The 55,781-nt window shown below is 48.3% G+C and carries 60 protein-coding genes (1 of these 60 running past the window's edge); 44 read left to right on the top strand and 16 right to left on the bottom strand.

Going from position 1 to position 55,781, the window contains the following annotated elements:
* Together E0496_RS02920 and E0496_RS02915 are read left to right on the top strand one after the other, a co-directional pair.
* A protein-coding gene (locus tag E0496_RS02920; RefSeq protein ID WP_141500138.1) for a Cthe_2314 family HEPN domain-containing protein crosses the window boundary here: on the top strand, positions 1-267 show its final stretch. The gene continues 447 nt to the left of window position 1, outside the view; the window shows 267 of its 714 coding nt (coding positions 448-714); its start codon lies beyond the left edge, outside the window; it ends in the stop codon at positions 265-267.
* 18 nt (positions 268-285) lie between these two features.
* Positions 286-1,068: an SDR family oxidoreductase gene (locus tag E0496_RS02915; protein WP_175597998.1), complete on the top strand. Its 783-nt coding sequence runs from the start codon at positions 286-288 to the stop codon at positions 1,066-1,068.
* 132 nt (positions 1,069-1,200) lie between these two features.
* On the opposite strand, the gene E0496_RS02910 is transcribed toward E0496_RS02915, so the two are convergent.
* Positions 1,201-1,446: a NifU family protein gene (locus E0496_RS02910; protein ID WP_054026871.1), complete on the bottom strand. Its 246-nt coding sequence runs from the start codon at positions 1,444-1,446 to the stop codon at positions 1,201-1,203.
* An 86-nt stretch (positions 1,447-1,532) separates the two neighbouring features.
* Here E0496_RS02910 and E0496_RS02905 point away from each other — a divergent pair, with 86 nt between their 5' ends.
* Entirely contained in the window at positions 1,533-1,805 is a 273-nt protein-coding gene (locus tag E0496_RS02905) for a YuzB family protein (RefSeq protein WP_141500137.1), read from the top strand.
* Positions 1,806-1,812: 7 nt separating this feature from the next.
* Here E0496_RS02905 and E0496_RS02900 read toward each other — a convergent pair whose 3' ends face one another.
* Both E0496_RS02900 and mqnE read right to left on the bottom strand, forming a co-directional pair.
* Entirely contained in the window at positions 1,813-2,880 is a 1,068-nt protein-coding gene (locus tag E0496_RS02900; RefSeq protein ID WP_141500136.1) for an NAD(P)/FAD-dependent oxidoreductase, read from the bottom strand.
* A 67-nt stretch (positions 2,881-2,947) separates the two neighbouring features.
* Positions 2,948-4,048 carry an aminofutalosine synthase MqnE gene (gene mqnE, locus E0496_RS02895; protein ID WP_141500135.1) on the bottom strand — a complete coding sequence of 367 codons (1,101 nt, stop codon included), beginning with the start codon at positions 4,046-4,048 and terminating at the stop codon, positions 2,948-2,950.
* Positions 4,049-4,551: 503 nt separating this feature from the next.
* Here mqnE and E0496_RS02890 point away from each other — a divergent pair.
* The 9 genes from E0496_RS02890 (at position 4,552) to E0496_RS02850 (ending at position 12,909) form a co-directional block, all read left to right on the top strand.
* Positions 4,552-4,914, top strand: coding sequence for a HesB/IscA family protein (locus E0496_RS02890; RefSeq protein WP_141500134.1), 363 nt, complete (start codon positions 4,552-4,554; stop codon positions 4,912-4,914).
* A 139-nt stretch (positions 4,915-5,053) separates the two neighbouring features.
* Positions 5,054-5,443, top strand: coding sequence for a hypothetical protein (locus tag E0496_RS02885; protein WP_141500132.1), 390 nt, complete (start codon positions 5,054-5,056; stop codon positions 5,441-5,443).
* Positions 5,444-5,924: 481 nt separating this feature from the next.
* Complete coding sequence (locus E0496_RS02880; protein WP_141500130.1) at positions 5,925-6,371, top strand: GAF domain-containing protein; 447 nt, start codon at positions 5,925-5,927, stop codon at positions 6,369-6,371.
* 103 nt (positions 6,372-6,474) lie between these two features.
* Positions 6,475-7,131 carry a response regulator transcription factor gene (locus E0496_RS02875; protein WP_141500128.1) on the top strand — a complete coding sequence of 219 codons (657 nt, stop codon included), beginning with the start codon at positions 6,475-6,477 and terminating at the stop codon, positions 7,129-7,131.
* 88 nt (positions 7,132-7,219) lie between these two features.
* Complete coding sequence (locus E0496_RS02870) at positions 7,220-8,242, top strand: PAS domain-containing sensor histidine kinase (protein WP_175598001.1); 1,023 nt, start codon at positions 7,220-7,222, stop codon at positions 8,240-8,242.
* 22 nt (positions 8,243-8,264) lie between these two features.
* Positions 8,265-9,002, top strand: a complete 738-nt coding sequence (locus E0496_RS02865) for a response regulator transcription factor (RefSeq protein WP_141500126.1) — start codon at positions 8,265-8,267, stop codon at positions 9,000-9,002.
* Positions 8,999-10,087: a sensor histidine kinase gene (locus E0496_RS02860; RefSeq protein ID WP_141500124.1), complete on the top strand. Its 1,089-nt coding sequence runs from the start codon at positions 8,999-9,001 to the stop codon at positions 10,085-10,087. Before E0496_RS02865 ends, E0496_RS02860 begins: the two co-directional genes overlap by 4 nt.
* Before the next feature lie 124 nt (positions 10,088-10,211).
* The gene (locus E0496_RS02855) at positions 10,212-10,988 is read left to right on the top strand and encodes an ABC transporter ATP-binding protein (RefSeq protein ID WP_141500123.1); all 777 of its coding nucleotides are present in this window, start codon (positions 10,212-10,214) and stop codon (positions 10,986-10,988) included.
* Positions 10,963-12,909: an ABC transporter permease gene (locus E0496_RS02850; RefSeq protein ID WP_161601291.1), complete on the top strand. Its 1,947-nt coding sequence runs from the start codon at positions 10,963-10,965 to the stop codon at positions 12,907-12,909. Before E0496_RS02855 ends, E0496_RS02850 begins: the two co-directional genes overlap by 26 nt.
* 88 nt (positions 12,910-12,997) lie before the next feature.
* Here E0496_RS02850 and E0496_RS02845 read toward each other — a convergent pair whose 3' ends face one another.
* The 6 genes from E0496_RS02845 to E0496_RS02820 all read right to left on the bottom strand — a co-directional run bounded on the left by E0496_RS02845 (position 12,998) and on the right by E0496_RS02820 (position 19,151).
* Complete coding sequence (locus tag E0496_RS02845; protein WP_139990542.1) at positions 12,998-13,381, bottom strand: hypothetical protein; 384 nt, start codon at positions 13,379-13,381, stop codon at positions 12,998-13,000.
* A gap of 152 nt (positions 13,382-13,533) precedes the next feature.
* Complete coding sequence (locus tag E0496_RS02840; RefSeq protein ID WP_175597997.1) at positions 13,534-14,298, bottom strand: VCBS repeat-containing protein; 765 nt, start codon at positions 14,296-14,298, stop codon at positions 13,534-13,536.
* Positions 14,299-14,472: 174 nt separating this feature from the next.
* Positions 14,473-15,144 carry a metallophosphoesterase gene (locus E0496_RS02835; RefSeq protein WP_161601290.1) on the bottom strand — a complete coding sequence of 224 codons (672 nt, stop codon included), beginning with the start codon at positions 15,142-15,144 and terminating at the stop codon, positions 14,473-14,475.
* 9 nt (positions 15,145-15,153) lie between these two features.
* A complete protein-coding gene (locus E0496_RS02830) occupies positions 15,154-16,356 on the bottom strand; it encodes an ABC transporter ATP-binding protein (RefSeq protein WP_141500119.1) in 1,203 nt (400 codons plus the stop codon).
* Positions 16,353-18,035 (bottom strand): ABC transporter permease, encoded by a 1,683-nt coding sequence (locus E0496_RS02825; RefSeq protein ID WP_141500118.1) that lies wholly within the window; start codon positions 18,033-18,035, stop codon positions 16,353-16,355. Before E0496_RS02825 ends, E0496_RS02830 begins: the two co-directional genes overlap by 4 nt.
* Before the next feature lie 3 nt (positions 18,036-18,038).
* Positions 18,039-19,151 (bottom strand): extracellular solute-binding protein, encoded by a 1,113-nt coding sequence (locus E0496_RS02820; protein WP_141500117.1) that lies wholly within the window; start codon positions 19,149-19,151, stop codon positions 18,039-18,041.
* A gap of 172 nt (positions 19,152-19,323) precedes the next feature.
* Here E0496_RS02820 and E0496_RS02815 point away from each other — a divergent pair, with 172 nt between their 5' ends.
* From E0496_RS02815 to E0496_RS02795, 5 genes are all read left to right on the top strand, one after another.
* Positions 19,324-20,226 (top strand): LysR family transcriptional regulator, encoded by a 903-nt coding sequence (locus E0496_RS02815; RefSeq protein ID WP_141500116.1) that lies wholly within the window; start codon positions 19,324-19,326, stop codon positions 20,224-20,226.
* Between the two features lie 35 nt (positions 20,227-20,261).
* Entirely contained in the window at positions 20,262-21,104 is an 843-nt protein-coding gene (locus E0496_RS02810) for an SDR family oxidoreductase (protein WP_421923131.1), read from the top strand.
* Between the two features lie 70 nt (positions 21,105-21,174).
* Positions 21,175-21,765 carry an NAD(P)H-dependent oxidoreductase gene (locus E0496_RS02805; protein ID WP_141500114.1) on the top strand — a complete coding sequence of 197 codons (591 nt, stop codon included), beginning with the start codon at positions 21,175-21,177 and terminating at the stop codon, positions 21,763-21,765.
* A 332-nt stretch (positions 21,766-22,097) separates the two neighbouring features.
* The gene (locus tag E0496_RS02800) at positions 22,098-22,349 is read left to right on the top strand and encodes a DUF7667 family protein (protein ID WP_206669699.1); all 252 of its coding nucleotides are present in this window, start codon (positions 22,098-22,100) and stop codon (positions 22,347-22,349) included.
* 118 nt (positions 22,350-22,467) lie between these two features.
* Complete coding sequence (locus E0496_RS02795) at positions 22,468-22,890, top strand: VOC family protein (RefSeq protein ID WP_141500112.1); 423 nt, start codon at positions 22,468-22,470, stop codon at positions 22,888-22,890.
* A gap of 139 nt (positions 22,891-23,029) precedes the next feature.
* Here E0496_RS02795 and E0496_RS02790 read toward each other — a convergent pair whose 3' ends face one another.
* Positions 23,030-24,100 carry a helix-turn-helix transcriptional regulator gene (locus tag E0496_RS02790; protein WP_241674534.1) on the bottom strand — a complete coding sequence of 357 codons (1,071 nt, stop codon included), beginning with the start codon at positions 24,098-24,100 and terminating at the stop codon, positions 23,030-23,032.
* A gap of 135 nt (positions 24,101-24,235) precedes the next feature.
* Here E0496_RS02790 and E0496_RS02785 point away from each other — a divergent pair, with 135 nt between their 5' ends.
* The 4 genes from E0496_RS02785 to E0496_RS02770 all read left to right on the top strand — a co-directional run bounded on the left by E0496_RS02785 (position 24,236) and on the right by E0496_RS02770 (position 27,133).
* Complete coding sequence (locus tag E0496_RS02785) at positions 24,236-24,478, top strand: hypothetical protein (RefSeq protein ID WP_141500111.1); 243 nt, start codon at positions 24,236-24,238, stop codon at positions 24,476-24,478.
* On the top strand, positions 24,475-25,593 hold the full coding sequence (locus E0496_RS02780; protein ID WP_141500110.1) for a saccharopine dehydrogenase family protein: 1,119 nt from the start codon (positions 24,475-24,477) through the stop codon (positions 25,591-25,593). The genes E0496_RS02785 and E0496_RS02780 overlap by 4 nt, the downstream gene beginning before the upstream one ends.
* Positions 25,594-25,673: 80 nt before the next feature.
* Complete coding sequence (locus E0496_RS02775; RefSeq protein ID WP_141500109.1) at positions 25,674-26,774, top strand: hypothetical protein; 1,101 nt, start codon at positions 25,674-25,676, stop codon at positions 26,772-26,774.
* 23 nt (positions 26,775-26,797) lie between these two features.
* A complete protein-coding gene (locus tag E0496_RS02770) occupies positions 26,798-27,133 on the top strand; it encodes a low molecular weight protein tyrosine phosphatase family protein (protein ID WP_141500108.1) in 336 nt (111 codons plus the stop codon).
* A 95-nt stretch (positions 27,134-27,228) separates the two neighbouring features.
* Here E0496_RS02770 and E0496_RS02765 read toward each other — a convergent pair whose 3' ends face one another.
* Positions 27,229-27,978 (bottom strand): MBL fold metallo-hydrolase, encoded by a 750-nt coding sequence (locus E0496_RS02765; protein WP_141500273.1) that lies wholly within the window; start codon positions 27,976-27,978, stop codon positions 27,229-27,231.
* Positions 27,979-28,333: 355 nt separating this feature from the next.
* On the opposite strand from E0496_RS02765, the gene E0496_RS02760 reads away from it, so the two are divergent.
* A complete protein-coding gene (locus E0496_RS02760; protein WP_141500107.1) occupies positions 28,334-29,269 on the top strand; it encodes a YhfM domain-containing protein in 936 nt (311 codons plus the stop codon).
* Positions 29,270-29,414: 145 nt separating this feature from the next.
* Here the strand turns inward: E0496_RS02760 and E0496_RS02755 are convergent, their stop codons facing one another.
* Positions 29,415-30,563, bottom strand: coding sequence for a metallophosphoesterase (locus tag E0496_RS02755; protein ID WP_141500106.1), 1,149 nt, complete (start codon positions 30,561-30,563; stop codon positions 29,415-29,417).
* Positions 30,564-30,808: 245 nt separating this feature from the next.
* Here E0496_RS02755 and E0496_RS02750 point away from each other — a divergent pair, with 245 nt between their 5' ends.
* On the top strand, positions 30,809-32,983 hold the full coding sequence (locus tag E0496_RS02750) for a DNA topoisomerase III (protein WP_141500105.1): 2,175 nt from the start codon (positions 30,809-30,811) through the stop codon (positions 32,981-32,983).
* Positions 32,984-33,248: 265 nt separating this feature from the next.
* Positions 33,249-33,920: a YheC/YheD family protein gene (locus E0496_RS02745; protein ID WP_141500104.1), complete on the top strand. Its 672-nt coding sequence runs from the start codon at positions 33,249-33,251 to the stop codon at positions 33,918-33,920.
* A gap of 239 nt (positions 33,921-34,159) precedes the next feature.
* On the opposite strand, the gene E0496_RS02740 is transcribed toward E0496_RS02745, so the two are convergent.
* Positions 34,160-34,756 (bottom strand): GbsR/MarR family transcriptional regulator, encoded by a 597-nt coding sequence (locus tag E0496_RS02740; RefSeq protein WP_141500103.1) that lies wholly within the window; start codon positions 34,754-34,756, stop codon positions 34,160-34,162.
* A 214-nt stretch (positions 34,757-34,970) separates the two neighbouring features.
* Here E0496_RS02740 and E0496_RS02735 point away from each other — a divergent pair, with 214 nt between their 5' ends.
* The 7 genes from E0496_RS02735 (at position 34,971) to E0496_RS02705 (ending at position 40,751) form a co-directional block, all read left to right on the top strand.
* Positions 34,971-35,852: a carbohydrate ABC transporter permease gene (locus E0496_RS02735; RefSeq protein ID WP_141500102.1), complete on the top strand. Its 882-nt coding sequence runs from the start codon at positions 34,971-34,973 to the stop codon at positions 35,850-35,852.
* Between the two features lie 33 nt (positions 35,853-35,885).
* Positions 35,886-36,728, top strand: a complete 843-nt coding sequence (locus tag E0496_RS02730) for a carbohydrate ABC transporter permease (protein ID WP_141500101.1) — start codon at positions 35,886-35,888, stop codon at positions 36,726-36,728.
* A 57-nt stretch (positions 36,729-36,785) separates the two neighbouring features.
* Complete coding sequence (locus E0496_RS02725) at positions 36,786-38,132, top strand: extracellular solute-binding protein (RefSeq protein WP_141500100.1); 1,347 nt, start codon at positions 36,786-36,788, stop codon at positions 38,130-38,132.
* Between the two features lie 21 nt (positions 38,133-38,153).
* Complete coding sequence (locus tag E0496_RS02720) at positions 38,154-38,948, top strand: HAD family hydrolase (RefSeq protein WP_141500099.1); 795 nt, start codon at positions 38,154-38,156, stop codon at positions 38,946-38,948.
* Positions 38,938-39,279, top strand: a complete 342-nt coding sequence (locus E0496_RS02715) for a DMT family transporter (RefSeq protein WP_141500098.1) — start codon at positions 38,938-38,940, stop codon at positions 39,277-39,279. The genes E0496_RS02720 and E0496_RS02715 overlap by 11 nt, the downstream gene beginning before the upstream one ends.
* Positions 39,280-39,306: 27 nt before the next feature.
* Positions 39,307-40,188, top strand: coding sequence for a metallophosphoesterase family protein (locus E0496_RS02710; protein WP_141500097.1), 882 nt, complete (start codon positions 39,307-39,309; stop codon positions 40,186-40,188).
* Positions 40,189-40,607: 419 nt separating this feature from the next.
* Complete coding sequence (locus E0496_RS02705) at positions 40,608-40,751, top strand: sporulation histidine kinase inhibitor Sda (protein ID WP_139990516.1); 144 nt, start codon at positions 40,608-40,610, stop codon at positions 40,749-40,751.
* Positions 40,752-40,784: 33 nt separating this feature from the next.
* Here E0496_RS02705 and E0496_RS02700 read toward each other — a convergent pair whose 3' ends face one another.
* Both E0496_RS02700 and E0496_RS02695 read right to left on the bottom strand, forming a co-directional pair.
* A complete protein-coding gene (locus E0496_RS02700) occupies positions 40,785-41,024 on the bottom strand; it encodes a hypothetical protein (RefSeq protein ID WP_141500096.1) in 240 nt (79 codons plus the stop codon).
* Positions 41,025-41,142: 118 nt separating this feature from the next.
* A complete protein-coding gene (locus tag E0496_RS02695) occupies positions 41,143-42,144 on the bottom strand; it encodes an NAD(P)/FAD-dependent oxidoreductase (protein ID WP_141500095.1) in 1,002 nt (333 codons plus the stop codon).
* Positions 42,145-42,475: 331 nt separating this feature from the next.
* On the opposite strand from E0496_RS02695, the gene E0496_RS02690 reads away from it, so the two are divergent.
* The 7 genes from E0496_RS02690 (at position 42,476) to E0496_RS02660 (ending at position 49,988) form a co-directional block, all read left to right on the top strand.
* Positions 42,476-43,669 (top strand): NAD(P)/FAD-dependent oxidoreductase, encoded by a 1,194-nt coding sequence (locus E0496_RS02690; RefSeq protein ID WP_139990514.1) that lies wholly within the window; start codon positions 42,476-42,478, stop codon positions 43,667-43,669.
* The gene (locus E0496_RS02685) at positions 43,669-43,941 is read left to right on the top strand and encodes a hypothetical protein (protein WP_141500094.1); all 273 of its coding nucleotides are present in this window, start codon (positions 43,669-43,671) and stop codon (positions 43,939-43,941) included. The genes E0496_RS02690 and E0496_RS02685 overlap by 1 nt, the downstream gene beginning before the upstream one ends.
* 220 nt (positions 43,942-44,161) lie before the next feature.
* Positions 44,162-45,151 (top strand): ABC transporter substrate-binding protein, encoded by a 990-nt coding sequence (locus E0496_RS02680; RefSeq protein WP_141500093.1) that lies wholly within the window; start codon positions 44,162-44,164, stop codon positions 45,149-45,151.
* 88 nt (positions 45,152-45,239) lie between these two features.
* Complete coding sequence (locus E0496_RS02675) at positions 45,240-46,223, top strand: FecCD family ABC transporter permease (RefSeq protein ID WP_141500092.1); 984 nt, start codon at positions 45,240-45,242, stop codon at positions 46,221-46,223.
* A complete protein-coding gene (locus E0496_RS02670; RefSeq protein ID WP_141500091.1) occupies positions 46,220-47,215 on the top strand; it encodes a FecCD family ABC transporter permease in 996 nt (331 codons plus the stop codon). The genes E0496_RS02675 and E0496_RS02670 overlap by 4 nt, the downstream gene beginning before the upstream one ends.
* A gap of 196 nt (positions 47,216-47,411) precedes the next feature.
* Positions 47,412-48,971 carry a helix-turn-helix domain-containing protein gene (locus E0496_RS02665; RefSeq protein WP_206669698.1) on the top strand — a complete coding sequence of 520 codons (1,560 nt, stop codon included), beginning with the start codon at positions 47,412-47,414 and terminating at the stop codon, positions 48,969-48,971.
* Between the two features lie 87 nt (positions 48,972-49,058).
* Positions 49,059-49,988 carry a phosphotransferase gene (locus E0496_RS02660; protein ID WP_141500089.1) on the top strand — a complete coding sequence of 310 codons (930 nt, stop codon included), beginning with the start codon at positions 49,059-49,061 and terminating at the stop codon, positions 49,986-49,988.
* Between the two features lie 71 nt (positions 49,989-50,059).
* On the opposite strand, the gene hemQ is transcribed toward E0496_RS02660, so the two are convergent.
* Positions 50,060-50,806, bottom strand: a complete 747-nt coding sequence (gene hemQ, locus E0496_RS02655; protein ID WP_141500088.1) for a hydrogen peroxide-dependent heme synthase — start codon at positions 50,804-50,806, stop codon at positions 50,060-50,062.
* 164 nt (positions 50,807-50,970) lie between these two features.
* On the opposite strand from hemQ, the gene E0496_RS02650 reads away from it, so the two are divergent.
* The 6 genes from E0496_RS02650 to E0496_RS35485 all read left to right on the top strand — a co-directional run bounded on the left by E0496_RS02650 (position 50,971) and on the right by E0496_RS35485 (position 55,484).
* A complete protein-coding gene (locus E0496_RS02650; RefSeq protein ID WP_141500087.1) occupies positions 50,971-51,261 on the top strand; it encodes a YuiB family protein in 291 nt (96 codons plus the stop codon).
* A 105-nt stretch (positions 51,262-51,366) separates the two neighbouring features.
* Complete coding sequence (locus E0496_RS02645) at positions 51,367-52,899, top strand: replication initiation and membrane attachment family protein (RefSeq protein WP_141500086.1); 1,533 nt, start codon at positions 51,367-51,369, stop codon at positions 52,897-52,899.
* Between the two features lie 22 nt (positions 52,900-52,921).
* Positions 52,922-53,878, top strand: coding sequence for a primosomal protein DnaI (dnaI, locus tag E0496_RS02640; RefSeq protein ID WP_141500272.1), 957 nt, complete (start codon positions 52,922-52,924; stop codon positions 53,876-53,878).
* Positions 53,879-54,089: 211 nt separating this feature from the next.
* Positions 54,090-54,605 (top strand): hypothetical protein, encoded by a 516-nt coding sequence (locus E0496_RS02635; RefSeq protein ID WP_206669697.1) that lies wholly within the window; start codon positions 54,090-54,092, stop codon positions 54,603-54,605.
* A complete protein-coding gene (locus E0496_RS02630; protein ID WP_141500084.1) occupies positions 54,598-55,266 on the top strand; it encodes a DUF5071 domain-containing protein in 669 nt (222 codons plus the stop codon). The genes E0496_RS02635 and E0496_RS02630 overlap by 8 nt, the downstream gene beginning before the upstream one ends.
* Positions 55,267-55,316: 50 nt before the next feature.
* A complete protein-coding gene (locus E0496_RS35485) occupies positions 55,317-55,484 on the top strand; it encodes a hypothetical protein (protein ID WP_161601288.1) in 168 nt (55 codons plus the stop codon).
* Positions 55,485-55,781: the final 297 nt, after the last annotated feature.

Genomic DNA, 55,781 nt, shown 5'->3' with positions numbered 1-55,781 from the left:
CTGACCTGGAAGTTGAACGATGTGAAGGAAAAATACAAGGAATCCATGACCAGGCTGCGCAAGCGCAGGAATACCGAGATTCATTACATGAACTCGGAAATGCAGGATGATCTGATTCAAAGCAACCGAATGTACGGTGAAGAAATCAAGCTGGAGAATGTAGCAGAGCAATCCGCTGATTTGACACAAGGGCTGTATCTGGCAATGGAGTCGCTGCTGCTCACGTTCCAATACGCATGCAAAATCATGCGGACCAAGCAACCATAATCCCGGGGGAGGGAACTCATGGGACTGAAGGGCAAAACAGCATTAGTTACAGGCAGTGCAAAGGGGCTAGGGAAACGAACGGCGCTTCAGCTCGCCGAGCAAGGCTGCAATGTTGTCATTAACTACTATGAGAGCGAGCTTGAGGCTAGACAAGTGCAGGCTCAAATTGAGCAGCTTGGCGTGAAAGCTATTACCGTGCAGGCAGATATTGCTACGACTGATGGTGCAGCGAAGCTTGCGAATGCAGCAGAGAGCTGGGCTGGAGGCGTCGATATTCTCGTTAATAATGCGGGGCCGTTCGTGCGAAAGAGGCGGCTGTTCAGTGAATATGACGAAGAAACGATCATTCGCCTGCTGCATGGCAATTTATTAGGCGTTATGCTGCTGGATCATCGGCTGCTGCCAGGCATGCGCGAGCGCAAATGGGGGCGCATTGTCCATTTTGGCTTTGGGCATGCAGGCGAAGCAAGGGCTTGGCCGCATCGTGCCGTTTACGCGGCGGCAAAGACGGGACTTGTTTCCTTTACCAAGTCATTAGCAGTGGAAGAGGCGCCGCATGGCATAACGGTCAATCTGATTGGGCCTGGTGATATTCGAGGTGTGAACAAGGAACGTTCCATTGCCGAGGTTGAAGAAGAGTACGACAAGGAATCCCCAATCGGCCGGCCAGGAGCAGGTGAGGATGTAGCTCGGGTTGTCCTGTTTCTCTGCGCCATGCAATCAAATTTTCTAACGGGTAATGTCATTGATGTCACAGGCGGCTTCGATCCCATTGTGGCTAATATTAAAGGCATGTTCTAACAGGCATGACTGAGGGATAACAGGCAAACAAAAAAAAGAGTCTTATCGTTAAGCAGGGAGAAAGCTCCTTTGCGCGATAAGACTCTTCATCATTTCATTATGCCAAACTAGGCATAATTCGTGCTTATAGGTTTAGAATACTTGAACGACTTCGATTACTCCTTCAACTTCCTCAAGAAGGGCACGTTCGATACCCGCTTTAAGCGTGATCGTCGAACTTGGGCAGCTTCCGCATGCACCCATTAGACGAAGCTTGATGATGCCGCCCTCGACATCAACCAATTCAACGTCGCCGCCGTCGCGCTGCAAAAACGGACGAAGCTTATCGAGTACGTCCAAAACCTCATCGTACATTGTGTCTTGTACTTGTTCACTCATTGCAATCATCTCCTTTCTCCCCTATTATAGTACAAAGTGAAGCAATTGAAAATGGATAGTAACTAAGTAAAGTTAGGTGAAGCTTGATGTTTAAACCAATGATCGAATTTTGTGCCAGCAATATGCATCATGGAACGGACCGTATCATGAATTTATTCGAACAAAATGATGAATACGAAGTGACCGAATATGGCTGCTTGGGCAACTGCGGCGAATGTTATCTGAATCCATTTGCCTTGGTTGATGGCGAGATCGTTTCTGCCGAAACGGTAGACGAGCTGCATGACAACATTTTAAAAGCAATCGTCCAGCAGCAAGCGGACAAAGAAGCACTCGACAAGCTGCTGGATGATCTATAGCATTCCTTTAACCAAGGTGGCGCTTGGACCGCCAGAGGATGCCGCTTTTAACTAGACGCGGAACGCGTCCCATAATGGCGGTGCCGCCCATTAAACCAAAGCCGCTCTTCTTGCCGAGCGAGCCGAGCACGCCTTTAAGCTTAATTTTGCCGAGTCGAGGCGTTTTATCATGCCAAATCGCCTGCAGCACTTCGGCAATTTGCTTGCCTTGCGCGCCAGCGGCTTGACCGCTCGGAGACAGCGGAAGCGCTGCACAGTCGCCAACGATAAACACGTCGGTATGGTCCGGCAGCTGGTGATATTCATTAATGATTAGTCTTCCCTGATTGTCCTTCGGCAAGTCCATTCGCTGCACAAGCGGCACAGGCTGGATACCTGCCGTCCATACGGTTACGTCCGTATAGATCGGGGATGTTGAATTGCCATCATACAAAATTCCATTTTCTACTCGCGTAAGGCCTACATTACCCCGCATTTCCACCTGATGCTCCTCAAACCATTCCGCAACAAAGCTTTGCAGCTTGCTAGGGAACGCTGACAGCACCTTAGGGCCGCGATCAAGTATACGGATATTCAAGTCAGGCCGACTCTCTCGCAGCTCAGCAGCAACCTCTACGCCGCTTAGACCGCCGCCGACAATCGAAACTTGTCCATAGGGCTTAACATCATTCAACTGAGCATAGGTTTGTCTAGCTGCCGAGAAGGTCTGAATGCTTGTCGAATATTCTTCCGCGCCTTCGATGCCATGATACTTATCCGTGCAGCCAAGACCGATAACTAGCCATTCGTATTCAATGGGGTCCTGGTCCTGCATATGAACGAGCTTTAATTCCATATCAACGTCAGTAACCTCGCCATAAGCGAGGCTTATTCTTGGGTCAACCGGGAATTTTACCCGCAGCTCCAAATCGGAGACTGTTCCAGCGGCAAGCGCGTAATATTCTGTCTTCAAGCCTTGAAACGGCATCCGATCAATTAATACAATGGAGACATCAATCGGCAATTGTTTCTCCAGCAATTCATTTGCGATGGCGAGTCCGCCATAGCCTCCGCCCAATATGATCAATTTTCTCATATGATTTCCAACTCCACGCCTCTTGATGATAACTCTATTTTGTGTCTTCGCGCTGATGATTACTCATTTAGTAAACTTTAATTTCGTTGTAAAACGTATCACGTTCTACCGGGATACGCCCAGCGCCTTTAATTAACCAGATCAAATCCTCACGTGTAATACCCTCCGGAGTCAAAGCACCGGCTGCATGGCTTATTTTTTCCTTAACGATTGTTCCATGAGCATCCGACGCGCCCATTGTCAAAGCAACTTGGGTCAGCTGTACGCCAATGTTGATGAAATACGCTTTAATATGCTGGAAGTTATCAAGCATCAAACGGCTGATCGCAATCGTTTTTAAATCCTCGAATGCGGAGTTGCGGCGCCTGATGCCGGCACGCGGATTAATTGGCTGCATTGAAAGCGGAATAAAGACAAGAAACCCGTTCGTTTCATCCTGAAGCTCGCGGATATGCATCAAATGGCGGATCCGGTCTTCTTTGGTTTCAATGGAGCCGTAGAGCATCGTCGTATGCGTGCGCAAGCCAAGCTGATGCGCGGTGCGGTGTACCTCTAAGTACTGGGTAACGTCTGCTTTGTCTACGCGCATTTTTTTGCGGTAATGATCGGATAAGATTTCGGCACCGCCGCCAGTAAGCGATTGAAGGCCAGCTTTCATAAGCTCCTGCAGCACCTCTTTGTACGAAAGGCCGCTGATGCGGGAGAAAAAGTCGATTTCTGCAGCGGTGTAAGCTTTTAGGGTTACTTCTGGGAACCGTTCCTTCAAGGCTTTCAAGGAATCTACGTAATATTGGAATGGAACGTTCGTGTTGTGGCCGCCTACGATATGAAACTCACGAACACCAGGGTGGAAATGCTTCTCGACGTATTCAATCATCTCTGGGCCGCTTAGTGTATACGCGCCTTCGTCGCCTTCATCTTTGCGGAAGTTGCAAAAGGCGCAGTGCGCTTCGCAAACGTTCGTAAAGTAAAGACTCATATTTTCAATAAAATAAACCTTTTTGCCGTTTTTGCGAATCGCAACCTCATTAGCTAGTTGCCCAATGGTGAGCAAATCATCGGATTCATATAAGTAAATGCCATCCTCTAATGATAAACGCTGTCCATGACGCACTTTTTCAATAATGTGCTGCATTTTTGTATCCTCTGTCGGTATAACGACGTTCATGGTTTAGCACCTCAATTTCTTAAGATTGTGAAAAAAAGAACTTTCTTTTCCGATTAAAGAAGCTGTAACTATTATAAACCTCATACGTAGCAGGGGCAATATCCTCTACCTAAAATTTAAATGTAAATCATAAAATGAAACGGAAAATAATTATTTATCAGGAATTTATGAATAGTTAGTACTACTTTTATTAGGCTGTCTTTATATAAGAAGTGGGATCCGAATCGAAAGCTCAATTTCAAGCGAGCACGGTTGTATATTGGGCCAACCAACATGAGAAAAAGAAGACCATAGAGGCTTTGCCTGCCATCATAAAATATCTAAAGAAGCAAGATTTAAAGTTCGTCATATTTGGTTAGAGCCCTCATATTGGGTGAATTCGCAATAAAATGAACAGTGCTCAGCAACTTGCCGATTGATACCGCATTAACATTCCGTTATACTGTAAATAAGTAAGTGAGTTGAATAAGCTCTGAACTAGATGGATAACGGAGGGATGTAGCATGATCACAATTAGTGATACAGCATCTGATAAAATAAAAGAAATGCTTGCAGAAGAAGGCGGTCCTGAGCTTTTCCTGCGGATTGGCGTAAAGGAAGGCGGCTGCAGCGGTTTCTCCTATGGGATGGGCTTTGATGACGAGCAGCAAGTTGGCGACAAAGCGCTTGATATGGAAGGCCTTAAGGTTGTCGTTGATGAGGACAGCATTAAATATTTGAATGGGCTTGTTATAGATTTCAAGGAATCTGCGATGGGTGGCGGGTTTACGATCGAAAATCCGAATGCGAGCGCAACATGCGGCTGCGGATCATCGTTCCGAACAGCTAGCGACGCAGGGAAGCCGGCTGCTGCCGGCGAGTGTTAATAACGGGCGTTCAGAGGTATCTTCCGAAATGCGTATGAGCAACATATGCATTCCGGAAGTTTTTTTTGTTCGAATATAAGCCTATATACGTTTTCGAGCTTTGCTTCTATGAATCGATCATCTTGGAGGATAATGGCACATGGAGTTTATACGTGATTATAGACATTTTATTGAGGTTGGATGCCCTTCGTGCGGTCGCAAGCATACCGTTCAAAAAGGGCGGTACAACATATCCCCTCAGGGATATGAGTTTCACGCGGTTCTCAACTGTCCCTGCGGTCAATCTGCGAGTACAGCTGGCAAAGGAAAGCGGACGTGGGCATTCAAATCGGAAAATAATGAATTTATGAAAAGAAACAAGGCGACAAGCATTAAAATTATGCTCGTGATCGGCTTCACCATCCTTTTTATCGCAAGTGAAATGTTCTATATGTTCCATACTCAGGAGGAAGAGAAGAAAAGCGCTGAGCATGAGGTGAAGACGGAGGCGTCCAGTCATTTGTCTGTTCTGAATTTGTACAAGCTGTAAAAAAATGAGGAACGCATGTATAGCTCGCTTAAATTATGTGCATATTAGTATTGACGGTGTGAAGAGAGGTGTGGTTCCGTTGGACCAATTGGTGCTAGGGCTACAAGAGGAGCTTATTTAATCACTTAGCTTTTATGAAAGCGAGGGGTTGTGTCGCAGAATACTTCTGAACACACACGCTGCGCGCTAACCATTAAAACGGATAGCAATCGAGCGGTGCCCGAGTAATCTTAATGATGTGAAGTGTTAGATGCAAAGAAACTCATTCGATCAAACACCGTCAAAGAAGGAGCCTGTAAAAGGGCTCCTTTTTCTATGTCTGCCTAAGTTAAAACAGCGCTATCTGATCTCAAGGAGCCTGACTCAGGAAATATTTCTGTGTTCACCGCTTTAATTCAGGGAATTCCCTGACATACAAAGCCATTACATAGCTTTATAATGAAAATCAACGATGGCTTGTAATCCGGGAGGAGGAACGGAAATGGAGACAAGGGAAGCGAATATTACTGCCTGCATTGAGCGCTTGAAGCGGGATACAGGGAGTGATTTTGTGGTACTCGGCTCACTTGATGCAGGTAAACGAAAGCTGCGTTGGTCTAACGCTAGTGGAAGCATGAGCAAGCGGACGCTGCTTGTGGAGCAAAAGCCTACCGCAGGCTTATCCGGAACGGCCATACGATCTGCTCGGCTGGCTAGCACAGGCACGGCATTGTCGGATGCAGAACGTTTTAAGCTAGGAGAGCCGATTCTTCTTGCTGAGCAGTTGCGGATCGCGGCCAGCATACCAATCGTGAAGCAGCGGGACGTTTGCGGCGTATTGTTAATGGGCAGGCGCTCGGAGGAAGCCTACCTGTCAGTTGAGCTTGAGGAAGCTGGCCGCATCGCTAAAGAGATGGCGGCTATTTTGCTGCAGGAACGGATTTTTTGACGGAAACTAAAGCTGCATAGCGCAATGTGAGCTATAATAGTGTGATAATGATAAAAGTTGGAATTTTAGGGAGCAAGACGCATTCCGGCGGAGGGAGAAGGAAATGATTAAGCTGATGATTTGCGATGACCACGCGATGGTCCGCTCCGGGCTCGCGATGCTGCTGCACGGCAAGCATGATATTGAAGTGGTGGGGGAAGCATCCGAAGGTGATGAAGCGATTCAGTTGGCGCAGCAGCTTTTGCCCGATGTAGTTTTGATGGATTTGAGCATGCCGCACGGCAAGGATGGGATGACGGCAACGACTGAGCTGAAAAAATTGCTTCCAGATACTGCTGTACTCATTCTGACGATGCATGATGATGATGAATATTTGTTCCGTGCGATCCATATCGGAGCTTCAGGATATATATTGAAAAACGCACCGCATGATGAGTTGATTTCAGCCATTCAATCGGTTGCGCAAGGCAATGCCTATCTGTATCCAACGGCGACAAAGCGGTTGATGAGCGAGTACCTTGTGAAGCTAAAGCAGGGCGGCGAGGATAGTGGACCGTACGAGACGCTTTCAGAGCGCGAGAAGGAGATTTTAGGCTGGATTGCCAAGGGTTATTCCAATAAGGAAATTGCAGAGAATCTGATTATAAGCGTCAAGACGGTGGAAACGCATAAAAGCCATCTGATGGATAAGCTGGGGCTTCGTACGCGCCCGGAGCTCATCAAGTTCGCGCTGAAGAAAGGACTGCTGCAATTTGATTAAGCATAACGGCGAGAAATACCGGCAAATTATTGGCTCGGATGTCGAGTACCTGCTGTCTGTTCTTGAGGGCGAAATTGATGACAAGTCTATGTTGGCGCAAGTGAATCAATCGCTCAAGCAGCTTGCGGACGTGAAGTTTGCTTTGGACGAATCTTCAATCGTAGCGGTTACGGACCGTAAGGGGAAAATCGAATACGTGAATGATAAGTTTTGCGAGATTTCCAAATATGAACGCCATGAGCTGATCGGACAGGACCACCGCATCATTAATTCAGGATTTCATGGCAGTGATTTTTTCCGCAAGCTCTGGAATGTGATTTCAATTGGCGAGGTATGGCGTGGAGAAATCAAAAACCGGGCGAAGGACGGAAGCTTTTATTGGGTAAGCACAACGATCGTTCCTTTTCTGGACGAAGAGGGCAAGCCTTATCAATATTTGGCTATTCGCAGTGAAGTGACCCAGCGCAAGCTGGCGGAGCAGAAGCTGAAGGAAATGATGGTCAAGGTGATTGAGATTCAAGAGGATGAGAGGAAACGGATTTCGCGCGAGCTGCATGACGGAATCGGCCAAAGCTTATTCACATTGCTGATTCAACTGGACCGTTTGATCGGCGAGCATAATCAAATAACGGAGCTAAGCGAGCTGCGCGGGGATGTATCCGGCATCATGGAGGATATACGGGGATTGGCATGGGAGCTTCGCCCATCAGTGCTGGATGATCTTGGTGTTGGGCCGGCAATTAGAACCTACGTGGACAATTATTCACAGCACTTTGGCATCCAACTGAAGCTGGAGAACCAATTGAAGAGCAGGCTTGGAATTATGAAAGAAACGGCTATTTACCGCGTCATTCAAGAGGCGCTGACGAATATCGCAAAATATGCAGAGGTTGCGGAAGCTGAGGTGACGCTGAAGGAGCATCTGGATGAGGTTGAGGTCTTTGTTATTGACCGCGGCCAAGGCTTTAACACGGAGCGGATCGGACGCGGCGTTGGTTTGTTCAGCATGGAGGAGAGGGCGCGCAGCGTTGGCGGGCACTTGGAGCTTGTATCCGAGCCGGGGCAGGGCACAACGGTGCGGTTTGTGGTGCCTAAAGACCAGCAGACATAACGACATCAGGAGGAGGCACTTCATGTATCGGATTTTTATCGTAGAGGACGACGATAAGATCGCGTCCATTTTGAAGAGCCATATGGACAAATACGGCTTCGAAGCGGAGAGCGTCATGCAATTTCGTGAAATTATGCCGGAGTTGGAGGCCTTCGGGCCTCATTTGGTTTTGCTGGATATCAATTTGCCGTATTTCGACGGTTATTATTGGTGCAGGCAGATTCGCACTCGTTCCAGCGTGCCGATCCTATTCATTTCAGCCCGGGCAGGAGAGATGGATCAGGTGATGGCGATCGAGAATGGCGGAGATGACTACATTACGAAGCCCATCCATCTGGATTTGCTGATGGCCAAAGTGAAAAGCGTGCTGAGGCGCGCATATGGCGAATACGCCGCTGGTTCGGCAGCAGCTACGGACAGTATGGTGACGGCCCATGCCGAGCTGGTTGCTGGAGGTCTGCGCCTCTATTTAAACCGCAATGAACTGGAATGGGAAGGGCAGCGAGTCGAGCTGACGAAAAACGAGCAATTGCTTGCCGAATGCCTGATGAAGCAGCCAGGAGAAATTGCAACGCGTGAGCAGTTGCTCGAGGCACTTTGGGACGATGTCCAATTTGTGGATGACAATACGCTGACAGTCAATGTCACAAGGCTTCGGCGGAAGCTGGAAGAGCTTGGCCTCGCGAAAGCGATCGAGACGGTGCGTGGCCAAGGCTATAAGCTGACGCTCGCGGGCAAGGAAGAAGGGACGCTGCGATGACGCTAGCGTTATTTTTGCGTGACCGGCTGCTGTTTATTATTATGGCACTAATTATTATCGGCTTGTCCATCAGCTTGCTGCTATTGGAACGAGAGCGTTATCCAGGCTACATTGAAGAGGGGACAATCTATTATTTTATTGTGCTCTCTTTGTTTTTTTTAGGCGTATGGCTGGCGATTGATTATTTGCGCCAACGTACCTACTATAAAGAGTTAACCGATGCCATTGAAAAATCAGATGAGCTGCAAGCCGCGAAAATCGTGCAATCTACCATTACAGGAGAGCAAAAACTTGTCGCTCGCCTCCTCGAGGAGCAAAATCGAGCGTATCTTAATGAGCTTGGCAAATACCGCCGTCAGCAGGAGCTGCATAACCACTTTGTGCTGCAATGGGTTCACCATATGAAAACCCCCTTGTCTGTGATCGATTTGCTTGCCCAGCAAGCACAGCAGCAGAGCGCTCCTTCGGCAGAGGAACACAAACTTCTTGCTCTTAGCGTTCAAGAAGAAACGGACCGCATGTCACGTGGGCTGGAAATGATGCTCTATACCGCTCGTTTGGACAAGTTTGAGATTGATTTGCATATCAAGCAAACGCCCCTGCATGAGCTTGCGCGTACAGTAATTAATGCACATAAGAAGCTGTGTATCCGCCATTCTATTTTTCCACGGGTGGAGGGGGAGGCTTGGGTGGAGACGGATGAGAAATGGATGACGTTTTTGTTTAATCAGTTCGTCAGTAACGCCATTAAATATAGCAAGAGCAAGCCGGGCTCCAAAAAGCTTTTGTTCCAAATGGAGACTTTTTCCAGCGGCAGCGGAACACTGAAGGTCATAGATGAAGGAATTGGGATAGCGCCGTATGATCTTCCGAGAGTATTCGACCCGTTTTTTACAGGAGAAAATGGACGTACGGCTGGTGAGTCGACGGGGATGGGGCTCTATTTGGCTAAACAGGTATGCAGCAGGCTTGGGCATGTGATGACGATCTCTTCCATACTTGGCGAGAGTACGACCATCGCCTTAACGTTTGAACCGCGCGCCATCCATATTATGGATGGCGAGGGGTCGGATAGTGGCAGTTAAGTGACAAATTTGTAAGGTTTGCTTCGGATGATTGAAAGAGAAATCGATGGGTTCCTTACTCTCCCCTGGTCTATACTAAGGCTATCGAAACAAGTATACAGACTTTTTGGGGAGGAACATCGCAATGAGTGTACTACAAGCACAAGGGCTCGGCAAAATATATAGTTCAAAAGGAAACGTGGCATACAAAGCGCTGGAGGATATCGAGCTGAAGCTGGAGGCCGGAGAGTTTGTCGGGGTAATGGGACCTTCGGGAAGCGGCAAAACGACGCTGCTTAATCTGTTGTCTACCATTGATCGGCCAACTTCCGGCCAGATTGAAATTAACGGCGTCAACCCGAGCAAGCTGACCGACAAGAAGTTGGCGCTGTTTCGGCGCCGTGAGCTTGGTTTTGTTTTTCAGGATTTCAACTTGCTGGACACGCTATCGATTAAAGAAAACATCATTTTGCCGCTTGTATTAGAGGGCATGGCTCCAAAAAAAATCTTAGAGAAGCTAAATCCGCTAGCCGAGCTGCTGCAAATAACGCCAATTCTTGAAAAACGAACGTATGAGGTGTCAGGCGGCCAGAAGCAGCGTGCAGCCATTGCACGGGCGATTATTCACCAACCCTCGCTTGTGCTTGCTGACGAGCTGACGGGCAACCTTGATTCCAAATCGGCGAAAGACGTGATGGACTCGCTTAAAGATATGAATGAGCGGTTTAAGGCGACGGTACTGATGGTTACGCATGATCCGTTCTCAGCGAGCTATTGCCAGCGGATTGTCTTCATTAAGGATGGAAAGTTTTTCTCGGAGATTCGCAAAGGAACGAACAGGCAGGCATTTTTCCAACAAATTTTGGACGCTCTCAGCGTGCTGGGAGGTAATTTCGATGACGTTCCGTTCGCTCGCGCTTAGCAATATCCGGGGCAACAGGCGGTCATACAGCGCATTTTTTCTGAGCAGCGTGTTTTCCGTTATGATTTTTTACATTTATGCTGCCTTTCTGTACCATCCGGATGTAGAGAGCGGCTTTATTATGGCGGCTTCAAAGATACGCAAAGGGATGGAATTTTGCGAGTATATTATCGTCATTTTCTCGTTTCTGTTCGTGCTGTATTCGAACTCCGCCTTTCTAAAAACAAGGCAGCAGGAATTCGGATTGTTCTCTCTGTTCGGGATGACCAGGGCACAGCTTCGTAAGCTGGTTCTCTATGAAAATGCAGCGATTGCCACTCTGGCAGTAGCGGTAGGACTTGGACTTGGCACGCTGTTCAGCAAGTTGTTCTTTATGGCGCTGGGCGTGCTGCTGAAGCTGGAGGAACCGATTCCGTTTGCGCTGCCTCTCAAAGCAATCGGAATAACGGCAGGCGGATTTTTTGCCTTATTTATGATTATTTCCATATGGACGGCGCTTCGCATTGGCCGCACGGAGATCGTTGATTTATTGAAAGCGGCACGAAAGCCAAAAGGACAGTTGGTCTTTTCGCGTTGGTTGGTTTTCGTTGCCGCAGGTTGTCTGATTGCCGCTTACGGCATGGCTTTTTTTATGAACAGCGATACGTTTGTTGTACTTTCCCTGCCTATCTTAATTACCGTAGTCGCAGGAACGTATTTTCTGTTCACGCAGCTTAGCATTTTGGTGTTAACGTTTATCCAGAAGAAATCGGCGGTCTATTATAAGCGGACCAATATGATTGTGTTTGCTCAGCTAGGCTATAAAATAAGAGATAATGCGCGAATTCTGTTTATCGTATCGATTTTAAGCGCGGTTGTGATGACGGCGCTCGGCACGGTTTATATTTTGCAAATCGGAAGTAAACAAAGCTTGTTGGCAAGTTCTCCTTTTACGCTGGCCTATAGCGAGAAAGGGTTAAATACGCATGAGGTGATCGATCAAGCGGAGCTGAAGCGAATCGTCACCGAGGACGGCTTCAAGATTACCAAAGAGGCGAAGGCAGTCAGTATAGTCATAAGCCGTTACGCCATTCAGTGGGATGATGAAGAATACCGCGAGTTCGATTCGGATGCTGTCATTATTTCGGCTACGGAATATAACAAGCTTGCAGAGATGACCGGACAGCCGAGCATTTTGCCCGAGAATGGCAAGCTGACGCTAGCCCAATCGAACTATGGTAGGGTGATTCGTAATTATAAAGGCTATGTCAAAGGCGACATCAACGGAAAAAACAAGGAGTTTGAGATTAGCAGCGTAGTGGACACAAAGGTCATGAACTCGATGCAAAACAATTATTATACGTTTGTAATGGATGATTTTTCTTATGTGAAGCTGGTATCAGGCATTCCTGAAGACCAATGGAACGTGATCTACGGCTTTGAGCTGAGCAATTGGGAGAAATCCGCTCCTACGGCAGAGAAGCTGAAAAATCTAGTGCCGGAAGAGCTGCAGCCGCAAATTGATTTCCGCCGGGCAAGCGACTTGGCCAATATGAATGAAACGGTATCGTTAACCTTGTTTATCGGCATGTTCATCAGCCTTCTATTTTTCATCGCATCGGGCAGCATGATCTATTTCAAGCTGTATACGGAACTCCAAGAGGATCAAGCTCAGTTCAAGGCATTATCCCGAATTGGCATGACCAAAAACGAGATGCGTAAAATTGTCGTCACGCAGGTCGGCATCGTCTTTTTTGTCCCTGTCGTCGTCGGCATCCTGCATGCCTTGTTCGCTATGAAAGCGCTGGATAATATGATGGATTCCTCCAACTGGATTTACTCCTTCGTCGTCATCGGGATTTATATTGCGATGCAGACGATTTATTTCCTGGTTGCCTGCAGCAGCTACATGAAAACTATGCTTCGCGGCGCGACCGCGTAATAACAAAAAAAACGGCTTCCTTCTCAACTTGCGAGAGGGGCCGTTTTTTCTTGAAATATAGGAAAGCCGTTTCATCATGATTATTTCCTCAAAAGCATGTAAATGAATTGATTTGACGCAAATCAATTCCCGAATAAAGCCAGGATCTGCCGAACCAGCGGAAGCCTGAAACGGAGTTGCGGCCTACGAACACAGGGAAAAACCAAAAGCCCTGCCCGTTGGCAAGCCATATATAAGTGTTGCGGAACAAACAGCCGGAAATGGCACCCGGATCAACGGCAAACGGCGTAACCGCTGGCTGAGGTGGCGTGAACTGAGGTGGAGGAGCAGTCGGCCCCATCGTTCCTTGCGGTCCCTGAGGTCCCTGAGGGCCTTGTGGTATTTGCGGTCCTGGTCCGAATGGTCCTATAGGTCCAAGCGGTCCCATGGGCCCCATCGAACCCGGAGGTCCAAACGGAGGCAATAATCCCATGCAAAAATCACTCCTTATGAATTAGGCTAAAGCATCGTATGCGGTAGCGTGTTACTTGGATTGGGCGAACGTACGGAAGATTGAGTTGACACAAGCACAAGGCAGTTGCAGGCGAGAGGGGGAACTGCACTTTCCTAGCTTCGTCCAAGGCGTTAGAAAGGACTGATAAGCTTGCTGCCAAGTATCGCAACCGTCAATCTGGAGGATAGGAAGGCATCACCGTTCCAGGTCAGCAGATTCTCCACATAACCGAGCGTATCCGCGTTTGTGGGACCGATGATTCGTTGAAGGGCGAGAAGGCTAAAAGCCCCTCGGTTTTCATTGGATACGATCGGATTTAAGGCTGCGAGCGCAAGCACCTCTCCTTGTACCGGATTTTTGAGCGTGCCGTCCTCGTTATAATAAGTAGACAGATAGTTATATCCGCGGCTGCTGAGATCAATAATAAACAGTATATCTAGTTCGGGGCTTGCTACGGATACTTTGTAATTATTCTCATATTGGACACGGAATGGATGAGCTTGGTTGTACTGCTCCGAGTCGAACATTAGGCGAAGCTCATTGTGCACAAAAGAATAGAGGTAGAAGATGCCGTACCCCCCGCTTCCTCCGGCATCGATGCTCACCAGAATGTCGGAGGCTTTATTGGGATCGAAATTTCCGAGGAACAGCGAAGCGTTATAGCCTGCGTTGTTCTGCAAAGGAACGACGGTGTGCTGCTGAGAATAGCCATCGAGAATCACCAGCGTTATATTTTGTGCGAATATGCCGGATGGGCCGTCAGGTTTGTTTCCAAATAGATAGACATGATCCGGTATACCGTCACCATTGACATCTCCTCGCTTCATATCAAGCATATAATCCTCTTTGGAATGACGAACGTACGGGTATTTTTGGGTAGGGAAAGACGAGTTCATAACCATTCCTCCAGTTGTGAATAAACTGTGCTCCTGTCTATAACTATGCAGATAGGCAGGAGAGGGTTTGTGCGGTTGCCTAAGCTGCCGAAATAATTTGGGATATGGAAAAGAGGCAAGAGGGAGCAACCGCATGCGGTTGCTCCCTCTTGCCTCTTTAATCATCGGTGACTATCAAAATTGATATGCCAAGGTTTCCAATCGCAAGTCACCGCAGCGGCTATGGGCTGCAGTCGAACATGAATATCGAATAAGCTGGCCAACATCAAGCAGCGACAAACGGCAGCCATGCTTGGCGCCCGTGTCGATGGCCATGCGGCGGTTGCCAACCCATAACTCTCCTGCAGGCGCACCAAGCTTAAACGTAGGCGTATGGCCGAATATGATGACATATGCCAGAGCTTCGTCCTGCTCTGCCAATGGTTGATTAATAAAATCATCGCGGATTTCAGTAAGATCCTTCGCGCTTTGTTTATTCAAAGGAATGCCTGGCCTTAGACCGGCATGAACGAACAAAAAATTCCCTTCCACGATGTACAGCGGAAGCTGCTCCAGCCATTGGAGAATATCTGAAGGAAGGGATGGCTGATGCTCCTTAGCTGCTAATACTCGAAGCTCCTGATTGCCTGGCAGAACCAGAGCGCCTTCGGCAGCGAGCTGGCGAACCGTGTCCAGCGTGCCCCAAGTGGCCGGATTATCGGCATCAATGTAGTCGCCCAGTAGAATGAGCTGATCTTGTATCGGATTATAATTTGCCTCTTTGAGCAGCAGTGACAGCTCATCCTTGTAACCATGAATATCGGCAGCTGCCAGAAGTCTTGAGTATTTTTTTGTAGGAGTGGGCAAATGAATCGACTACCTTTCTTCCTCATCCGGATAAATGAAAGCTGAGCTTGCGGATAATCTGATCGTTACTTGCTCGCCTGCCTCAAGCGGATGGGCAAGCACAAGATACAATTTCTGGCCGCAGCTGGTTTGTGCGACTGCGCGCCAGCGATTGCCCTCGAAGGTGCAGTGAAGCACCTTTAGAATCAGCGTATTGCCAGCTGGCTCCTGTGAACCAGCTAAGGTAAGCATAGTGCCTGAATCGGCTCCGCTGTGATGTTCAATCACTTCGATATCATCGGGTCGGAACATGAGAAGGGCATTGGAATGCTCGGACAATCTTTGTTGCCCTGGCGCGAGCAGTCCTTGCACAAGCGATGAACCGATGCGGACCGCTGTTTCTGGGCCCTGATGAACGACTTTCCCCCGCAAGTTGTTATACGCTCCAAGCAGCGAAGCTGCCCAGCGGCTGGCGGGTCTAGTAAAGCATTGCTGAGGCGTTCCGATTTGGTCGATTTGCCCGTTCCGAAGAATAAGCAGACGATCTGCCATCGCAAATGCCTCATCCGGATCATGGGTGACGTGAAAGACGCTGATCCCAAGCTTTCGAAACAAATAAGCCATCTCCGTTCGCATTTCTACGCGCAGGCGCATATCAAGGTTCGATAGCGGCTCGTCGAGCAGCATAAGCTTTGGCCGCGTCGCCAGCGCCCTAGCAATGGCGACGCGCTGCTGCTGACCTCCGGACAGCTGAGGCGGCAGCCGATGCTCCAAGCCTTCCAAATGAAGCATCGCTAGCAGCTCTTGAACGCGCTGCTGGATAGCTTCACGGCCTATTTTGCTTCTGCGCAGCCCGTAGGCAATATTATCAAGCACCTTCATATGCGGCCATAGCGCATAATCTTGAAACACCATATTGACCCCGCGCTTCTCTGGCGGAAGCATGACGGTTGGGGAGGCGATAATCTCCTCACCCAAGGAAAGTGTGCCGCTGTCTGGCTTTGACAATCCGGCAACAAGCTGGAGCAATGTGGATTTGCCGCAGCCGGAGGGACCAAGCACGCTAATGATTTCCCCTTCGCGCATATCGAAGGAGATGCCTTTCAGCGCTTGGAATGCGCCGTAGCTTTTGGTTAAAGCGTTAGCGGTAAGCAGAAGCTTGGCGGGATCGGCAGCATGGCGCACTTGCTCATGGGAAAGAGTTGTATTTTTCGATAAGGTCGTTGATGTCATGCGGTTGCCTCCTTGCGGCGGAGCAGCAGCTCAACCGCCAGTATGATTAAAATTACGATGCCTGATCCGAGTACCGTGGCTGCCGATGCATAGCCAAAATCCAGATCCTCAAAGGCTTTGTTGATCGTAACCGGCAGCGTAAGGAAGCTGGGCGGAAACAAAATGGAATTGACGGCCAGGTCGAATACGCTGGAGCCAAAAGCGGCGAGCCCCGCGGACAACAGAGCGCCGCGGATTAATGGTATCAGGATCAAGCGCAGCCTGCCGATAAACGTGTCGCCTTGCAGCTGTGCAGCTGTAAGCAAGCTGTGCGGCACCTTAGCCATTGCCCCAACCATGAGCCTTGTAATGACGGGAATGGCGCCTGCGATCGCGGCAAGCACGAGTATCCAAGGCGTGCCATAGAGGAGCAGGCCAATCGAATCGAGCCATTTCTGATTCCAGACGAAGATATAACCAATCCCCAGCACGACCCCGGGTACCGCTAAGGTGACGATGGAAAAGACCTCAATGGTTCGCTTGAATTTAAACTGCGAATAAGTAAGCACATAGGCGACGCATAACCCAAATAGTAAGCCGAGCAGAGCGGCGACTCCCGCAATCATCAAGGAGTGGCCCAGTCCTTTGAGCAGCAAGCTTGAGCTATCGAAGAGATCACGATAGTGATTCAAAGTTAAATTACTGAGCTTAAGGCCCGCTGATTGGGTTTTAAATACGGACATCAGCACGTTTGCACCTATTGGAATGCCGATTACGACGGCAAGAAAGAGCAGGTTTAGTGTCGTAAGAAGAGCTGCGTATTTGCCAGCCGGTTTCGGTATGGATCGCTCCGCACGTGCTGATAGGAAATCGAACCGCGAACGGCGCATCGCATAAAATTGCACAAACATCGCTATGCCTATGAGCAAAACTAAATAAAATGAAAGCACGCCTGCCATGTCAAACCGGATTGGCGAAGTATAAATGGCGGAATAAATCGAATAAGGCAATGTTGGAAAACGGTACACGGCCGCGATTGAAGCGGGAAGCCCGAAATCACCGATCGTATCCATGAAGACAAGCGCCGCGCCAGCGAAAACGGCGGGCATAAGCAGTGGAGCTTGGATTGTTCTCCACACGGTAAGGGGTGACGCCCCTGATAGCCGCGCAGCTTGAGATAGCTGATCAACCTTCCACTCCATAGCGGCATGGACGCTTAGATAGGCGAATGGGAACTTGCTTAAGGTCATGATAAAGATAAGTCCGGCAGGCTGGAATATCGCGCCTGTTATCCAGTGCCACCCAAACACATTGACGGCAATCCCTCCGCCTGCGGCAAAGAGAACCCAGCCTTGCGCCAAGATGAACGACGGCGTAATAATCAGCAGCCATACAGAAGCATCAAGCAGTTTCGCAGTAGGAAAAGACCAGCTTGAACGAATGGTTGCCAGCATGCCGCCAAGCACTGTAGCAAGCAGCGTTGTGCCAAGGCCAAGCAGGACGGAGTTTTCAAGCGACTTTTGCCATAAGGGACGGTTGAAAATTTCAAGCAGCAGCTTAAGATCCCCGAGTTGCCAGTTGCCGAAGAAAACCCCGGGCAGCAGCACTTGAATAATGACTGCCGCCAAGGGATATAAGACGAGGACGAATAGAATGATGCTGACGAACCATCCCAGACGATCCTTCATAAAGATGCGCATCGATTATTTAACGGATTGATCGGCGAACCATTGCTTAATGGCTGCTTCATTCTCAGATGCCCAGGAAGCGTCGGCTGCAACGAGCTTCGCATCGGGTGAACGATCGGCTTTGGCATTCACGCCTGTAACAGAAGGCTGGAAATAGCTTTCGTCGCCTTGATCAATTAGCGCTTGCTGGGTTTTGGGATCAAGCAAAAATTCGAGAAATGCTTTGGCTGCATTCGGATTTTTAGTATCCTTCTGAATAGCTGCTACACGAACCGAAGCGGGCGCGCCTTCAGACGGCCAAATAATTTCAATCGGCTCACCGTCATTTTTCATGGAGTAGGCGTTGCTCTCCTGCAATGCGGCAATCGAGATTTCGCCAGCGGCTAGTGCTTTGACGACGTTCGGGTTTTTCGGGTAGACGCGCAGGCCATTGTCCATTAGTGAGCTGAAGTAAGCTTGGCCGCCTTCAATGGTCTTTTCCTTAAAGAATAACGACACGAATGGATAAGCGGGAGCGGCGATCGCCGGATCAGCCATGCCGATCAAATTTTTATATTTGCCGTTTGAGAAGTCCTCCCATGATTTTGGAGCATCCTCTGCCTTGACTTTATCCTTGTTGTAGACAATAACGCCTGCCGCGTGTGCGCCAGTTGGCACATACCATTGCTTCTCAGGTACAAATCCTTTGGCATAATCAGTTAAGTTAGCCACATTGTTTGGCGACCAGCCTTCCATCAGTTGACCGCTTGCGCCAAGTCCATATATGGATGGCATCGCATCCAGCCAAACGACATCCCAGTGCGGATTGCCTTTCTCAGCTTCCACACGTGACATAATCTCTGCTCCGTTGCCAGCGACAACCTCAAGCTTGAAACCTGTTGCTTCTTCGAACAAAGGAGCGATGATGCTGTCAAAATCATTTAAGTAAACGGTGAGCGTACCTTCATCCTTCGTCGTTGGCGCTTCAGTCTGTGCCGCTTCAGTCGGTGTCGTCGTCTCCGTGTTTCCGCTATTGGCTGCTGCCGCGTTAGTGCCATTCCCCGCATTCCCGTTTCCGCAAGCTGCCGTCAAGGCGACCAGCCCAGCAAGTAAAACCGTTCCGATCCAATGTTTCCTATTCGTTTTCATTATTTTTATTTCCCCTCCGCGATCTGTTTTGTTTACTCTTTCACTTTAGCAACGGATTGTCAGACGATTGTTAACGCTATGTCGAGATATTGTTAAATACATTCGATAGGTATTGATATACATATAGATTTCATCTATATTATTAGACGACTAGCAAGAGAGGCGGATGAGGATGAACGTACAGCAGCTTCATGTGTTTATGGAAGTATGCAGCGGGAGAACGCTGGCCGAAGCTGCGGACAAGCTTGGATTAAAGCAGCCTACGATTAGCTTTCATCTGAAAAAGCTGGAGGAGGAGCTTGGCGTGGAGCTGTTCCGCAAGCAATCCCGAAGTCTTCACCCAAGCGAGGCGGCATTGGAGCTGCTCCCTTATGCACGAAGCATCGTCTTCCTAATGGAGGAGGCAAGACTAGCCATGCTTGAACGCCGTGAGCTCGGCGAAGGCCGTCTTCGGCTCGGAGCAAGCTACACACCCGCCACCTACGTGCTGCCTCCGCATCTAGCGGCATACCGTGCTCTGTATCCGAGGGTAAGCTTATTGCTGATGGTCAAGCAAGCAGCATCTGTTCTTGCGATGCTGCGCAGCTATGAGATTGACGTTGGCATCGTATCGCTAGGAGAGACATCCGAGGCAGGGCTAATCATCCAGCCGTTAATTGAGGATGAATTAAAGCTGCTGCTCGCGCCTGAACATCCTTTAACAGCTCTTTCGAAGATAGAAGTCGAGCACATGATTGAGGAAACCTTCTTGCTGCATGAATTGGGCTCCACCTCCCGTACCTTGTCAGACGAATGGGCTAGCAGCGCCGGGTTAAAGTGGGGAAGCGTGATGGAGCTAGGGGCGATTGAAACGATTAAGGAAGCATTAAAATGCAACATGGGTATCGGTATTCTGCCGCGCAGGAGCGTCGTTCGAGAAATCGATGCTGGCGAGCTGGTTATGCGTGATTTGCCGCAATATATCAACCAAAGGCATATTTGCCTGGCTTACCGGAACGAAGATCAATTATCGCCGCATGTGCGCTCATTTATTGAATTTGTGCGACATACGTTTCTTGCCCATGGTAAGCTGTAGGTATGGAATATACGGAGGTGGCAGGAATGGGGAAAATGGCTGGAAAAACCGTAATCGTTACCGGCGCTAATTCAGGCATGGGACTTGCAACAACCGTGGAACTGGCAAAGCAGGGCGCCCACATCGTTATGGTGTGCCGAAGCGAAGAGCGGGGGAAGCGCGCTCTGGAACAGGCGATGCAGGAGAGCGGCAGCAAGAATATCGTTCTGATGGTGTGCGATTTAGGCTCGCTGGCCAGCATACGCAGCTTTGCATCGGCATTTAAGGACAGGTACAGCCAGCTTGATGTATTAGTCAACAATGCCGGAGTCGTATCCTTAAAGCGTGAGACGACTTCGGATGGCTTTGAAGCGCAAATCGGCGTTAACCATTTAGGCCATTTTCTGCTGACGAATGAGCTTCTTGAGCTCATTAAGCATGCTCCGCAGGGACGGATCGTCAACTTATCTTCAGGCGCCCACAAAGCTGGGAAAATTCATTTCGACGATCCTAACTTAACAAAGGGGTACAACGTGGTAAAAGGTTATGCGCAGTCGAAGCTAGCCAATGTTTTGTTTACGAAGGAGCTGGCAAAGCGGCTCGCAGATACGAAGGTTACCGTAAATTGCGTCCACCCAGGCGCGGTTGCTACCAACATCGGTGTGGACCGCAAGACGGGCTTTGGCAAGACGGTGCACCGGATGCTGCGTCCTTTTTTTCGTACGGCGCTTGAAGGTGCGCAAACAGCGATATATTTGGCCTCTAGCGAGGAAGTTGCTCGCCAAAGCGGACATTATTACGTGGACAACAAAATTGTACCGACCGCAGGCAGAACGAATGACCCCGAACTGGCAGTGAGGTTTTGGGCTTGGAGCGAGAAGCAGGTTGGACTTACATAATGCCAAGGAAATGGGCAACACTAACGCGGAGCGATTTTTTATCATTGCACTGCGGAGGTGTTGCCTTTTTATGAAGCACTTAATCGTTTATTGTCATCCGAATCCAGACAGCTTTAACAATGCTATCGTTGATGCTTTTATCGGGTCGTTGAAGGAACAAAGCCATGAGGTTGTTGTGCGTGACTTGTACGCGATGCGTTTTGATCCGGTGCTGAAAGCCAGCGATTTTGAAGCGATGCGCGAGGGAAATACGCCCACGGATATTAAGACAGAGCAGGAGCATGTGAAGTGGGCGGATGCCTTCACGATGGTATATCCCATCTGGTGGACGGGCTTGCCTGCACTGATTAAAGGGTATATCGACCGTGTCTTCTCGTATGGCTTCGCCTATGCCTATGCCAAGGATGGCAGCATCAGCAAGCTGCTTGCCGGCAAGCAGGGGCTTATTATTAATACGCATGGCACGCCTTCGGAAATTTACAGCAAGACCGGCATGTACGATGGGCTGAAAATAACGTCGGATACAGGCATTTATGAGTTTTGCGGCATCAAGCCGGTGGGCCATCTTTTCTTTGGCAGCGTGCCACAAATCGATGATGCTGCCCGCAAGAAAATGCTGGAGGAAGTCAAGGAGAAGGCCATTCATTTATTTAAAATATAGGGGAATATGTCATTTCGCTATCCCTTCTCTACATTTCTTTGAGAACATTGCGTGTAAATGCTAAAAAGAGCGCCACCCCATCATTAACGAAGGGGTGCGCTCTTTGTCATTCGATCGATTACCGCGCCCCCGTTTTCCCGATATGGATACATAATACGTTTGTTTCTCTGCCATGACCTTCACTCCTTATCTGAATCGTTTCTATGCATTAACACAATTTTGAAAGTGTTGAAACTATAGCGCTTCTAGTAGGGCTAAATTAAAGGGAAATAGGAGAGAATGAAAGAAGGTGCAGTAAACCTTATATCGACCGAATGGAATGATGCGGGATGATGAATATTCATTGGAGGATGGCTGAGCTGTGGCTGCAGCAGCAGAAACGGAGGCTGACAGCAGAGGAAAACGCCGAGTTGGATAGCTGTTTAAAGCTGAATGCCAAATATGCGCAAAGGCTTGCCGAACAATACAATTACGGAAGCGTCGCTAGCATGACGAATGACGAGCTGTGGCTTCAACAAATTTCAAAGGAGTTGGACGAGTTAGAAAGCCTGTATGCAGGAAAACGGCCTTCATTTTTCAAATGAGGCCCATGGCATGCGAATGATCCGAAAATAGCAATCCGTAAGAAACCATTCGCTTTAAATCCTGCTAGAATAAAGCTATAATCAAATCGATTCCAATCTACTGACGAGGTGATAGGTAATGGCGTTTTTGTCCAAAAGCATTTTTGTTAATTTACCGGTTAAGGATCTGAATAAAACGGTTGAATTTTTTACTCAGATCGGATTTGAGTTTAATCCACAGTTCACAGACGAAAATGCGACCTGTATGATTATTGGCGAAAATATTTACGCGATGCTGCTGGTAGAGCCATTTTTCAAAACGTTTATCCAAAAAGAAATTGCCGACGCGGCAAAAACGACTGAGGTTATCGTCGCGTTGTCAGCCGACAGTAGGGAGCAAGTGGATGAGATCGTTAACAAAGCACTGGCTGCAGGAGCTAAACCATACAATGAGCCCATTGACCATGGATTTATGTACAGCTGGAGCTTTCAAGATATCAATGACCATCTGTGGGAGCTTGTTCACATGGATGAAAATGCGGTCCCGCCTCACGCTGAATAATCGCAAACGCAAGAAACCATATCGACAAGAGGCTGCGGAACCCCGCAGCCTCTTTGCTTTAGCTATGGCTAACTTTAACTAGGAACAGGAATGGAGATCGGTACGGATAAACGAATACATACGCGAACCCGCGTAGCAATCAGTTATGTCTAGAGAATAACTCCCAGAGCAGTTCCCGCCTGCTGTTAACGCCAGTTTTGGCGAAGATGGACTTGAGATGATCTTGGACCGTATAGGCGGATATGTGAAGGGATTGGGCCAGCTCCTTCGTGGAAAAACCTCTAATGATCCGCTCAATGACCTGATTCTCCCGTGCAGACAAGCCATACGCCTGAGCGACGAAAGGCAGGATGTCCGCGGGTTTCGCAGGTTCAATGGAAACCGCGAGCTGAATCTGGCCATGAGCACCCTCGAGCTTGCTCGCCCGAAGGGATAGGTATAAGCCGTCGGGCATGCGAATGCATACCTTGGCATCTTTGGACTCATCAGCCTTGGGTCCGTCCTGCCCAAGCACTCGGGAGCAGACCGCCCGAATCGGCCTCGGAAGCGTGTCGCTGCCGATATTCTCCATGCTTCGCAGCTCCTTAAGCCAATAACCTGCCTGGGCGCTGAGAGATTGAGGCTCGAGCAGCTCTGAAAGCACAAGGATGCCAGGTTCATCTTTTCTTCCGCGAGCGGTCATGGAGGGTAGCTCTAGGCTTTTTTGTTTCAAGGCCTTTGCGAGCAAAGGTGAAACCGATGCTATAAACAAACCCTCCTCTTCCAGAAACAGAGGCTCGTCGATTGTCCGAAATAACGTCACATAGCCCCAGCACGTTCCTTCGGAAACCAAAGCCGCCCGAAGTTCATCTCCAAGTCCAGCTGGCCGCAGCACTTCTCGGTATCGGCCGCTTCGTTCCAGTTGGCCTTCCGTTGCGCCGCTTAAGGCCGCAGCTGGTATCTCCGAATGTATCAGCTGCTCGAAGCTATTGTAATCCTCATGTCCGTACTCATAGTCAAATAGCTGGTGGTGGATCGCCTCGATGATGTCATCCGTCGAGGAGCCGGTCGAGAGCAGCGTGATGGGATCGACTGAGGTGCAGCATGCAGCAGCGAACGGCACGGCTTCTCTCAGGATGGATAATGCGGCTTCGCGGTAATGGTACGAAGACATAGGAGCTTCGTCTAATTTTAATAATTGTCGCCGGATTGCTTCTTTGTTGTTAATCAATGACAGAGCTCCTTTATGCAAAACCCCACATTTGTGGGATAGCGGTTTATATGCTCATCTATATAATGAAAGGTAATTCATTGTTTATTTTACCTAATGAAAGCAAAGATTAATAGACCGGGACGGGAGAGGAGCATGCAAGTTGAACAAAGATCACTCGCCTATGGACTGGAGTCATCCAAGCGCGGCAAATTACGGGCAGACGATAGCGTTGAAAACTCCGGGTTATTCCCTTGGAGCTTTACGGGAGTTGAAACCTCTCAGCCTATGGTCGCTGCCGCGGAGCATCGCATTCATCAGGCTGGACTTGGCGGTAGGGTCAGGCTCTTAATCGATGGTTTTTTTGCCATCAAGAGAAAGAACGGAGATCAGCTATGAAAACAGACATCATCGTGGTAGGCGGTTACGGGCATGTAGGCGGACAAATTTGCGTGCAGTTGGCGCAATACTTTCCTGGAAAGGTATATGCGGCCGGTCGAAGCTTGGCGCGTGCAGAGCAATTTTGCAGTCAGTTGGACGGTAAAGTTATGCCGCTTCGCATTGCAGTTGGAGAGCCGCTTGATAAGAAACAATTGGAGAAGGTAAAGCTCATCGTCATGTGCTTGGATCAGGAGGACACCTCATTTGCAAAGGCATGCCTGGCAGCTGGGGTTGACTATGTGGATGTATCGGCAAATGGTGATTTTTTTGCGGCAATGGAGCGTTTGAAGCAGCAGGAAAATAATCTGGGAGGAACGGCAGTATTAAGCGTCGGCCTTGCTCCTGGCCTTACCAATTTGCTCGCGCTAAAGGCGGCCCAGTCGATGGATGTAGCCAGTCGTGTCGACATTGCCATCATGCTCGGACTTGGCGATGCGCATGGTCAAGCCGCTATCGAATGGACGGTGGACAGCCTGGCACGGTCTTTTGTGATTACCGAAAGGGGAAGCAGCAGGACCGTTAACAGCTTCACGGAGGGTAGCAGCACGGATTTTGGTTTTGAGCTGGGAGAGCGGACAGCTTATCGCTTTCCATTCTCCGACCAGCAGACGTTGGCCCGTACGCTCAAGATCCCGACCGTTTCGACGAGGCTTTGCTTCGATTCCCGTCCGGTGACTGGCCTGATGCAATTGCTGAAAGCAGTGGGATTCGGACGTTTGTTAGGGATGAAGCCTATCCGGAAAATGACGATAATGGCGTTTGGCAAGCTGCGCTTTGGCTCGGCTCGTTATGCAGTTAAGGTGACTGGATACGGGAAGCGGGCAGGGGTTGATGTTGTAGCCGAGTTCGGGCTTCAAGGGGCAAGGGAAGCCGAAATAACAGCGATGACGGCTGTAGTGGTTGCGAAGGCAGTGTATGAGAACGAGCTTCCTCAAGGGATTTTTCATGTAGAGCAGTTGTTCGAGCTGGACCTATATGAGCATCAATTGGTTCTAAGGTTAAAAGGGCAGCATAGTGAGCTAAAAGGTTCAGTGATTGCTAATATTCAAAGCTGGTCTCGTATTCAAGGCTAGTCTCTCCTATCGCTATTTGGTACAATTAGGGTGATTTTACCATAAGGCCAAACGAGCATGTGGAGAGGTTGGAGGTCAGGATGGATAATAAGGCGAGAATTGCTTTAATTATGGAAGAATACCATATGATTGATGAAGAGTCCCGTGCACAGTTGGCTGCGGGGCTGCTTCGTTTTTTTAGTTATAAGGGCGATGTAACTGCTGAAGCTTTGCTTGGGTGGGCTGATCTAGACCTTGAACAGCTGTTCAATATCATGTCAGGCATGAGGCTGACCCGACTGTATGTTCCGGACGTCATAGACATGTATGCAGGTATGGAAAGTGGACAATTATCGTCTCGTGTATCGTTTGGTACGTTTGCAGAAAATGAGCATTTTGTGGAAGAGCCTCGTCTTCATCGTCAGTACGGTAGTTACGAGGTACCGCCTGCTATTCATCGTTTGTATGAGCTTGAGGAAGAATTTGGCAGTGATATGGATACGGAACTGGGCCTGATTATGCAAAGATATGATAGGCGTTATCCTTCCACGCCTCCAGATTTTATTCCCTTTGCGAGCTCCGGAGTAGACGGTATCCATTATTGCTTCGTTACCGATTTTGGAGCGGTTAATCACCTGGAGGATGCTTATATCGCCATTGTATCTCCTATGGATTTTGGATCTGAAGTTAGCTTGATCGCGAGAAACTTGAATGACTTTCTGCGCATCCTATGCACGGATCGCTCGCTTTTTTACCATAGCCCACGGACGCTTGAAACCTATTTCCAAACGGCGAAGGAAAGGCAGGAACAATGGGAGGGGCTCTCGCTAGCGCTGAGCAAGCTGAAAACGGTTTTTGGCCTTACAGAGGTGGCTGATTTGGCCGAATATATGCGGGACTTACACGAAAAGAGAGAACAAGCCATCTGCATTCATACACAGGATACGATCGGGGTGATATCACGGTCAGGCTCGCCGAAGCAGCCTGGTGCCGCCGAACCGCTGCCGCAGAATTGGGAGAACAGGCATGCTCTTCAGGCTTATCTTGAGGATGCTGGTGCCGAAGCGAAGCTGGCATTTGTCCGTGAAGCGCAGTTTCACAAAAAATTAGCAGACAGGCGAGTATATGGACTTTGTAAGCGAGTGTTAAAGGAATTAGAGCTTTATCATGAGCTTTACAACTTATCGGAAATCGTAGAGTAACCGTTTCATGGAACATAGGGAGAGTGAAGAGCGTCCGATTATTATTTATTTGCAGCAGAAACAAGTGGCGAAGCTTAACGGCGGAAACTATTTTTCAGGGAGTGGGCGGTCATGAGGCAAGGTCGGCAGGCACCGAGTCCCAAGCCCGTATAAAGGTGACGGCGGGGCATATTGGCTGGGCGGACCTGGTATTTGCCATGGAGAAAAAACATGTCCGAAGGCTGCAAGAGAAGTTCGGCAGCGAGCTTGCAGGCAAAAGGCTGATCTGTCTCCACATTCCAGATGATTTTGAGTATATGAACGAGGATTTGATCGGCTTGCTTCAGTCGAGTGTTGCTATGCATGTCAGCTTGCCATAATCATAATCAGGATTTAGAAGAGGCTGATCTGATTCGCTTCCTTCTGTATAATCAGATCGAAGGGAGCTGCCTGCGTAGGCAGCTCTCTTTGATCGTTAATCGGCAGCAAGCTCCAAAATACGTTCATTTACATGATCCGCATATAGCCCACCGTGGTAACAGACCACCGTCTCAATGTCATATTCCGTTAATTTCTTGAGGGAGTGCTTGGCCTGCTCAAAATCGATGCAGTGACGGGGCGTGGGGCCCATCAACTGGTCGTTCTCGACCACCATCGCGTCTGCCGCAATTAAGGTTTTGCTGGCTTTATGGTAGAGGCTAATATGGCCGGGTGTATGGCCAGGCGTACCGATAACGATGATCCCTCCGCAGTAGGGCAGCTCCTCGCCATCAGCGACAATGACGTCGACAGGAGCGCATGGTGGATTTTCCAGTACACTTCTGAAGGAAGCCCGCCATTCTTGCGGGATCTCCTCCGGCATGGCGTTTACTGCATTCTCGATCGCTTCTGACGTAAGCTTAATCGGCTGCGCGTCCCCTTGGACATAGGGAGCTTCAATCTCGCTTGCCAGCACCTTTGCCGGATGAGGTAGCTCCTTCAAAACAGCAGGCAAGCTGCCGATGTGATCGATATCCTGATGGGTGATGATAATGTGGGTAAGCTTGTCGAAGGAGAGGCCTGCTCTCTCGACCTGTTCTTTGATTAATGGAAGCTGGCCCGGATAGCCTGTATCGATTAATAGGGCTGCTTCGTTATCCCATAGCAAAGTTGGATAAACGGTTTCCATCCGTCCCATCATGACTGCTGCAATCGGCAGCATTTGAACTCCTTCAGAAATGTTCATCATTACCCTCCGCTTTTAGGTTAGAATGGTTGGCATCGGTGCAACGTCGACGACAAAATATATAGTAACAGTATCGATAATTTATGTAAATAGTAAAATATTTTATTATAACACATAAATAATTATTTGTCAATTAATATTTTAAAATTCTATAAAGCAAGCTCACATTTCAGCGATATACAGCATGTATTGTTAATATCGTGTGCAAAACGGATGGAATCATACCTTAGCTGCATGCAACTTCTTCAGGTTTATGAAGTAAAAACCAACAATAGCTATAACCCCTTTATGAAGCATGGAACTTTATTCCATATTAACTCGTCTTTAAGGTGATAAAGAAGAAAGGGGCTTTGGCATGAAGCGTAAGTATTGGTTCTTAATCGGTTTGGCAGTGGTTGTAGCCGCAGCATTGCTCTTTATATTTCGGATTAACGGGGACCGCGTAACCGTCATGCGCATGATTGATTTTGAACAAGCAGAGTCTAATTCCCAATATGTCTGGAAGGATCGCGGGGCGATTCGAACCTTCGAATATGCTTTTCGGTTTGGAAAGAAGCAGGAGGGGAAGGTGGATATCGCTGCACCGCCTTATTCGGTTTACTTGGGGAAGCAGCGCTACTGGTTATGGATATCGGAAAAGAATGAGCCTGGCAACTTTATGAAGCCGGAGGATTCAGGGACGCTCTATCGCTTAAGCTCAAAATCAACAAACAAAATTCAACAACTGCTGAAGCAAGCTTATCCTCATTTTGGAACAGAAATGCCGGGCGGGAATAGAGATGAACGCAGTATTAACTTGGACGCTGCGATGCTGGAGGATGGGATGCAGCCCGATGTGCCAAGCATGTCGCCTTCTCCTTCCCCGGGAGAATTTGCTTCACCTGCCATTGTAGAATCGCCGACGCTTGCGCCCGTTCCTTCCTCGCCGGCTGACGGAACGTACACGCCCGCGTATTTGGATAGCTCTGCATTTGCAGGCGATGAGCAGGCGCTTATCAAGCTTATTAATTTGCGCATTAAAGTGATACATGAAAGGGATTGGGAGAACTATTCCCAGCTGTTTACGGAAAGCAGGCGCAAAGCATATGAAGACGTTGAGAGCTATACAGGCTATACGGTTACAAGCATACGGTTAGATGGCGATATCTCGATTAAAGAACAACGCTCCTTGTATGAAGCGGTTGCGAGGGTTGTTGCGGCAAGGGATAATGGAGACGAGAGCACCACAGTATACGTTTTTCAGAAGGGTAAGGAAGATGGAGCGGAATGGCGCATTGCTGACGTGGATTAAGGAAGATTTAATACATGCAAGGGGAATAGAAGAAAGCGGCAACGAGGCGCTTGATCGAGTATAGTGGCATTAGGCACTATACTCGATCAAGCACAAACGTTGCCGCTTTTTTTATAATTGTTGGGGTAAGGGGAGCATGCCCCTGTTACGCGGGAATGAACTCCACCTCGATCTGGATAACCTCCGAACGGCTGCCGATCCTTACAGGCGGTCCCCAAGTGCCGAAGCCGGAGGACACGATGGCATGCAGGCTGCCTTTTTTGAGGTAGCCCCAATCCAATTCGAACAGACGTCTTGTGATCAAATGATTCGGCATCATTTGACCGCGGTGGGTATGCCCGGAGACGGACAAGTCAATGCCGCTCTCAGCTGCTTTCGCAATATCAGATGGCTGATGGTCGAGCATAATGAGCGGACGCGAATGGTCCAGCGGAGCAATTAGCTCATCAATGGGCAGCCTGCGCTCTGCGCCAAAGCCACCCGAAGCTTTGTCCTTGCGGCCGACGACATAGAAGCTGTCCGCGATAAGCGCGCTCTCGTCCATCAGCACACGGATGCCGATGGCATCCATCGCCGCGATGAATTCAGGAACTTTTTTGCCGATATATTCATGATTGCCTGTTACCGCGTATACGCCAAGCGGAGCTTTCAGCCTGCCAAGCACGCGGGACATGTTTTTGCGGAGAAACGGTTCAATATCATCGTCCAAGATGTCGCCGGGCAGCAGGATAAGATCTGGACGGATTTCCTCAACCTTAGCCAGTAAACGCTCCAAATGACGGTTTCCGACGATCGTTCCCAAATGCAGGTCGGATGCCATGGCGATACGCAGCTTTTTCATGTCTCCCGCAGCCTTCGGGATCTGGACCTGATAAGTGCGAATGATCGGGCTCCACGCATTAAAGCTGCCGCGAATCAGTAGGATGGCCATCGCTAGCGCAGCGATGCTGCCTACGGCAACGATATAAACGTTTCTGTCGGCGCCGCCTGCCTTGAGCAGCACAGCCGCGATATTGGCAACCGGCAGAATAAGGACAGCATATTCCAGCACCGCAAACCAATAGGAGCCAATCAGTTTAAATGCTTCGGCAACGGGACGCAGCGGCGAAGAATAGGCAGCGCGGCCAATGATATACGAATACGCAATGACGGCAGCGGCGAGCGTATACCAGCCAGCGCTTTCCCAGTGAAAGACCGTGGACAAGAGCAGCCAGCCATTCCAGCCGATATAGAAGGAAATGCCGCTGTATACGAGCAACACGGAAAAAATAATAGCAATAAATCGCAGCTTCATTCATCAACGCTCCCTGGCTATTAATCTGCTTACTTATAAGCTGAATTTACTATATCACACGGAAGTTGCCGCAGCAAAAATTGCGAGATTGGGAGAATTGACCTGCTTGGCTGGAGGCCGCAAGTCGTAGAAGGCGTTGCACAGGCTGCGAGCCTATGGTATCGTTTCGTCATAGTGAATGATGCCTTTCCTAGCATTCAATTGAAGGAAATCGTGCATCAATAAGAAATGGAGCGAATAATCGGATGAAATCGCTTGTACTGGCAGAAAAGCCGAGCGTGGCGAAGGAAATTGCCCGTGTGCTCGGCTGCGGACAGAAGCATAAAGGCTATATGGAAGGACCGAAGTACGTGGTCACCTGGGCACTTGGCCATTTGGTTACCTTGGCTGAGCCGGAGGAATACGATCCGAAATACAAAACCTGGAATTTGGAAGATTTGCCGCTGCTCCCGCCGAAGATGAACCTGAAGGTCATGAAGGAAACGTCGCAGCAATTCCGCACGGTAGCTCAGCTTTGCAAACGGCAGGATATTAGCGAGCTTATTATCGCTACCGATGCAGGGCGTGAGGGCGAGCTTGTCGCTCGCTGGATTATGGAGCTTGTCCACTGGCGCAAGCCCTTCAAGCGGCTATGGATTTCGTCCCAGACCGACAAGGCCATCAAAGATGGCTTCAACACGCTGAAGCCGGGCAAGGACTACAATAATCTGTATGCTTCGGCGGTATGCCGTGCAGAGGCGGACTGGCTTATCGGCCTTAACGTAACTAGAGCTTTAACGACCAAATACAACGCTCAGCTGGCTGCTGGCCGCGTTCAGACGCCAACGCTCGCTATGCTTATGGAGCGGGAACAGGAAATCCAATCGTTCCAATCGCAACCTTATTGGACGGTATCCGCTGATTTTGGCTCGTTCACGGCGGTTTGGCGCGAACAGGAAGCTCATGATGGCCGGATTTGGAGCAAGGCAGATGCGGATGCGGTTGCCGAGCGTTTGAAGCGCGGAAACGCGAAGGTGGATAAGCTGCGCACGACGGAGAAGCAGGAGCCGCACCCGCAAGCTTATGATTTGACGGAGCTGCAGCGGGACGCCAACAAACGGCTAGGCTTCTCAGCTAAACAAACCTCTAATGTGCTTCAGAAGCTCTATGAGCAGCATAAGCTTGTGACTTACCCGCGTACCGATTCAAGGTATTTAACTAGTGATATGGTGCCGACCTTTAAGGGGCGCCTCGAAAGTATAGCGGTTGGACCTTACGCTCAGCTTGCGAGAAAGTTGGTCCGGATGCAGCTTCCGGTTACGAAACGGATTGTCGATGACAGTAAAGTAACCGATCATCACGCCATCATCCCGACAGAGCAATTTGTTAATTTATCCGCCTTAACAAACGATGAGCGAAGGCTTTACGATCTCATCGTCAGACGGTTTATCGCTTTGTTCTACGGCCCTTACCGTTTCGATGAGACGAGCGTCGTACTCGCGGCAGGGAAAGACCGTCTGTATGCCAAGGGGAAGATCGAGAAGGAGAAGGGCTGGAAGGAAATTTATCAATCCGGCTCGCATGCTTCAAGCATGGACGACGAGGATGAGGATGACGGCGAGGGCAGCGCTTCCGGGCAAGGGAAAGCGGACCGCCAGCCTACACAGCTGCTTCCTCCGCTGACAATTGGGCAAACACTGACTGTGAAGCAGGAGAAGGTACGCGAGCTTCGTACTTTGCCGCCAGCCATGTATACGGAGGCAACTCTGCTGACCCGAATGGAGAAGCATAGCCTTGGAACACCTGCCACGCGAGCGGATATTATTGAGAAGCTGCTGGGTACGGATACGATTACTCGTACGCAAAACAAGCTGATGCCAACCGGCAAGGGCAAACAGCTGATCGAGCTCGTCGTTAACGAGCTGAGAAGTCCGGATTTGACCGCTAAATGGGAGCAGGAGTTGGAACGCATTTCCAAAGGCAAGGGTGATCCAACTGCTTTTATGAAAAACGTGCGTCAACAGGCAGCCAAATGGGTGTCTGAGGTCATTGCGGAATCGAAGGAATATAAGCCGCATAATCTAACACATTCGAAATGCCCGGACTGCGAGAAGCCGCTGCTCGAAATTAACGGCAAACGCGGCAAATCGCTCGTCTGCTCGGACCGTGAATGCGGATACCGCCGTTCGGCTGAGCCGATGCTCTCCAACATGCGCTGCCCGCAGTGCCATAAGAAAATGGAGATTAAGGACGGCAAGGCCGGTAAGTTTGCGCAATGCAAGCCATGCAACGTGATTGAGATGCTTGGCGACAAGCAGGGCGGGAAGGTCAACCGCAAACAAAACCAAAAGCTGATCGAGCAGTACAGCGACAATACATCGCTATCGAACAGCATGGCCGATAAGCTCAAAGCAGCGATGGAGAAGCTGTCCGAGAAATAATAGTTTGAACACCGGCATGTCCGCTTTGGGGGGCTAGCCGGTGTTTTATTTTATTCTATCAGGGAGGCTTCTATTGCTGTTGCTGTTAGAGTGAGAGTGATAACCGAATCTAGCTTTTCAATCGGAGAAAATTTAGGGGGCAAATGGCAGGCGGTGGTTAAAAAGCTTGATAAATAAGGCTTCTAGCCTCCGTCATTCATCCAAGAGACAGCTATTACTCTGTCATATGCTATGGATGAAGCGATAGGAAAGGGGATAGATTGCATTGGGTGAACAGCAAGGAAGGCAGCTGGCTAGCAAATGGGCCAAAACTGCGATATTACTTTCACATCCCAGCATCGCGCCGCATATTCCTCCCACAAAACGATTTACGGCGAATCACCTCAGAAGCATGCTGGATACGCATCAAATGGTCGTCGTCAAGCCGGTGGTTGGTGCCGGCGGTCACGGTGTCATCAAGGTTACCCGTAGTGAAGGCGGTTATGCCTATACTTATTATGCGCAGACAAAACGGTTTGCTAGTTTTGGAGCATTAGTAGCTGCGCTTAATAAAAAACGCAAAGGCCGCGCTTATCTGATTCAAAAAGGCATCCATTTGGCAACGGTTGATGGCAAGCCGATTGATTACCGCGTCAAATACGTGAAAACGGAAAAAGGCTGGGTATACCGAGCGATCGTAGGCCGGATTGCCAAAAAAGGACTGTTTGTAACGAATTTATGCCGCGGCGGCACTCTTGTAACGGCCGCACAAGGCATTAGCCGCTCATTGTCCTCCGGAGCGGTAGCGGAGAAGAAAGGCAAGATGAGGGAACTTACTGTGCTTTCCACGGGCGTACTGGAAACGAAGTATCCCGGGATCGGCCAACTGGGCTTTGATTATGGCATAGATAAGAGCGGGAAGATTTGGATATTCGAGGTAAATACGAGGCCTCAATAACGGAAGATTCAAGGATGGAATAGTCAGCAGGCCAGATGAAATGCGGAAAAGATAGATATTCAGACCTGAATGCGAAAAAGCTGAACGCTCAGGTCTGAAAGTAGATAAGTTAGCTATACGGATCAGATTAGAATAAATGAATGTCTATTGATGAGGCGGAGCGAGCTTCAGGGGAGTACCCTTGAGGCCCTGCTTTGTCTTTTTTTGTGGATTTCGCATCTAAAAGGAGCGAGTTAAAATTACCCGATGGGCGGCTTGCTGCCTGCCAGGTCGCTGTTTTGCTGGAAAAACTCCCCGTTCCGCAGACCGTCGACGAATTGCTGAAGCCAATTGTAATACTCCACGCCATGGCGGAGCTTGTGGAGGTCCTTTAAACCAAGCTGGCGCTCTTCCTCCGGCGTTTCCGCCGCCAATATCATTTCCGACAACGGTGGTATCACCTCATTAATCGTACCTAACATCACATCGATCTCGCGCTGCAGCTTGGTGGCGAAAAAGTTCTGGAATGCCTGAAAGAAGTTAGTTTCCGCTACATATAAGTCTTTGCGCTCCTGTTTTTCATCCAGTTTCATGATCATTTTGGAATCCGTGAGGGAGCGAACGGCATAGCTCATATTGCTTTTGCTCATATTCATATGCTGCTTCATATCTTCGAGCGTCATCGGCTTGTCCTCGAAAAACATAATCCCGTAAAGCTGTCCGAAGGAATAGTTCGCCCCGTACAAATCCATCGTTTGGGCAATCGCATCGATAATTTTGCCTCTGATTTTCTCCTGCGTGGCCGGCGTACCTTCTAATTCGCTGTTCGAAGCTCTCTTCACATCTCTCACCTGCATAACATGGATTTTATGATTCCTATGACACTCGTATCGATTTACCACTCCGAATTGCATTTGAAATTTACAAGACATTTAATAAATGTTGACGTGGCGATAACGTAACTATCATACACTGAACGTACAATAATTCTTGTACGATAGAGGTGAAGGGGTACGATATACGACAATTATAGCAAATATTAAAAGAAAATTGAATCTAATAGAGGAGCTGATGACAAGCGATATGGCTAAGGAATGGAAGGCTCTGCTTTTTACGCTGCCGGCTATAATTCCGTTGATCGTGTTCTGGATTATTCCTCTCGGAACCATCTTCTATCTAAGCTTCACGGATTGGGACTTTATGAGTCCGGTCAAACAATTCGTAGGCTTCGACAACTATGTTTATTTGTTCGATAATCCAGCTTTCTATCAATCCCTTCGCGTAACGATTTTTTTCTGCCTCGGCAGCGTGCTGCCGGTCATGGCTGGCGGTCTGGCGCTTGCGCTGCTGCTGAATCGCTCCCTAAAGGGCGCGGCATGGTACCGGACGTTAATGTTCTCGCCATGGGTGACGCCGACAGTTGCCGTATCGATTGTATGGTCATGGATATTCGAGCCAAAGGTCGGGATGGCGAATACGGCGCTGCGCTGGTTTGGGCTGGAGGGAGTCGGATGGCTGCAGGATACCAATTGGGCGCTTGCAGGCGTACTGATTGTCACTGTCTGGAAGCTGATCGGCTGGACGATGGTATTTTATATTGTGGCTTTGCAAAATGTGCCGCGCGAGCTGCTGCAGGCCGGCGAGCTTGACGGCGCGGGAAGCTGGAGCAAGCTGAGGCACATCACGCTGCCGCTCATTTCACCGACCACGCTGTTTCTGTTTATCGTACAAACGATTTCCGCGCTTCAGGCGTACGACCAAATTAATGTTCTGACACAGGGCGGACCGGCAGGCTCCACGAGAACGCTGCTATATATGTACTATCAGTCAGCCTTTGAATCGTTTGATATCGGCGAAGCCTCGTCTGTCGCGGTCGTGCTGGTCATCGCCTGCATGCTGCTGTCGATCCTGTCCTTCGCAATCAGCCGCAAAACCGTTCATTACAGTTCATAGCTGCAATGCAGCATCGAAAGGAGAATGGCTGGCATGCAAGCAGCTCATCATGTTCGCCGGACACTTCATCACGTTTTCCTGCTGCTTTTTAGCGGAGCGATGGCCTTCCCTTTTTATTGGATGGTCACAAGCGCACTCAAGACCAATGATGAAATCTGGCAGTTTCCGCCCACCTTTTGGCCAAGCTCGCCGCAGTGGGGCAACTATTTGGAGGCGTGGCTGGAAGCGCCGTTTTGGAGGTATTTAACGAACAGTATCGTCGTAGCTGGCGTTATCGTCCTGCTTCAGGCTTTGAATTCGGCGATGATGGCTTATGCCTTGACACATATGCGCTTTCGCCTGAAGAAAGCTTTTACCGCAATCATCATGCTTGGCTATATGATTCCGAGCACGGCGGTTTACTTGCCTAGCTATATGATTCTAGCCAAGCTGCATCTGCTGGACTCGTATGCGGGATTGATTTTGTCCAATTGTGTCAGCGTTTTTTCAATTTTTCTAATCAGACAAGCTTTCCTGCAGGTGTCGCATGAGCTGGTAGAAGCAGGGCAGATCGATGGGGCATCGCATATGCGGATTTTGTGGTCAATTTTGGTCCCGGTCACGCGATCCTCTTTCGTTGTGCTCGCTCTTATCACGTTCATTGATCATTATAACAACTACTTCTGGCCGATGTTGATTACGAAAAATCCTGATCTGCAGCTCGTATCGGCGGGGCTCAGAAGCTTCTTTGTGGAAGGAGGGGCTTACGGGCTGAAATGGCCGCTCATTATGGCAGCAAGCTCATTTACGATCGCGCCGCTGCTGGTTTTGTTTCTTTTTGCTCAGAAGACAATTATGAAGAGCTTTAATATGTCGGCCGGCGCGAGCAAAGGGTAAACCCGGTTAAGTCTTGTTTTGCAGCAGTACACAAATAGAGTGGAGGAATGAAAAACGATGGTTAAGATGAAGCAGGGATTAGCTCTATCGATGGTGTTAAGCTTTACGGTGCTTGCGGCGTGTGGACAAACTTCCGGCAGTACGAATGTTGGCACGAATGCGGGGACAAACGGAGGGGCTGCCCCTACAGAGGCCCCTACGCCAAAAGAACCGGTAACGATCGAGTTCTGGTACGGTCTGGGCGGCAAGCTCGGCGATACGATGAAGGAGAAGATCGAGCTGTTCAACAGCTTGCAGCAAGACGTGATTGTCAAAGGAATCGCGCAGGCGGACTATACCGAAACAGAACAAAAGCTTCAGGCTGCCATTGCGGCGAAGCAGGCTCCCGCTGCTGTTCTATCCTCCAATATGAATTGGGCGGGCAAAGGCTTATTCGCTGATATGAGCGATTTGATCGCAGCGGATGATTCATTCCATAGCGAAGACTTTGTCCAAACCTTTCTGGAGCAGGGACAGCTGGATGGGAAGCAATATTTCCTTCCGATGTACGGGACAACCCAGATCATGTACTACCGCAAGGACGCGCTGGAGAAGAACGGGCTAACGCCGGAAAATTTTAAGACATGGGAAGCACTTGCAGCATCAGCAGCCAAAATGACCACTAAAGAAGGCGGCAAAACAACTTTTTTCGGTTGGGAACCGATGTGGGGCAAGGACAATATGATGGATGCGGTATTCAGTAAAGGCGGCAGCGTGCTAAGCGAAGACGGCAAAACCGTTACGATTGATTCTCCGGAATGGATCGAGACTTGGGAAGCGTTCCGCAAATGGATTCATGAGGACAAGATCATGTCCATTCACTCAGGCGGACAAGGCTGGGAATATTGGTACAAAACAATTGATGACGTCATGAAGGGCCAAGCGGCAGGCTACACGGGCTCAAGCGGCGACCAAGGAGATCTCGATTTTAATATCGTAGCGGCAATGGAACAACCGGGCTGGGAAGGCGTTGGCGCAGGGAAACCGGTAGCATCGGCCATAATGGCGGGTATTCCAGCAGGCGTGAGCGACGAGCAGAAGGCCGCTGCCTACCAGTGGTTGACATTCTTCTCGCAACCAGAGAATACCGCTTCATGGTCGATCAGCACGGGGTATATCGCCGTTCGTTCATCCGCCCTTGAGGATGAGAGTTACAAAGCGTTCAGCGAGCAAAATCCGCAAATTAAAATTCCGCTAATGCAGGCTGCTCATGCGTCCGCGCCGTTCCAAGACCCAACTGGCGGCAAAATCAATGATGCGCTTACGATTGCGGCAGACAAGGTTCAAATTGCGAACGTACCGGCGGAGCAGGCGCTTAAGGAAGCTCAGGCGACCGCACAGAAGGAGCTAGACCGATTGAAATAGAAAGCAGGAGTGATGAACACTATGCCTGACTTAATCATACACAACCGAACCTACAAGGTGACAGGCATCTTGTTTGATAAAGACGGTACGCTGCTTGACTTTATTGCGATGTGGGGCTGCTGGAGCGAATCGGTATTTCATTCGTTTGGGGAGCAGTTGCGGTCCCGGGGGCTCGCCTTCGATCCGGAGGTCATTCCGAGCCTGTGGGGCTCCAGGCATGACGAGGCAGGCTATATCGTTGATTACGACCGTAACGGTCCGCTTGCGATGGGATCCATGCAGGACCTTTACGCCGTGCTTGCTTGGCAAGGTTACCTGGCAGGTCTCTCCTGGGCGGAAGCGATGGAGCTTGTGCAGTATGCGAGGAAACATGCGGACCTAGAGCTGGCGCGCTTGCGGCCAGCTCGTCCGCTGCCGGGAACGCTGCGTTTCTTGCAAAGCTGCAAGGAGAACGGCATGAAGCTAGGCGTGGTTACCGCAGACGATACGGAAGCCGCAATCATGCATTTGGAATGGCTTGGGATCAAGCAATATTTTGACGTCATTATTGGCACAGACCAGGTCGAGCAAGGAAAACCGTTCCCGGACATGATGGTGCTGGCTTGCAGGCTGCTGGGGTTGGCATGCTCGGACACCGCGATTATCGGCGATACGAACGGAGATATGCGGATGGGGCAGGCGGCCGGGGCTGCCGTTACGATTGGCATCGCAGATGCGGCACGTGAGGGGACTGCCACGGCGTGGTTCCCCAATGCCGATGAAGTCATTGAAGGATATGGGCAGCTGTCCATCAGGAGGCATGCTCATGAAAGGTGATGCGGGCTGGGGCTGGACCTTTCTGCTGCTGGCCATTGTGCTGGAGCTTTCGGGAACCGTGTCCATGAAATATTCGGCGGGCTTCTCCCGGTTATGGCCATCAGTGCTCATGTTTATCTTCTATGGCGCAAGCTTCACGATGCTGAATTTTGCGCTTGCGTATATGAATGTAAGCGTGGCTTACGCCATATGGTCGGGTATAGGCATTATTTTGATCACATTGGTTAGCTTTACGGTCTTTCATGAGAAGCTGCCACTCACCTCGCTGCTGTGGATCGTTGTGATCGTTGCAGGCGTGGTTGGCTTGAATATGAGCGTGAAAAGTCACTAAGCAAATGAAAGGGAGGGGAGTATTAGGATGCAAAGCCAGCCATTTAAGGAAAAAGCAGCTCCGGGAGATGAACAGGGTCGGAGTTTGCCTATTCTTAGCTTTCAGGTCATTACGGATACCCATGTCACTGCGGAAAGTGACCATATCCATAATGAGCATTTTGGCCAAGCGCTGCGGGATATCGCTGCCCATGCTGCAAGCAGCGTAGGCATCATGCATGTCGGCGACGTTACGGATCGCGGGCTTCGGGCAGAGTATGAGGAGCTCACCCGCATTTGGCAGGAGCATAAAGCAAGCTTGCCTCCGATGTGGTTTACGTACGGCAACCATGATATTTTTCTGGGTGAGTGGAGTAATCAGTTGAAGCTTTATGAACGGTTTACGGGGATGAACGGCCCTTATTACGATGTATGGCTGGACGGCTTTCAATTTATTTTTCTGGGCTCGGAGAGAGGCTTGAAAGATTTCGCTTATTTGACGGAGGAACAATTAGCCTGGCTTGATGAGAAGCTAAGTGAAGAAGTACCGCGCTTGAAGCCGGTATTTGTATTTCTTCATCAGCCTTTGAAAAATACGGTCGCAGGCTCGCTAGAGGCGCAGGGCTGGTATGGCGTTACGCAGGATGAGGAATTGAAAGCGATTCTTGCAAAGCATCCTCAGGTGATTATGTTCAACGGACATACACACTGGGAACTGGAAGCGGGGCTTGCCTGCTATAGGGAGCAGGAAGGGATGGGAACGATATTTAACGCTGCTTCCGTCGCTTATCTGTGGACAAATGAGGATGAATACAAAGAAGGCAGCCAAGGCTATTATGTAGACGTTTATAACGATAAGGTCGTAGTACGGGGCAGAAATTTTGCAAACTCGACTTGGCTTTCGGCGGCTGTATTTGAAATGAAGCTGTGAGAGGAACAAAAAAAAGCCGACTCGGGCTTTTTTTTGCGTATAGGAAAGTATAGGAGTTTGCTAATACTTTCTTTATACGTTTCGCAGAAACGATGGCGTCTACAGAAAGGACGCCGTCAGGCGTTTCTTCTTACGTAAAGGGACAGGTTTGAAGGTTTTATGTAAGAGAGTCAATATATTCCATTAATAGATTTATAGATTTCGATTAAAGTTTTTTATAGAGATGAAGTGGAAAATGACCTGTGGATAACTCTATCCACATTATCCACGCTGAATTTGCTTATTGTTCTACGTGTATGCACACACTATACACACCGTATCCACAACATCTTGTGTATAACTAGGCCTGTTGTCCTTCTAATAGTGCCATGCTACTATGATAAAGAAATAACCAATGGATGGAAGAAAGGGTGTGTAGTATGGAGCTACTGTCCGACGAAATGCTAGTAGACACTTATTATGCAGCTATTCAGTTTGAATTGGAGCCCGAATTCATTCGCATGTTAGCGATTGAAATGAAGCGAAGGCGGCTAAATCCGGAAGCGGTCAAAATTACCGCTTGAACTGCACACAGTGCTCCCGCTACCATGACCTGATTACCACTCGTTAACCGTAACCTCAGATGTTTGATTGCAGGTAGAGCAATATAGAAGATGCTTGCAGGATGAAGCGTCAAACAAATGCATATCGCTAAAGAGCGGCTCGTCCTTGATCTGCTCATAGGGAGCATATGGACCTGTCAGATCAGATGAACGGCCGCAATCCACAGTTGCGCTAGCGCAAGAGGAGCAGCTTACATGCAAAGACTGAATTCCGTTGCAAACCGGACAAAACATAAGGGTATCCTCCTTGGCACACCTGGCATATGTATGCAGTAGGTGTTTGAGATTAACAAGCCAAGGTTAGGATACCCTTATGTTTATTTTTTTAAGATGACAGAAGCGGTCTTTGGCTTTAAAGCTTCATATTGCTGCTGTGACCAGGCGAGAGCTTAGCGCTTGGGTCAATATATACCTTCGCATTGTTAACGGCTGTAGGTGCCTCACCGAAGCCAACAGCGATCAGCTTCAGCTTGCCGGGATACGTCGTAATATCCCCAGCGGCGAAGAGTCCCGGAATATTCGTCTCCATTCTTGTGTCTACGATGATCGAGCTCCCTTGAAGACGAATTCCCCACTCCGCAATCGGACCTAAAGCAGAGATAAAGCCGAAGTTTACAATGACGGCGTCAACTTCAAGTTCGGTTGTTTCCATTGTTTTGACATTGGACAACGTAACCTGGGTAATGCTCTTATCTCCATGAAGCTTCGTAATTTCGAATGGTGTAAGCACGTTTACACTAGAATTCATAAGGTTTTCTACGCTATGTTCATGCGCCCGGAATTTGTCGCGCCGATGAATCAGAGTCACGCTTTCTGCGATCGGTTCTAGCATTAATGACCAATCAACCGCCGAGTCGCCACCACCGCTTATGAGCACTCGCTGCCCCTTAAACCGCTGTAAATCACCTACAAAATAATGCAGATTGTTTTTTTCGAATGCAGCTGCTTCAGGAAGCTCCAAACGCCGTGGCTCGAATGCACCCACTCCCGCTGTAATAATGACCGCTTTGGCATAATGTGTGGTTTTGTCCGTTATAATTTCAAAGAGGCGATCATCATGCTTGATGACATTGGTTACTTTCTCTTCGAGACAGATTTCCTGCTGAAAATGAGAAAGCTGCTCCTTCAGTCGGTCAACCAGCTCTTGCGCCGTCACTTTGGGAAAGCCCGCAACATCGTATATAAATTTTTCCGGATATAGCGCAGCAAGCTGGCCGCCTAGCTGAGGCATGCTTTCGATAATCTTGACTGAGGCTTGGCGCATACCGCCGTAGAAAGCCGCGAACAATCCTGTCGGCCCGCCTCCGATGATTAGAATATCGACGGGGCTTGCAGCAAATTCAGAGTTAGACATTGTAGCCACCTCCACATTTTAAGCTTTACGATTTCAATTATAGTCCTTCGAGGAAGAAGAAGGAAATAATTAATTTGTATAGAGTTCTAAACAATTTCGTATATTTTGCCCTTGAACTTTCAAAGAAAACTATGTAAAATTTCTGATGTATGTTATGCACGGGACTGCTTGCAAACGGTGGCGAAAGCTGTCGCTTATTAGCGGTTGATTCATTGATAAAACCGCACTATTTAGAACACACTGAACTTATAATTATAGATATTCGGTTTAGCTTGTGTAATTTTTCACAAACCGTAAAGACAAAGATAAGAGGAATGGATGGGATCATACTATGAGCAACATACCTAAAATCGTCATTCTTGGCGCAGGTTACGGGGGGATTTTGACAGCACTCCGACTGCAGAAAGAATTAAATTACAATGAAGCTGACGTTACGTTGGTAAATAAACATGATTATCATTATATTACGACTCATCTTCATATGCCTGCAGCAGGCACGGACAATCCGGAAAATGCTCGTGTCAGCATCTCCAAGCTGATCGATGAATTTAAAATTGACTTTGTGAAATCGACTGTCGTGCAAATTCGTCCGCAGGATAAAAAAGTAATCCTTGAGGATGGCACGCTTTCCTACGATTATTTGGTGATTGGTCTTGGCGGAGAGCCGGAAACGTTCGGCATACCTGGCCTTGGCGAGCATGCAATGAACATTCGCAGCATTAACTCGGTTCGTCTGATCCGCGAACATATCGAGTATCAATTTGCACGTTACAAGCGTGAACCTCACCGTACTGATTATTTGACGTTCGTTGTTGGCGGAGCTGGCTTTACGGGTATCGAGTTTGTTGGGGAACTCTCGGACCGCATCCCTGAGCTGTGCAAGCAGTTTGATGTCGATCCAGCGCTTGTGAAAATCTACAATATTGAAGCAGCACCTACAGCGCTTCCTGGCTTTGACCCTGAACTTGTGGAATACGGCATGGACGTATTGACGAAGAAGGGTGTTACGTTCCGGATTGGAACGGCTATTAAGGAATGCTCGCCAGAGGGCGTCGTTGTCGGCGAAGGAGAGGAAATCAAATCCGCTACCGTCATTTGGACCGGCGGTATTCGCGGCAACCGTTTGATTGAGGAAGCCGGCTTCGAGACGATGCGTGGACGCGTCAAGGTGGATGAATTCCTTCGTTCACCAAATAACGAAAATATTTATATTGTTGGCGATAACTCTCTGATGTTTAATCCAGAAGGACGTCCGTACCCGCCAACCGCTCAAATTGCCATGCAGCAAGGCGTTGTGTGTGCCCATAACCTGGTTGCTTCGATTCGCAACCAGCCACCGAAAAGCTTCACGTTCAGCAACAAGGGTACCGTGGCATCGCTTGGCAAAGGCGAAGCGATTGGTATTGCTTTCGGCAAAAAATACAAAGGCCGCGTTGCCGCTTGGTTGAAAAAAGCCATCGACCTTCGTTACCTGTTCATTATCGGTGGTATTCCACTAGTACTTCGTAAAGGCAAGTTCCTATAATGAGACACTGCAGCGTACAAGTACGCGGTTTGCTGACAAGGGATGAGCTGGATCGCTATAACGCTTTGATGGAGGTCGGTTCTTTTCTTGAGTCGCAGACGCGCTATGACCTGGCTTATACGGTGCAGAAGGAAGTAGACCTGCTTATACAGCCGGCCATCGAACGGTTAAAGGACAAAGGCCGTGAACGTGATCGCGCGACGCAGGAGTATCTGGAATCCAAACGTCTCGGCTTGGATGATGATGATGATGAGGAAGACGACAATAACTAACAATAAAGGCTCTCGCAACTGGAAGCAGCTTAGATGCTGTTAAAGGGCGAGCGCCTTTTTTTCTTATTTCCAGTGGAAACAAATGCAGCTGCCGAGCCATAACATCCAAAAAAAGTGAATGAGATGAAAAGGTTTGTGCATGGACATAAAAATACGGATACGATATCCTTTATTTAAGAATGATTATCATTATTGATAGAGAATAGGGAGGACTTTTTTTATGTTTTTGAGTGCTAGAAAGAAATTAAATGTGATGGCAAGTGTAGGTATGATCGTCCTTTGTTTACTGCTGATTGCCGGTTGTGGAGGCAATAATGGAGAAGATGCTGCTGGGACCTCTGAAACAGCAGTGCCGCCAACAGCGGCAGCAGACACAAAAGAAACAACCCGAACGATAAAAGACGCATACGGCGATGTAGAGGTACCGGCAGCGCCTGCACGTATCGTTGTATTGGATATTGGGGCACTGGATAACTTGCTTGAGCTAGGAGTTAAACCTGTAGGTGCTCCTTCCATTCTGGCACCGGGAGATCCGTATCCTGCCTATTTGAAAAACACGGAAGGCATTGAAAATATCGGATCGGTGAACGAGCCGAATTTGGAAGCTATTGATGCTCTGAAGCCCGATTTGATTATTGGGAACAAGGACACACATGAACAAATTCACGATCAGCTGGCTCTGATTGCTCCAACGATTTTTGTAGAATCGCTAGGGATTACATGGAAAGAGAACTTATTAGTCCATGCAGAGGCAGTCGGAAAGGCGGAGGAAGGGAAGCAGCTTCTTGAAGGCTACCAAACAAGAATCGCTGAACTTAAAGGGAAGATTGAAAGTAAGCCTGCACCGCTTGAAGTTTCTCTATTCCGTCCGCGTGAGGATAAAATTCAAATTTATTTGCAGGAAACCTTTAGCGGACTCATAATGTCGGATGCCGGCATCAAGAGGCCGGAAGCGCAAACCGCGGAGGGATTCTCGAAAGATTTAACTGAAGAACAGATCGCAGATCTGGATGGAGATGTGATGTTCTGGTTTTCCAGAAGTAATAGCGACTTTGAAAAGATAGAAAAAAGTCCGTTATGGGCGACATTAAAAGGCGTACAGGCTAAACAAGTGCATCAGGTAGACTGGGAAACGTGGATGAGCGGTTTGGGCATCCAAGCCGTCAATAAAGTCGTGGATGATTTATTCAACTATCTTGTTGAACAATAAACAGGTGCAAAGATTGGGTTGTCCTTACAGGCAGCCCAATCTTTCTGTGTGAGTGCATAGTCAGGTTTTGGAGGTGCTTGGTCTGAGAATGAAAATTGCAGGTCTCTTCGCTTTATTTATCGTTGTTATCATCGGTTTTTGGGCCAGCATCGCATATGGCATTGTGACGATTAAATTGCCGGTCATCCTGGATGCTTTTTTATCTTTTGACGGTTCAAGAGAGCATATGATCATACGTTCCGTTAGGCTTCCAAGAGCACTGATAACCGTTATGGTTGGCATATCCCTTGCTCTTGCCGGATGCTTGATGCAAGCGCTGAGCCGAAACGCGCTCGCGGGACCAGAAATATTTGGCGTTAATTACGGAGCTGCCTTAGCGGCGGTTATCGCTTCTTATGTCATTGGTTATACCTCCTTGGATTTATTCGCATGGTCTTCTTTTATCGGGGCTGGTTTTGTTGGAGCAGCCGTTTTCTTGCTTGGTTCATTCGGGAGAGAGCGGTTAACAGCGGTAAAGCTGGTGCTTGTCGGAGCGACCTTGAATTTACTGCTGGCCTCTCTCACGCAAGGGTTGCTCATTCTTAATCAGCAATCACTGGATACGATGCGATTCTGGCTGGCAGGCTCGCTTACCGGCCGTGATTTGCAGCTTTTTCTGAAAGTGCTTCCCTATATGCTGATAGGGATATTGTGCACCTTTGCCATGGGCAAGCAAATTAATTTGCTTAGCCTAGGGGATGAGGTTGCACAAGGCTTGGGACAACGGCTATTTCTAACGAAGTTGTTGTTGATTGTGATCATTATGCTGTTAACGGGCAGCGCAGTTGCGATCGCTGGGCCGATTGGGTTTATCGGCCTTGCCGTTCCTCATATCGCCAGGTTTATGGTTGGAGTAAATTATAGGTGGATACTGTCGTATTCGGCGGGGCTCGGAGCATTGCTTCTGCTTGCCGCTGACATTGGAGCCCGCTTTGTGCTGCCTGCAGAAGAATTGCCTGCAGGTGTTGTGACTGCCTTTCTAGGCGCTCCGTTCCTTATCTATTTGGCCCAAAGAAAAGGGGAGTTTAGATGAGTCGTTCTAATCACCGCTGGCTGCTTGTCATCGGGCTCCTTCTGTTGTCCAATGTCATTTTGTTCCTATCCAACATTACGCTTGGAGAGAGAACGATACCGGCTATGGAAGCTATTCAAACTGCTTTTGGACTAGGGAGTTCGGAGTATAGCTTTACGATTCAGAAGCTGCGAATGCCCAGAGTGCTTGTTGGGTTTCTGGTTGGCTGCAGTCTTGCTCTATCAGGCACGATTCTACAAGGCGTGACACGCAACCCGCTTGCTTCCCCAGGCGTTATTGGTCTTAATGCCGGAGCGGCCGCAGCTGTTGTTGCTGTTATTGTACTTCTCCCTTCGATACCTTCAAGCAAGCTGCCCTTTGTTGCATTCGGAGGTGCGCTGCTTGCGGCCGTCTTTATTTATATTTTTTCCTGGAGAAGAGGCAGTTCTCCTACTCGAATGCTACTTGTCGGCATAGGCATATCAGCGATGGCAGGCGCCGTCGTTACGTATTTGCTGACACTTGGCGGTATCTTTAAAGTGACTCAGGCTTCCATCTGGATGGCTGGGAGTCTATATAGCAGAAGCTGGGAGCATTTTTGGCCGCTGCTGCCGTGGCTGCTCATACTGTTTCCCATTAGCCTGTATTATGCAAGGCAATTGGATTTAATTCAGTTGGGGGACGAAATGGCCAAAGCACTTGGACTCCGGCTCGAGTTATCGAGGCTGCTGCTCATTTTGGTCAGCGTCGGATTGGCGGGATCGGCTGTTTCCATGGCGGGTACGATAGCTTTTGTCGGCTTAATGGCACCTCATATGGCTAGGCATCTCGTTGGGAATAGGAACAGAAAATTATTGCCTACAGCTGCCTTGATGGGCGGGGCGATCGTCATGCTGGCGGATCTGCTGGGTAGAATGTTATTTAAGCCTTACGAAATTCCAGTAGGAATTATAACGGCTCTCGTAGGCGCACCTTATATGATTTATGTGTTGTATCGCAAGAAGCATATTTAGACATTCAAGGATGGACGTTGTTTATACCCGATCCGATCGATGTGAAGCTTGAAAAAAGGCTGTTCTTTCTGTAAAATTTTTGGCACCATACAAAAATAGGAATTTACTCCAATTCCGTTGTTAGGTTTCTTTTTGAAAGGAAAGGTTGGTGCCCATACAGATGGCCGTACACCATAGAAAAACAGATACAGTTTATATGTTTTCTTCTGTTCACAAGCGAAAGCTTCCCATTTTGCGAAGCACAAGAACCTATAAGGTTCCTGCTTATATATTGTGCTTTGTAACGAAAGGCGAAGGGGTTCTGCTTCTTAATCAATCGATATGCCGTATCGAGCCCTTCGAGCTTTATTTGCTTGTTCCTGGAATGACGATCGAAACTTCTAGCCAAGCGGTGGGAATTGAATATTATGCTGTCGTGTTTGAGCCATTGGACATTCATAAAGCAGAGGAACGATTCTCCGTCGCTCCCATTTCCGCGTTGTCAGAGAGCTTGATGCCTGGACGATTGTTCATTCGTAATACAAGAGAAGTGTTTCACCGAATTCTGCAGATGTATGAAGAGAGCAGGGGGAAGACAGAAAGCAGGCGCTACTCCCTTCGTTTGCAGCTTGAAGAGCTGATTCAATCCCTGATCAAGGACATGTCGATGCAGAAGGAAGACGGAGACCCTAGAATAAATCGCAGTATTGCCTATATGAAAAAAAATCTCCGTGGCAAAATTAGTTTAGAGAACTTGGCACAGGCAGCCGAGCTTCCTCCGGTATTGTTTTCACGCTTATTTCGATTGGTTACAGGTGCGCTGCCTGTTGACTATATGACTAGATTGCGAGTTGACACCGCAAAACGGCTGCTGGGAGAAAAGGATAGCAGGGTGAAGGAGGTAGCAGCTGCAACCGGCTTTCGAAGCGAGTTTTATTTTAGCCGAACCTTTCATCGAATTGTGGGCGTTTCGCCGAGCATATACATGAAGCGTGGTGAGCTGAGAGTTGCAATTGCTTCTTCGCTTGGTTTTCAAGACAATCTAGCGGCCATCGGGGTAGAACCTGTTGCCGTTATCGACTTGTACAGGTATCCGGGTATGGATGATCAGGAATATCAAGAATTGTATGATTCCCAAATGGAAATATTAAAGCAGGCCCAGCCAAGCTTAATTATTGGAGACAATTATCACATTGAATACCGTGAGTTGTTTAAGCCGTTTGCGGCTCATGTGTTCGTGGAATTTCCAGAATGGAATTGGCGCGTGATTTATATGACGATGGCCGAACTGGTTGACAGGGAAAGAGAAGCAGAACAAGTGTTAAACCGTTTGGATTTACGCATTGCGGATGTCAGGAGCGCGTTAAGGGCGGCTTGGGGCGAGGAGAAGGTAACGGTTATTCAAGTGAACCATCGGAGTGTAGGCATACAAGGCACAACCAATCATCCGCTTAATACACTATTGCATGCAGAGCTTGGACTAAAGCCTGGTTCACCAGTGCCAACGGATGACTGGCGACTCGAATTGCCGCCGGAATCTTTGCCGAACCTAGAAACAAATCGTATATTCGTACACAAGCATCACCTCCGAGCGGGGAGTGAGCGCGTGTATTCCCGAATGATTGCATCGACTTCTTGGAACGACATAGCGGCTGTTAAAAATAATGCTGTATTCACGATCCCGAATTGGTTTTTAATGAGCTGGACGCCACTTGGCCGCCACGCTATACTGGATGCGCTTTTGGAAAACAGCCAATCGCAGAGGCCGCAAAGTTAAAAAAAATGCCTGTGCAGACAGCTGACGCCATGATTTTTACTTCCTAAATATAGAAAAAAGCACCACGTAATCAGCAAGGATGCTTGAATGGATATATTCGGTTCCGACTATAGGATTCAACGGGTAGTCAATCGGCATGGCGGGGCTCAAAAGGTCGTCTACAAAATCGAGTGTACGAATGGCTTTGTCTGCATGCTTTATATATGGGATATGGCTAGCAATTACTTTCAAGAGGAAATTGAAGCGGAGCCTGAGGATGAGCGCTCTTTCGGAAGCGGACGATTTGAAGCGAACCATGCTTTTTTGTGCCAACATGGCATCCGGACGCCTGCGCTTTATTATTTAAATAAGGAACGGCACCGTTATGCGTTTGATTATGCGGTAGTGGAGTATGTGGACGGACAGGATGCTGCTCATTATTTGAATTCGGATGCAGAAACCTATCAAATTGTATTCGAACGTATCGGATCGATGCTGGGACATATGCATGGCTTGGAGAGCCCCACTTATGGACGAATACAAGACAAGGGTAGAAGCAATGATTGCTGCTACCTGAAGGAGCTTGCGGATGCAAAGCTCTCACTCTCCTATGCGGCAGCCTATATCAGCGAAATCGAAACGAAGCAAGAAAAGCTCCTAAATCAATTAAATGAGCTTGCAGCCCGAATTGGTTCGCGACAGCGCTATAGCTTTATTCACGGAGAGCTGGGTCCTGATCATGTGATGGTGAATGAGAAGCTGGAGCCCTACGTGATCGATATCGAAGGTTGCTTGTTTTACGATTTGGAGTATGAGCACAGCTTTCTGGAATTCCGCTTTGGTGATGCCTATGCTTATTTAAGAAGCAGCAGACTCGACCACAACCGGATGTTGTTTTATAAAATGTTTCATCATCTTTCTTGTACGGAAGGTGGCTTAAAGCTGCTTCATCGTGGATTTCCTAATCAGCAGCTTGCTAGGGAAATTGTAGAACATAATTACCGAAGCGCGCTTACATTTATCGATAGGTCCTTGTAAGGCTTGTCATACAAAAAAGACCGTACACGCCTTCTCTTTCAGAGGCAGGTACGGTCTTAGCTTATCCTAGATTATAGCGCAAGCAGAGCAGTGAATTTCTCGCCATTCAAAATATTGCCGACGTAGAAATCACCGAAATCAGCGTAACGAGCGCTTACTTCGTCAAAGCGCATTTCGTAAATCAGTTTTTTGAATTGCAGCGCGTCATCGGCAAACAGCGTAACGCCCCATTCCCAGTTGTCGAAGCCGACGGAGCCGGTAATGATTTGTTTCACTTTTCCGGCGTATGAGCGTCCGATCATGCCGTGGCTGCGCATAAGCGTCTTGCGCTCGTCCATTGCCAGCATATACCAATTGTCCTGGCCGTCCCGTCGTTTGTTCATCGGATAGAAGCAAATATGGTTTGCTTTCGGCAGGGTAGGCTTCAGCCTTGCGATAATATCCGGATTTTGCATCGGGTCCGAACCTGGCTGTGCCATGTAGTTGCTAAGCTCTACGATGCTAACATAGGAATGCACAGGGTATGTAAAGCTAGCAAATGTCGTTTTGTTAAACGCTGTCTCAATCGCGTTCAGCTCTTCTAAAGTCTCCCGCAGATGCATGAAGACAAAATCAGCCTTCTGTCCTACGATGGAATAGACAGCCGTGCTGCCTTCTTTATTTTCTTCTACGGCTGTCCATTGCTGCAAGAAGGATTGCAGCTCGTCCAGCGCGCGGCTGCGTTCGCTTTCATCGGCAAGGCGCCATGCGGTCCAGTCGATACTGCGGAAATCATGCAGTGCGTACCAGCCTTCTAATGTTTGTGCTGCTTCACTCATTGAATTAATGCTCCTCTCAAGCTCCATAATGATGCTTTCATCATTGTATCGTAATGGAGGCAAGCTGAGCAAATGGCGGTCTTGTGACAATTGGCTGCAGTTGATTGACTTCCACTTGGTCATTAATTAAACTAATAAACGAGAGTCTGAAAGGGGAAGTCTAGATGCTTCAATTGGTCATCGCAACAGTGCTGTTTTTAGTTATGATGTTCGGTATCGGTTTTATACTGAATATGCTCTTAAAAACAACTTGGTTTCCGATATATTTATTTATTCTTGTCTTGATTCCGCTAGGCATATGGGCTCCTTGGGACAAGAAAGCGACAGCAACGATCGAAAACTTCGCCCATTATACAATTATCGACTACATACCGGTTATTGGAGCGCTAGTCGGCGCTTACGTAAGCGGCTGGGCGATTCAGGCGCTGCGCAAAGGCGGCTATAAAATGTTTTAATCGAAAAATCCCTCATCCGGGGGATTTTTCTATTTTATTCTCCGTCATGAACCGTTGTTTTTATGCTAAAATGATAGAATGATTGTAAAGGATGGAGCTGATGCTATGCGCATCAATAATATATTGCAATACACGGAACATCATCGATATTACATATTTCGTGATTTTTCGCTAAGCAGCTTGGATTATAAAATGCTGTCGCTAATCTATCAGCCGATGATTGGCGCTTTTGCTGTCGCATTTTATCAGCAGCTTTATCATGGAATAGCGGAAGGAACATCGGGATATTCTTCAATAGAACCACAGCGAAAGCTGTTCCTTGGACTGGGGCTTGAGATGAACGAGCGCGGCCGCAAGCATCTGATTGAGCAGGCTTCGAAGCTCGAGGCGGTAGGTCTTTTGCAGACATCACGATTAGGCTTGCCCGATAATGCGGACGTTATTTATGAATATGAGCTTGCTCAGCCGTTATCGCCTGCGGAATTTTTCCGCAATATGCATCTAACGATGCTGCTGCGCGACAAGGTGGGCAAATATGCCGTTATATCGCTGCGCGAATCGTTTGGCGCGAATGAACCGGATGAACTCGCAGGCGCGCAATTAACGAAAGAAAATATATCGGTGCCTTTCTACGAGCTGTTTAAGCTTAATATGCAATCGGTGGACACGGAGCTGGAGCAAGCCTTGACGGAGGTGGCGCCATCGCGTCAATCGTCAGCGAGGCCAGCGCAGGCAACCGCAGGTATTCCATATGGCGAAATTATTTTGCGTTTCCCACGAAATTCGGCTAACCGGCGGTTCGTTGAGCGGCTGCGGAGTGACGAGGAACAGCTCGCCCAGGTGAACTACGTCGCGTATAAATACAATTTGGTGGTCGTGGATATTTGCCGACTGCTGGATGAAGACGGTATTTTTAGTGAGGGCGGAACGCTCAACATCGATGAGCTTCAGCTTCGGGCTAATCAGTTTTACAGGCAGGACAAGAAGCGAGAAGGCGAGCGCGAGCGCGCGCTGTCGCGCACACAGATTATGGCGAGCGAGGAGCCTGCTGATTCGGACGAGCTGACAGAGGAATTTGAAGTACAGGAGCAGCATTATCTGGAAGTGCCAAACCAGTTGCTTGGACGCTGCGACGTGCAGCAATATAATATGCTGATGAGAAATGAGCCGCATACGCGCTTCTTACAGCGCTTTTTTCCAGGGGCCATACCGGATTGGATCGAGAGAGTGTTCGAGCGGATTGATCTTAATTATAAATTAGCAGGGCCAGTCATCAATGTACTCATTCATTATGTTATAGGGGCAAACGAAGCTCAGCGCGTGACGAAAACCTTTTTGGATGCAGTCGCGTCTAACATGCTCGTGAAACAAATCGACAATTTCGAGAAAGCCGTATTCTATGTGCGGGAGCAGGCACAGGTGGAGCAGGACAAAGAACGCCGCAAGGAAGCAGCGCTCAGCTATGCGGGTGGCGGATTTAACGGTTCGAAGGGCGGGGCTCGTGCAGGCAGCAGGGGAACGTCGCGGAAGCCTTCGATTCCTATTGTGCAGGAGGATCAGTCTTCCTCAGAGGTATCGGCCGACGAGCTCGAAGAGCTGCGCAAGTTAGCGCGTAAATTAGAAGGCAAAGGATCCTAGATAAAGGCGGTGTGAGCAGATGATGGAATCCATGGGCGATTTGCTGAAGGCTTGGCCGTCCGGCAAAGCCATTACAGAGCAAGCGGAGCTTAAGCTGACCGAACTGCTTGCAGAGCCGCTTGTCGAGAAGCTGAGATTAAAATATCCGGATTTGGATGACCAGACGATTCGTCTGAATTTGAACCGCGTATACCAATATGTTACAGAGTATCGGAATTGTACGAATTGTCCAGGTCTCGACCTTTGCCCGAATGATTTTGAAGGGCATTATACGTTGTTAAGCTCGGAATCGTTAAACGGTCTTACACAGCTAAATGACCGTAAGGTAGCTTGCAAGAAATTTATTGCCCGGCAAACCGAGGACCAGATTCGCAGCCGGGTGCGGAGCTTCTATATTGACGAGAAAGCCCTGCAGCGCGGCTACTCCTTGGCTGAGATTTTAGAAAGTGACAGTGCGCGGACAAAAGCGGTTGGACAGATTCTTCGTTATATCGATCGTACGAAGGAGAACGGCTTGCAAGAGGAAGGGCTTTACCTCGCGGGGCGTTTTGGCACCGGCAAGACGTATCTGATGTGCTACATGCTGCATGAACTGGCCAAAGCCGGTTATTCGGGCGTAATCGTTTATATGCCTGATTTTGTAGAGGATTTGAAGGCACTGATGCATGAACCGGGCAAGCTGAAGGAAACGGTCGAAATGATGAAGGAAACGGATTTGCTTATATTTGACGATATGGGTGCTGAGAATTTGAATCCGTGGGTTCGAGATCATGTGCTTGGAGCGATCTTGAATTACCGGATGCAGCGCAAGCCGACGTTCTACACTTCGAATTACGAGCTGGAAGCGCTGGAGCAGCACTTTAGCTTCACGAGCAAGGACGGCGATGAATTGCATAAAGGGCAGCGTATTATGGACCGCATTCGTCCCTATGTTGAGGTCGTTATGGTAAAAGGCGAGAATAAGCGCGGGCGGAAATAAGTAATGACGATAGCTTTGGCTATTTGATTCCGAAGGAATTGGATACCAAGGCTATTTTTTTGATTTTTATATCTGGAATATTTATGCAACTAAATCATTTTTTTATTCGTTTAAGGAGAAAAGGTTCTAAGAATGGAGGAAAGGGATGAAAAGTGAGCTATGGATGGTAGTGATATACTCGTCAGTCATGTTTTTCTGTGCCTGTTCAAACATGGATGAACTGAAAGTAAAACAGATAGATGCTCAATCAGAAACTAGTGTATCTAATGACCTTGCTGTACCTACTGATGCATCTTCCGTACTTTTGAAATATCAAAATAAAGACGGTTGGACTATTCAATACCCTAAATCATGGGATAAAATAACGGATAATACTTTGCAAGAGAGCGCTACTGAAAAATATATCTCTTTTCGGACATATCCTATTCCTGACGAAGGTGTAGAAACATGGTTGGACAATAAGATTGAAAAGTCACTTTCATTTGAAGAGGCTGATAATAAACTTATAGAGGATATAACAACAGAAACAAAGGGTGATTTTGTGATATACAGATATGTGTTGCAATCATCCTATGTAGAGCCTACCAATACTTCCAATTTGAAGAATATATTTTATGTAGGCAATGGGCATATTTATGAATTCCATGGTCAAACCCCTCCTTTAGCAAAAGAGGAATTTGAAACGATTGTTGATTCATTTGCAATGAAGATTGAAGTGAATGAATAGTATTATGGAGGGCAAGCAGATGAATCTCAGAATTCTCCCCAAAGATAAACAGGATATTAAAAGTGTTGAAGTGCTGGCCCGTATGGATAGAGCAGTGGTTGTTCCTTTCATTCCGGATCTTTTGATTTGGTTGCAGGATATAAATTGGCCTATTGCTTCTGCTATGGTCGAACTATTGCTCAAGTATAAGGTTGAGACGATCCCCCATATCAAAAGCATTTTTTCTCAAAATGATTACGTTTGGAGTTATAACATCCTTGCTTATTTGCTCAAGGAGTGGGAGCCGGACCTTGTCTCAAAATTGACTTCAAATTTACTGGAGCTTGCTCGAAATAGAGATGAACATGAGGATATTGATTTGTTAGCCATTGATATTTTATGGAGTTGCCGTTTAATTGAGGCCAATGATGTAACAGCATTATTGCAAGAAAAAATGGATGATACAAAAGGGGAGCTTGATCGTTTTACCGTGGAACAAATAGCTGTATACAAAGAGCTGGAAATAGAACGGCTGTCTATTTTAAATTCGGATGTTAAGCAAATCGTAACGTATATTGATCTAAATAGAGAGACATTGAATCAAAAAGTTCAGTACGAAAATTGGCTGCGCCGTCATCAAGAAATTGAGGTCATGGCGAGGAACTATATTGATATCATCTGATGAGCTAATCCTTTGTACTGTTAGTTATTGTGCATAGAAGAGATGGTCGTTTGCTTCAAATACATTTAAAGGCTGCCGAGATCGGCAGCCTTTACTCATTTAACGAGGGGATTTTGGAAGCAACTGGGCAAATAAATGGGGAGTTTGTGAACTATTGCAAGCAGCCGAATATAGAAATTCAAATGAGGCGATTGCGATTAAGTGGAGAGCGTATGTAAGCAATATGTCTCTAATGGACGCGTGGAGCATGAATTTAGGGCCTGATGAGCACATTGGCGAGCTTAAAAGGCGAAAACGAAGTTTGTTTGCAACTATGGAGTGCCTGTAAGCGCATATAGGTTCTTCCAGCGTGCGCGAAGCATGAGTTTCGGTGCGATAAGCACATATATGGTCCTCTGTCAAGAAAGTAGACACTCAATAAGAGTATTTAGTTAATCTTGTTGTAGTACATTTCCTCAAATCGATCCGGCGATTCGTAACCCAAAGAACCATGGATTCTCTTTCGATTGTAAAAG

Origin of the sequence: Paenibacillus luteus (assembly GCF_006542765.1) — a bacterium.
GTDB lineage: Bacteria > Bacillota > Bacilli > Paenibacillales > Paenibacillaceae > Pristimantibacillus > Pristimantibacillus luteus.
This window is presented reverse-complemented; position numbering and strand designations above follow the sequence as displayed.

Excerpts from the sequence above, each read along its gene's own strand:
- hemQ (WP_141500088.1), bottom strand. The coding sequence starts at position 50,806 with ATGAGTGAAGCAGCACAAACATTAGAAGGCTGGTACGCACTGCATGAT.
- E0496_RS02650 (WP_141500087.1), top strand. The coding sequence starts at position 50,971 with ATGCTTCAATTGGTCATCGCAACAGTGCTGTTTTTAGTTATGATGTTC.
- E0496_RS02795 (WP_141500112.1), top strand. The coding sequence starts at position 22,468 with ATGGCGTTTTTGTCCAAAAGCATTTTTGTTAATTTACCGGTTAAGGAT.
- E0496_RS02705 (WP_139990516.1), top strand. The coding sequence starts at position 40,608 with ATGGAGCTACTGTCCGACGAAATGCTAGTAGACACTTATTATGCAGCT.
- E0496_RS02810 (WP_421923131.1), top strand. The coding sequence starts at position 20,262 with ATGGCTGGAAAAACCGTAATCGTTACCGGCGCTAATTCAGGCATGGGA.
- E0496_RS02710 (WP_141500097.1), top strand. The coding sequence starts at position 39,307 with ATGCAAAGCCAGCCATTTAAGGAAAAAGCAGCTCCGGGAGATGAACAG.
- E0496_RS02815 (WP_141500116.1), top strand. The coding sequence starts at position 19,324 with ATGAACGTACAGCAGCTTCATGTGTTTATGGAAGTATGCAGCGGGAGA.
- E0496_RS02805 (WP_141500114.1), top strand. The coding sequence starts at position 21,175 with ATGAAGCACTTAATCGTTTATTGTCATCCGAATCCAGACAGCTTTAAC.
- E0496_RS02800 (WP_206669699.1), top strand. The coding sequence starts at position 22,098 with ATGAATATTCATTGGAGGATGGCTGAGCTGTGGCTGCAGCAGCAGAAA.
- E0496_RS02700 (WP_141500096.1), bottom strand. The coding sequence starts at position 41,024 with ATGTTTTGTCCGGTTTGCAACGGAATTCAGTCTTTGCATGTAAGCTGC.
- E0496_RS02665 (WP_206669698.1), top strand. The coding sequence starts at position 47,412 with ATGTTTTCTTCTGTTCACAAGCGAAAGCTTCCCATTTTGCGAAGCACA.
- E0496_RS02690 (WP_139990514.1), top strand. The coding sequence starts at position 42,476 with ATGAGCAACATACCTAAAATCGTCATTCTTGGCGCAGGTTACGGGGGG.
- E0496_RS02685 (WP_141500094.1), top strand. The coding sequence starts at position 43,669 with ATGAGACACTGCAGCGTACAAGTACGCGGTTTGCTGACAAGGGATGAG.
- E0496_RS02825 (WP_141500118.1), bottom strand. The coding sequence starts at position 18,035 with ATGCGCATCTTTATGAAGGATCGTCTGGGATGGTTCGTCAGCATCATT.
- E0496_RS02755 (WP_141500106.1), bottom strand. The coding sequence starts at position 30,563 with ATGAAGCTGCGATTTATTGCTATTATTTTTTCCGTGTTGCTCGTATAC.
- E0496_RS02670 (WP_141500091.1), top strand. The coding sequence starts at position 46,220 with ATGAGTCGTTCTAATCACCGCTGGCTGCTTGTCATCGGGCTCCTTCTG.
- E0496_RS02780 (WP_141500110.1), top strand. The coding sequence starts at position 24,475 with ATGAAAACAGACATCATCGTGGTAGGCGGTTACGGGCATGTAGGCGGA.
- E0496_RS02730 (WP_141500101.1), top strand. The coding sequence starts at position 35,886 with ATGCAAGCAGCTCATCATGTTCGCCGGACACTTCATCACGTTTTCCTG.
- E0496_RS02820 (WP_141500117.1), bottom strand. The coding sequence starts at position 19,151 with ATGAAAACGAATAGGAAACATTGGATCGGAACGGTTTTACTTGCTGGG.
- mqnE (WP_141500135.1), bottom strand. The coding sequence starts at position 4,048 with ATGAACGTCGTTATACCGACAGAGGATACAAAAATGCAGCACATTATT.
- dnaI (WP_141500272.1), top strand. The coding sequence starts at position 52,922 with ATGGAATCCATGGGCGATTTGCTGAAGGCTTGGCCGTCCGGCAAAGCC.
- E0496_RS02765 (WP_141500273.1), bottom strand. The coding sequence starts at position 27,978 with ATGAACATTTCTGAAGGAGTTCAAATGCTGCCGATTGCAGCAGTCATG.
- E0496_RS02915 (WP_175597998.1), top strand. The coding sequence starts at position 286 with ATGGGACTGAAGGGCAAAACAGCATTAGTTACAGGCAGTGCAAAGGGG.
- E0496_RS02760 (WP_141500107.1), top strand. The coding sequence starts at position 28,334 with ATGAAGCGTAAGTATTGGTTCTTAATCGGTTTGGCAGTGGTTGTAGCC.
- E0496_RS02740 (WP_141500103.1), bottom strand. The coding sequence starts at position 34,756 with ATGCAGGTGAGAGATGTGAAGAGAGCTTCGAACAGCGAATTAGAAGGT.
- E0496_RS02735 (WP_141500102.1), top strand. The coding sequence starts at position 34,971 with ATGACAAGCGATATGGCTAAGGAATGGAAGGCTCTGCTTTTTACGCTG.
- E0496_RS02720 (WP_141500099.1), top strand. The coding sequence starts at position 38,154 with ATGCCTGACTTAATCATACACAACCGAACCTACAAGGTGACAGGCATC.
- E0496_RS02695 (WP_141500095.1), bottom strand. The coding sequence starts at position 42,144 with ATGTCTAACTCTGAATTTGCTGCAAGCCCCGTCGATATTCTAATCATC.
- E0496_RS02860 (WP_141500124.1), top strand. The coding sequence starts at position 8,999 with ATGACGCTAGCGTTATTTTTGCGTGACCGGCTGCTGTTTATTATTATG.
- E0496_RS02870 (WP_175598001.1), top strand. The coding sequence starts at position 7,220 with ATGTTGGCGCAAGTGAATCAATCGCTCAAGCAGCTTGCGGACGTGAAG.
- E0496_RS02645 (WP_141500086.1), top strand. The coding sequence starts at position 51,367 with ATGCGCATCAATAATATATTGCAATACACGGAACATCATCGATATTAC.
- E0496_RS02875 (WP_141500128.1), top strand. The coding sequence starts at position 6,475 with ATGATTAAGCTGATGATTTGCGATGACCACGCGATGGTCCGCTCCGGG.
- E0496_RS02680 (WP_141500093.1), top strand. The coding sequence starts at position 44,162 with ATGTTTTTGAGTGCTAGAAAGAAATTAAATGTGATGGCAAGTGTAGGT.
- E0496_RS02880 (WP_141500130.1), top strand. The coding sequence starts at position 5,925 with ATGGAGACAAGGGAAGCGAATATTACTGCCTGCATTGAGCGCTTGAAG.
- E0496_RS02675 (WP_141500092.1), top strand. The coding sequence starts at position 45,240 with ATGAAAATTGCAGGTCTCTTCGCTTTATTTATCGTTGTTATCATCGGT.
- E0496_RS02775 (WP_141500109.1), top strand. The coding sequence starts at position 25,674 with ATGGATAATAAGGCGAGAATTGCTTTAATTATGGAAGAATACCATATG.
- E0496_RS02635 (WP_206669697.1), top strand. The coding sequence starts at position 54,090 with ATGGATGAACTGAAAGTAAAACAGATAGATGCTCAATCAGAAACTAGT.
- E0496_RS02785 (WP_141500111.1), top strand. The coding sequence starts at position 24,236 with ATGCAAGTTGAACAAAGATCACTCGCCTATGGACTGGAGTCATCCAAG.
- E0496_RS02885 (WP_141500132.1), top strand. The coding sequence starts at position 5,054 with ATGGAGTTTATACGTGATTATAGACATTTTATTGAGGTTGGATGCCCT.
- E0496_RS02910 (WP_054026871.1), bottom strand. The coding sequence starts at position 1,446 with ATGAGTGAACAAGTACAAGACACAATGTACGATGAGGTTTTGGACGTA.
- E0496_RS02845 (WP_139990542.1), bottom strand. The coding sequence starts at position 13,381 with ATGGGATTATTGCCTCCGTTTGGACCTCCGGGTTCGATGGGGCCCATG.
- E0496_RS02715 (WP_141500098.1), top strand. The coding sequence starts at position 38,938 with ATGAAAGGTGATGCGGGCTGGGGCTGGACCTTTCTGCTGCTGGCCATT.
- E0496_RS02830 (WP_141500119.1), bottom strand. The coding sequence starts at position 16,356 with ATGACATCAACGACCTTATCGAAAAATACAACTCTTTCCCATGAGCAA.
- E0496_RS02660 (WP_141500089.1), top strand. The coding sequence starts at position 49,059 with ATGGATATATTCGGTTCCGACTATAGGATTCAACGGGTAGTCAATCGG.
- E0496_RS02850 (WP_161601291.1), top strand. The coding sequence starts at position 10,963 with ATGACGTTCCGTTCGCTCGCGCTTAGCAATATCCGGGGCAACAGGCGG.
- E0496_RS02840 (WP_175597997.1), bottom strand. The coding sequence starts at position 14,298 with ATGAACTCGTCTTTCCCTACCCAAAAATACCCGTACGTTCGTCATTCC.
- E0496_RS02855 (WP_141500123.1), top strand. The coding sequence starts at position 10,212 with ATGAGTGTACTACAAGCACAAGGGCTCGGCAAAATATATAGTTCAAAA.
- E0496_RS02750 (WP_141500105.1), top strand. The coding sequence starts at position 30,809 with ATGAAATCGCTTGTACTGGCAGAAAAGCCGAGCGTGGCGAAGGAAATT.
- E0496_RS02725 (WP_141500100.1), top strand. The coding sequence starts at position 36,786 with ATGGTTAAGATGAAGCAGGGATTAGCTCTATCGATGGTGTTAAGCTTT.
- E0496_RS02890 (WP_141500134.1), top strand. The coding sequence starts at position 4,552 with ATGATCACAATTAGTGATACAGCATCTGATAAAATAAAAGAAATGCTT.
- E0496_RS02905 (WP_141500137.1), top strand. The coding sequence starts at position 1,533 with ATGTTTAAACCAATGATCGAATTTTGTGCCAGCAATATGCATCATGGA.
- E0496_RS02900 (WP_141500136.1), bottom strand. The coding sequence starts at position 2,880 with ATGAGAAAATTGATCATATTGGGCGGAGGCTATGGCGGACTCGCCATC.
- E0496_RS02865 (WP_141500126.1), top strand. The coding sequence starts at position 8,265 with ATGTATCGGATTTTTATCGTAGAGGACGACGATAAGATCGCGTCCATT.
- E0496_RS02630 (WP_141500084.1), top strand. The coding sequence starts at position 54,598 with ATGAATAGTATTATGGAGGGCAAGCAGATGAATCTCAGAATTCTCCCC.